Raw genomic sequence first — 57,267 nt, 5'->3', positions numbered from 1 at the left:
TGCACCTTGTCGCTCTCGTTGCCGCAAGACGAGGCCGCCTGGCTGGACGCGTTCGCGGATGGCTTCTTCGCGCTGGCCGATGCCCATGGCGTCGCGCTGGTCGGCGGGGACACCACGCGCGGACCGCTGTCGCTTTCCGTCACCGCGATCGGCAGCGTGCCGCCGGGCGCAGCACTGCGTCGCGACGGTGCGCGCATCGGCGACGACATCTGGATCACCGGCACGCCCGGCGAGGCCGCTGCCGCGCTCGCGCTCTGGCAGCAGGGTGAACTCGACGTCACCACGCCTGCCGCCGAAGCGGCGCGCGAACACCTGCGCCAGCGCCTGCTGCGGCCCACGCCACGCGTGGACGCCGGCTTGCGGCTGCGCGGCCTCGCGCATGCCTGCGTGGATGTGTCCGATGGACTGCTCGCCGACCTCGGCCACCTGTGCGCCCGCAGCGGCGTGGGCGCGCGGATCACGCTGGAAGGCCTGCCGCTGTCGCCGGCGCTGCGCGCGCTGGGCGATCGCCGTGCGCGCGAATGGCAGGTCGGCGGCGGCGACGATTACGAACTGTGCTTCACCGCCGCCGCGGCCGACCGCGAGGCCGTGCAGCGCGCACTTGAATTCGCCGGTACGCAGGGCCATGTGATCGGCCGCGTGCTGGCGGGCGAGGGCATCCAGGTGCTCGATGAAGAAGGCTGCGCCTGGCATCCGCCGCGCAGCGGCTACCAGCATTTCGGCTGAGCCAACGCCCACCGGGCGGTTACGCCGAATTTACGCGTGCCCCGCCGGGCTGCCATAGCGACTTTACGCAGGCGGCGCCCAGACTTTCGTGATCGGCGGAATGGTTCCGCCTCGATCACCGAAAGGCCACCCACCCATGTACTCCCCGCTCCACACCGCCAGCCGCGGCTTCTCGCGCGCTGCCCTTCTGCTGTGCCTGGGTGCCGCCGCGCCGCTGGCCGCCGCCAGCACGCTGTCCGGCAACATGACCCTCACCAGCGATTACGTCTGGCGCGGCACCACCCAGACCCAGGGCGACTTCGCCGCCCAGGCCGGCCTGAAGTGGGCCGCCGACAACGGCCTGTACGCCTCGGCCTGGGGCTCGAACGTCGAATTCGCCCCGCAGACCCACGCCAGCAGCGAGCTGGACCTGATCCTCGGCTGGGGCGGCAACCTGTCCGACGACTGGGCGCTGGATGCCAACCTCACCCACTACCGCTATCCCTCGACCACCGTCGACCTCAACTGGACCGAGCTCAACGGCACCCTGACCTGGAAGCAGAACTACTGGGCGCAGCTGGGCTGGTCGAACGACGTGATGGCCAGCGACCAGACCGGCACCTATGCGCAGGTTGGCGCGCGCTTCCCGCTCGGCGAGCGCTTCCGCATCGAGGCCGCGCTGGGCCATTACTGGCTCGATGACGCCTACGGCGACAGCTACACCCACGGCCAGCTCGGCGTGGTGTGGGCGATCCGCTCGCCGCTGGAACTGCGCGTGACCGCGCACGACACCGACCATGCCGCCGAACGCCTGTTCCCCGGCCTGGCCGGTTCGCGCGTGGAAGCGGCGCTGCAAGCTTCCTTCTGAGGAGATGACCCATGCCTGCCTGGCTTGCCTTCGTGTGTGGACTCGCGGTGATCGTCACCGCGGCCTACCTGCTGTACGTCGTGCTGCGTCCGGAAGACTTCTGAGGACCTCGCCATGACCGAAACCCTTCTTCTCTTCACCGTCGCCATCGCGCTCGGCTGGCCGCTGGGCCTGTACCTGGCGCGCATCATGCGCGGCGCGCCGATGCGCGGCGATGCCGTGTTCGGCCTGCTCGAAAAGCCGATCTATGCATTGCTCGGCGCCCGCCCGGAACGCGGCATGAGTTGGCGCGGCTACGCGCTGGCGTTTCTGGCGAGCAACCTCGTGGTGGGGCTGCTGGCATGGGTCGTCTTCATGACCCAGGGGATGCTGCCGCTCAACCCGGACCACGTGCCGAACCTGCGTTGGGACACCGCGCTGCATACGGCGGTCTCGTTCCTCACCAACACCAACCAGCAGCACTATTCCGGCCAGGCGCAGCTCTCGTACCTGGCGCAGATGACCGGCATCGTCGGCCTGCAGGTGGTGTCGCCGATGATGGGCCTGGCGCTCGTCGTGGCCACGCTGCGCGGGCTGATGGGCGGCCGTGCGCGGATGCAGGCCAAGGAGGCCACCCCCGCCCCGCAGGCCGATCACGCGGACAGCGTGGACGTCGGCAACTACTGGGCCGACGTGGTGCGCCCGAGCGTGCGCTTCCTGCTGCCGCTGTGCCTGGTGTGGACGCTGCTGCTCGCCTCGCAGGGCGTACCGTCCACCTTCGCTTCCGGTCCCACCGTGACGCCGGTCGATGCCAGCGCCGGCATGGCCGGGCAGAAGATCCCGGTCGGCCCGGTCGCGGCGATGGTCGCCATCAAGCAGCTGGGTTCCAACGGCGGCGGCTGGTATGGCCCGAACAGTGCCGTGCCGCTGGAAAACCCCACGCCGCTGTCGAACTTCCTCGAGATGCTGGCGATCATGCTGATCCCGGTCAGCGTGGTGTTCATGGTCGGCGCGTTCACCGGACGCCGCCGCTTCACCGCGCTGATCTTCGGCAGCATGCTGCTGATGTCGGTGCTGTCCACCGGCGCGTCGATGTGGTCCGAAGGCCATTCGGCCACCACCGCCAGCGCCGCGTTGATGGAAGGCAAGGAAGTGCGCCTGGGCGTGGACAACGCCGCGTTGTGGTCCTCGATCACCACGCAGGTGAACAACGGCTCGGTCAATGCCATGCATGACTCGCTGGCGCCGCTCACCGGGGGCGTGGCGATGGTCAACATGCTGGTCAACGCGATCTGGGGCGGTGTCGGCTGCGGCCTGCAGCAGTTCATCGTCTACCTGCTGCTGAGCGTGTTCCTCGCCGGCCTGATGACTGGCCGCACGCCGGAGCTGTTCGGTCGCAAGATCGAAGCCGGCGAAGTACGCCTGCTCGCGCTGCTGATCCTGCTCCAGCCGCTGGTGCTGCTCGGCTTCACCGCCGTCACGCTGGCGCTGCCGCAGTTCACCGGCAATTCCAATCCGGGCTTCCACGGCATCAGCCAGGTGTTCTACGAGTTCACCTCGGCCTTCGCCAACAACGGTTCCGGTTTCGAAGGGCTGGGCGATGCCACCTACTGGTGGAACCTGACCTGCGTGGCGGTGCTGCTGCTGGGCCGCTTCCCCGCGTTGATCGTGCCGCTGGTCGTGGCCGCGCGCATGGCCGCCAAGCGCCACGCACCCGAGTCGGGCGGCAGCCTGCGCATCGAAACGCCCACTTTCGCCCTGACCCTGGTCGCCGTCGTGCTCGTCCTCACCGTGCTGCAGTTCATGCCGGCGCTGGTGCTGGGCCCGATTGCCGAGCACTTGACCCTGGCCGCGTCCTGAAGAGAAACCCCATGAGCACCCTTCCCTCTATCGAAAAGCGCCAACGTAGCGAGGTCGCGTTGTTCGACGCCGCCACGCTGCGTTCGGCCACGCGCGATGCCTTCCTCAAACTCTCCCCCCGCCACCTGTGGCATAGCCCGGTGATGGCGGTGGTGATGGTCGGCACCTTGCTGTCGGCCCTCATCACGCTCACGGGTGACGCCTCGGCCGGCTTCGGCTGGACGGTGACGGCGATCCTGTTCGTCACCGTGCTGTTCGGCAACTTCGCCGAAGCCGTCGCCGAAGCGCGCGGCCGCGGCCAGGCCGCGTCGCTGCGTCGTGCCCGCAAGGACCTGGTGGCGCGCCGCGTGGAGAGCGACCTCGGCGGTCGCGAAACCCGCGTGCCCGCCGCCGAGCTGCGCCCGGGCGACCACGTCATCGTCTCCGAAGGCGAGTTCATTCCCGCCGACGGCGAGATCGTGCGCGGCGTGGCCACCATCAACGAAGCGGCGGTGACCGGTGAATCGGCCCCCGTGCTGCGCGAGGCCGGCACCGACCGCAGCGGCGTCATCGGCGGCACCCGCGTGCTGTCCGACGAGATCATCTTCAAGGTCACCGCCGAGCCGGGCCACAGCTTCCTGGACCGCATGATCGCGCTGGTCGAAGGCGCCAACCGCCAGAAGACCCCGAACGAGATCGCGCTGACGCTGCTGCTGGCGGCGATGACGCTGACGTTCCTGATCGTGGTGGCCACGCTGCCGGCGATTGCCGGGTTCGTCGGCGTGACGCTCGACCCGATGCTGCTGATCGCGCTGCTGGTGTGCCTGATCCCGACCACCATCGGCGGCCTGCTGCCGGCCATCGGCATCGCCGGCATGAACCGCGCGCTGGCCGCCAACGTGCTGGCCAAGTCGGGCAAGGCGGTGGAAGTGGCCGGCGACGTGGACGTGCTGCTGCTCGACAAGACCGGCACCATCACCCACGGCGACCGCCAGGCCACCGCGTTCCATCCGCTCGCCGGCATCGACCGCGCGCAGCTGCGCGACGCGGCCATGCTCGCCTCGCTCGCCGACCCGACGCCGGAAGGCAAGTCCATCGTGCGCCTGGCGCGCGAGCAGGGCGCCGCGGCGGTCGAACCGGCGAACGCGCACTTCATCGCCTTCACCGCGCAGACCCGCATGTCCGGCGTGGACGTGGACGGCCGGCAGATCCGCAAGGGTGCCGGGGATTCCATCGGGGCGTGGGTGCAGGGCAACGGCGGCATGGTCAGCCCCGAGCTGGCCGGGCGCATCGAGGAAGTCGCCCGTGGCGGCGCCACGCCGCTGGTGGTGGCCGAGGGCCGCCATGCGCTGGGCGTGGTCGAGCTCTCCGACGTGGTCAAGCACGGCATCAAGGAGAAGTTCGCCCGCCTGCGCGCGATGGGCATCAAGACGGTGATGATCACCGGCGACAACCCGCTCACCGCCGCGGCCATCGCCGCCGAGGCCGGCGTGGACGACTACATCGCCCAGGCCCGCCCGGAAGACAAGCTCGCGCGCATCCGCGCCGAACAGGCTGGCGGCCGGCTGGTGGCGATGGTCGGCGACGGCACCAACGACGCCCCGGCGCTCGCGCAGGCCGACGTGGGCCTGGCGATGAACTCCGGCACGCAGGCCGCCAAGGAGGCCGGCAACATGGTCGACCTGGACAGCGACCCGGCCAAGCTGCTGGCGGTGGTGGAAGTGGGCAAGCAGCAGCTCATCACCCGCGGCGCGCTGACCACCTTCTCGCTGGCCAACGACGTGTCGAAGTACTTCGCCATCCTGCCGGCGCTGTTCGCCGCGGCGATCCCGTCGATGGCCGCGCTCAACGTCATGCAGCTGTCGAGCCCGCGCAACGCGGTGCTGGCGGCGCTGGTGTTCAACGCGATCATCATCCCGGCGCTGATCCCGCTGGCGCTGCGCGGCGTGCGCTTCAAGCCCGCCGGCGCGACCACGCTGCTGCGCCGGAACATGCTCGTCTACGGCGTGGGTGGCGTGCTGCTGCCGTTCGCCGGCATCAAGCTGATCGACATGGCGATCGCCGCCATGGTCGGTATCTGAGGATTCCATCATGGGAAAAGCCCCTTCTCCTTCCCGTTCCACCGCCGCCGTCCTGCACGACGGCGGCGCCTGGCGCGCATCGCTCGCCCTGGCGCTGGTCACCCTGGTCGGCTTCGGCTTCGCCTATTCGGTGGCCGGTACGCTTGTCGCCGGTGCGGCGTTTCCCGCACAGGCCGCCGGCTCGCTGATCCAGGACGGCGACCGCGTGGTCGGTTCGGTCCTGGTCGCCCAGCCTTTCAGCGACGCGCGCTACTTCCAGCCGCGGCCTTCGGCGGCCAAGTACGACCCGATGTCGGCCGCCGGCAGCAACCAGGCGCGTTCCAACCCGGACTTGCTCAAGCACATCGAAGAGACGCGCGCCGCGGTGGCCAAGCGCGACGGCATCGACCCGGCGCGGGTGCCTTCGGACCTGCTGACCCAGTCCGGCAGCGGGCTGGACCCGGACATCACGCCGGCTTCGGCCGAACTGCAGGTGCGCCGTGTCGCGGCCGCCCGCGGCCTGCCCGAGGCGCGCGTGGCCGAGCTGCTGCGCCAGCAGGTGCAGCCGCGCCAGTACGGCGTGTTCGGCGAGCCGCGGGTGAACGTCCTGCAGCTCAACCTGGCGCTGGACCAGCTGCGATGAGCACCTCGCTCGCCGGCGTCACCGGGGCTGGGCCACAATCGCCAGCATGAGCGACGCACGCACGCAACAGGCCGATGCTCTCATCGGCCAACTGCAACGCGAACATGGGGGCCGGCTCACCGTGTTCCTCGGGGCCGCGCCCGGCGTGGGCAAGACCTACGCCATGCTGTCGCGGGCGCGCGAGCGCCTGCGGCAGGGCGTGGACGTGGTGGCCGGCATCGTGGAGACGCATGGCCGCAGCGAGACCGCCGCGCTGCTCGACGGCCTGCCCGTGCTGCCGCGCCAGCGCATCGAATACCGCGGCCGCACGCTGGAGGAGCTGGACCTCGACGCGCTGATCGCGCGCCGCCCGCAGCTGGCGCTGGTCGACGAACTCGCGCACCGCAATGCACCCGGCACCCGCCACGAGCGCCGCTGGCAGGATGTGATCGAGCTGCTCGACGCCGGCATCGACGTCTACACCACGGTCAACATCCAGCACCTGGAAAGCCTCAACGACGTCGTGCTGCGCATCACCGGCGTGCGCGTCTCCGAGACCGTGCCCGACGCGGTGTTCGATCGCCTGCGCGACATCGTGCTGGTGGACCTGCCGCCGCGCGAACTCATCGAGCGGTTGCAGCAGGGCAAGGTCTACCTGCCCGAACAGGCCACGCAGGCGCTGCAGGCGTTCTTTTCGCCTTCCAACCTCACCGCCCTGCGCGAACTGGCGATGCAGACCGCCGCCGACCGCGTGGACAGCGACCTGCGCGACGCGCAGACCGCGCGCGGCCTGCCCGGCACCGCCGCGCTGCGCCGCCGCGTGGTGGTGGCCATCGACGGGCGCGGCAGTTCCGATTACCTCGTGCGCGTGGCGCGCCGCCTGTCCGAGCGCCGCGATGCGCCGTGGACGGTGGTGACGGTGCAGGCGCGCACCGTCATGGATGCCGCCTGGCAGCTGGAGATCGACCGCGCCTTCGCACTGGCGCGCCGGCTGGGCGGCGATACCGCGCTGCTGCACGGAAGCAACATCGCCGACGCGCTGCTCGACTTCGCCGCGCAGAGCGGCACCTCGACGCTGGTGCTCGGCCGCACGCGCGAACGCCCGCTGGCGCGCATGTTCAATCGCACGCTGACCCAGCGGCTGCTGCAGCGGGGCGCGCACTACGAACTGGTGATCGTCAGCTCGGCCGACGCGCGCGCACGGTCGCGCCGGCAATCGCGCCAGCCGATGCGCTGGCTGCGCCGCTACGACCTGGCCTACGCACTGGTGACCGCCGCCGCCGCGGTAGGGGTGGCCTGGCTGCTGCAGCGCTGGACCGACATCGATGACCTGTCGATGGTGTTCATCGTGGCCGTGGTGCTGGTGGCGTCGCGCACGCGCATGGTCGCCGCCGTGCTGGCCGCGCTGCTGAGCTTCCTGGCCTACAACTTCTTCTTCATCGAGCCACGCTTCACCTTCAACATCAGCGCCCGCCAGGGCGTGGTGACGGTGATCCTGTTCCTGATCGCCGCCCTGGTGGCCGGGCGGCTGGCCTCGCGCCTGCGCATGCAGGTGCTGGCGCTGCGCGCGGCCAACACGCACGCCAATGCGCTGCAGGCACTCGGCCGCCAGCTGAGCACCGCGGCGGACCTGGGCGAGGTGGTGGAGGCGGGCCGGCGTGCGCTGGCCACCGCGCTTGGCGTGGATGCGTGGCTGCGCCTGGACAAGCGCGAAAGCGAGGGCAGCGTGACGCTCTCCGCGCTGGACCGCAGCGCCGCCGACTGGGCGCAGCGGCACGGCCAGCCCGCCGGCCGCTTCACCGATACGCTGGCCGGCGCCGACTGGTGGTGCCTGCCCGTGCAGCACGAACGCGGCACGCTCGGCGTGGTCGCGCTGCGTTTCGATGCCTCGGTGCAGCGCCCGGCGCTGGAACAGCGGCGGCTGGCCGAGGCGATGGTGGAGGACATCGGCCAGGCCGCGTTGCGCACGCGGCTGGTCGCCGACCTGCAGAGTGCGCGCGTCAGCGGCGAAACCGAACGCCTGCGCTCGGCGTTGCTCTCGTCGGTGTCGCACGACCTGCGCTCGCCGCTGGCCTCGATGATCGGCTCGGCCTCCAGCCTGGCCAGCTACGGCGAGGCGATGGACGCGCAGGACCGGCGCAGCCTGCTCGACACCATCCAGCTGGAAGGCGAGCGCCTGGACCGCTACATCCAGAACCTGCTCGACATGACCCGCCTCGGCCACGCCGGGCTGAGCCTCAACCGCGACTGGATCGGCGTGGACGAGTTGATCGGCTCGGCCGCGCGGCGCCTGCAGCGCTACCAGCCGGAGGTGAAGCTGGACCTGCACATCGCGCCGGCGCTGGCGCCCATCTGGGTGCATCCGGCGCTGGTGGAGCAGGCGATCTTCAACGTGCTGGAGAACGCGGCCAAGTTTTCACCGCCGGGCGAGCCGGTGCGGGTGACGGCCGCGCTGCACGACGGCGCGCTGCGCATCGACATCAGCGACCGCGGCCCCGGCATTCCCGAGGACGAGCGCGCGCGCATCTTCGACATGTTCTACAGCGTCGAGCGCGGCGACCGTGGCCGCCATGGCACCGGGCTGGGGTTGACCATCTGCCAGGGCATGATCGGCGCGCATGGCGGCAGCGTGGAGGCGCTGGCCGGGGCCGATGGCCGCGGCACCACCATCCGCATTACCCTGCCGCTGCTGGAGCCGCCGCCGCGGCCGGCCCGGCCGCCCGCAGACTGAGAACCCGCCACGCCCGTGTCCCAAGACGCCGCCATCGCCCCGCCGCCGCGCGTGCTCATCATCGACGACGAGCCGCAGATCCGCCGCTTCCTCGATATCAGCCTGCGCGCTCAGGGCTATCGCGTGTTGCAGGCCGGCACGGCGGCCGAGGGGCTGGCCGAACTCGCCACGCATGGCGCCGACCTGGTGGTGCTCGACCTCGGCCTGCCGGACCGCGACGGGCACGAGGTGCTGCGCGAGCTGCGGCAGTGGTCGGCGGTGCCGGTGATCATGCTGACCGTGCGCGCTGGCGAATCGGAGAAGGTCGCCGCGCTGGATGGCGGCGCCAACGATTACGTCACCAAGCCGTTCGGCGTGCAGGAACTGATGGCGCGCATCCGCGTGCTGCTGCGCCAGTCCGGCGGGGCGACGCCGGAGGAGATCGTGTTCGACGATGGCCGGCTGCACGTGAACCTCGCGCTGCGCGAGGTGACGATGGACGGCGAGGCGGCGGGATTGAGCCGCAAGGAGTACGCGTTGCTGGCGCTGCTGATGCGGCATGCCGGCCGCGTGGTCACGCAGCCGCAATTGCTGCGCGAACTGTGGGGGCCGACGCACGAGGAGGACACGCACTACCTGCGCATCCTGGTCGGCAAGCTGCGGCAGAAGTTGCATGACGACGCGACGGCGCCGCGTTACATCGTCACCGAGCCGGGGGTGGGACTGCGGTTCATCGGGCAGGCGCGCGGGTAGGAAGGGCTTCAGCCCCGAGCGCGTTCAGCCCGCGAGCGGCGGCAAGACCTTCCCCGGGTTGAGAATCCCCGCCGGATCCAGCGCCGCCTTCACCGCGCGCATCGCCGCCAGCGTGGCCGCATCGAATGCCTGTGCCATGAAGTCGCGCTTGGCCACGCCGATGCCATGTTCTCCCGAGAGCGTGCCGCCCAACGCCAGCACGGTCTCGAAGATCTTCGGCATCGCCGCCTTCGCGCGCGCGGTCTCCGCCGCGTCGGCGTCGTTGTACATGATGTTGACGTGCAGGTTGCCGTTGCCGGCATGGCCGAAGCACACGATGGGCAGATCCGCCTGCACCGACAACGCTTCCATCGCCGACACCAGGTCCGGGATGCGCGACACCGGCACTACCACGTCCTCGTTGATCTTGCCCGGCTTGATCGTGCGCAGTGCCGGCGAGAGCGCCTTGCGCGCGGCCCACAGGCGGTCGCGCGCCACGCCGTCGGCGGCGACATCCAGCGACAGCATGCCGTCGCCCTCGGCCGCATCGGCCAGCGATTGCAGCGCGTAGGGCAGCGTGTCCTCGTCGCCGTCGGCTTCGATCAGCAACATCGCGCCGGCCTCCGGCACGTCGCTGCCGTTGTGGCGCAGCAGCGCGATGGCATGCGCGTCCATGAATTCCAGCATCGCCGGCACCACCGGCTGCGCCATCACGCGCGATACCGCCGCCGCCGCGCTGGCCACGTCGCGGTAGAACGCGCGAAGGCCGGCCTGCGCGCGCGGGCGGGGCGTCAGCTTCAGCGTGGCTTCCACGATCAACGCCAGCGTGCCTTCGCTGCCGACGATCAGGTGGGTGAGGTCGTAGCCGGTGGCGTCCTTCGTGTATGGGCCGCCGCAGCGGATGATCTCGCCGCTGCCGGTCACCGCCACCAAACCGAGCACGTTGTCGCGGCTGGCGCCGTATTTCACCGCGCGCGGGCCGCCGGCATTGGTGGCCAGGTTGCCGCCGACGCTGCACATCGCCGCGCTGGAAGGATCCGGCGGCCAGAACAGGCCGTGCGGCGCCAGCGCTTCCTGCAGGTCGCCATTGAGCACGCCGGGCTGCACGATGGCGCAGCGGTCGGCGGCGCGGATCTCGACGATGCGGTTCATGCGTGCGAACGAGAGCACGACGCCGCCGTTGAACGGCACCGCCGCGCCGGTGGTGGCGGTGCCGGCGCCACGCGCGACCAGCGCCACGCGATGCGCGGCGCAGGCGCGCACGAGCGCGGCCACTTCCTCGGCATCGCGCGGGAAGGCCACCGCATCGGGGAGCGCGAACCGGCGCGAATCGTCCTGGCCGTGTGCCTGGCGGGTGGGTTCGTCGGTGCGCCAGCGCTCCGGGCCGAGGAGGGCGGACGCGGCGTCGAGGAAAGCGGCGGGCAGCGTGGTCATCGGCCTATTGTAGGTGCGTCGATCCGCGGGGCGCGGACTGTATTGCGCGCCAGCCAACGACCGCCAATGCCAGCGGCAGCCACACGCAGCGCAATTCGGAGAGCAGCGTCTCCAGCCCGCGTGCACTGAAAAAGCCCGCGCCGATCGGCGAAACCAGGATCGGCCGCCACGGCGCGAAGAAGCGTGTCTCGCGCCATGGCCAGGCGAGCGCGACGCCGAGCCCGCCGGAGGTCATCGCATCGAGCAGCGGATGCGAGGCCGCGCAGAGGAACACCCACACGCCCGCCTGCAAGGCACCTGCGCGCAGTGGCCGATGCAGGCTTGTCGCCAGCAACGCGCACAACGCGGCGAACAGCAGCGAATGGCTGGCGCCGCGATGTCCGAAGGCATCGGCATAGGGAATGCGCAGGACGAAGGCGAGCACGTCGGCATCCGGCAGCATCGCCGCGACGATACCGGCCGCGAGCAACCGCGGCGAAATGCGCCCGCGCTCACTCGCCGCCCACAAGGCGAGCGGCACGGCGGCATGGGTGAGGATCGAGGGCATGGGGTCAGGTGTCGTCCGCGCGGAATGCATCGCGCAGCCAGCGCAAGCGCGGCGGTTCGCCCTCGGCCTCGACCACGTCGAACCGGCACGGCTGCTGCGCCCATGTGGGATGCATCGCCAGGAACAGCTGCGCCGCCATCACCAGCTTGCGGCGCTTGCGCAGGTCGATGGAGGCCGCGCCGCCGCCAAAGGACGCGTCGCGGCGGTAGCGCACTTCGACGAACACCAGCGTGTCGCCGTCGCGCATCACCAGGTCCAGCTCGCCGGGGCGATAGCGCGCGTTGGTGGCGATATCCGCCAGCCCGGCGGCGAGCAGGTGCGCCCGCGCCGCCGCTTCGACCGTCGCTCCGCGGGTGCGCCGGTCGATCTTCAAGGGATCAGCGGGTGCCGATGATCGCGTTCGGACGGCCACCGCTGAAGGTGGACCACGCCGGCGAGCGCAGGATGTTGCCGAAGCCGTCCAGGTGCAGCGTGCCGGTGGCGCCGGGCAGGCCGCCTTCGCTGCCGGCGGCGAGCGGCTCCAGGTAGGCGGTGATCAGCCAGGCGTCGTAGCCGAAGGCGAACAGGCGCGCAGCCGGGCCACGCGCGGTCGGCAGGGTCGCCGCCACGCTGGCCGCGCTCGGCAGGCCGGTGACGCCGCTGCTGGTCCAGCGCTCGCCCGGGAAGGCGATGCCGTCCAGTGCCATGTCTTCTTCCGGCTTGCCGGTGCCCAGCACCAGCTGCGAGCTGCCCACGCGCGGCTTGCCGGCCAGGCCGGAGAGCGCCAGCTGCGGGGCGAGCGCGCGCGCGGTCGGGCCGCGCACGGCGAGGAACACCGAATCGGCGGCGGCGTAGTTGCGCAGCTGCGCGGACACATCGCCCGGCGTTTCGGCCACGCTGATGCTGCCGGCGACCTGGCCGCCGCGCGCGGCCATGCGCTCGCGGAAGGCGGTGGCGGCGCGGCGGCCATTGTCGTCGCTGCTGGCCACCACGAGCGCGTTGCGCTGGCCGTGCGCGAGCAGGTACTCGGCGGCCATGATGCCGTCGTCCTCCGGCGCCAGCGAGAAGCCGACGCTGCCGGCCGGCGGCTCGCGGACATCGGTGGGGCGGTTGAGCGCCAGCACCGGCACGCTCAGCGAGCGCGCGAACAGCGCGCTCACCTCGTCGCGGCCGAGCGGGCCGATGACGTAATCGGCGCCGGCGGCGACCGCGCGGTCGTACGCGGCGGTGGCGCCGCCCGGCGTGCCGGCGGTATCGAGGAACTCGATGTCCGGACGGCGGCGCGATTCGGCGTAGTAGGCGGCGAGCAGGCCGTCGCGCACCGGCGCGGCGGCGGTGGCGAGGTTGCCGGTGAGCGGCAGCAGCACGGCGAGCTTGACCGGCGGGCGGTAGCCGTCGCGGTCGGCGGCGGGGCGCTTGCTGACGTCGAAGCTGCTCGGCGCGCGGTCGAACGGGCGCGGCAGCGGCAGGCCGCGGCTGAGCAGCGCGCGGCCGGCGAAGTTGTACAGCGGGTTGCCGGCGGGCAGCGCGGTGGCGCGCGCGCGCAAGGTGTTGTCATCGAGCGCGGCGAGCAGGCGCATGATCTCGCGCTGGTTGTCGCTGCGCGCGCTGCCGGTCAGGCCGGCGTCGGCATGGCTGCGCGCCTCGGCCGCTTCCACCGGCTTGCCGGTGGCTTCCAGCGCCTTGCCGCGCGCCAGGAACCAGCGCGCCTGGTAGGCCGGCGACAGCCCCGGCGCGGTTTCGCCCAGGTTCTGCAGCGCCTGCGCGGGCTGGTTGTCGGCCAGCGCGAACTCGCCGCTGAGCAGCTGGTAGCGGGCCTTCTCCTCGCCGCCGAGCTGGCGCGGGGTGACCTGCGCCAGCAGGCTGCGCGCGCGGGTGGCATCGCCGGCTTCGTTCCAGGCGAAGGCCGCGTCGGCCAGCAGGCGGCTGCGCTGCGCGCCGGTGGCGGCGAAGGCCTGTGCCTCCAACTGTTGCGCCGCTTCGCGCGGCTTGCCCTGTTCGAGCAGCGAGAACGCCGCCGCCTGCGCGGGCGAAGCCTGCGGGGCGAGGCTGCTGGTGGCGCAGCCGGCGCACAGCGCGAGCAGCAGGGACAGGGCGGAGATCCGGGCGAAGCGGTTGTTCATTTCGGTTCCAGTCGACGGGGCGGACGGAGGCGTGCCGGCGAAAAACGCTACGATTCTAACCTTGAGCCTGGAAAAACCGCCGATGACTTCCGCAGGAACCCTCCATGTCGTGGCCACGCCGATCGGCAACCTCGGCGATCTGACCCCGCGCGCGCAGGAAACCCTGCGCAACGTGGCGGCGATCTGCGCCGAGGACACCCGCCGCACCGGCCAGCTGCTGGCCCACTTCGGCATCGACAAGCCGCTGGTGGCGCTGCACGACCACAACGAGGAGGCGCTGTCGCAGCGCATCGTGGCGCGGCTGCAGGGCGGCGATTCGCTGGCGCTGGTCAGCGATGCCGGCACCCCGCTGGTGAGCGACCCGGGTTTCCGCGTGGTGCGCGCCGCACGCGCGGCCGGGCTGAAGGTGAGCCCGGTGCCGGGCGCGTGCGCGGCGATCGCCGCGCTCAGCGTGGCCGGCCTGCCGAGCGACCGCTTCGTGTTCGAGGGTTTCCTGCCGGCCAAGGCCGGCGCGCGCCGCGAGCGCCTGGCCCGGCTGGCCGGCGAGGCGCGCACGCTGGTGTTCTACGAGTCCTCGCACCGCATCGACGAATCGCTGGCCGACATGGCCGCCGCGTTCGGCGCGGCGCGCCCGGCGGTGATCGCGCGCGAGCTCACCAAGCTGTTCGAGACGGTGCTCGACGGCACCCTGGCCGACCTGCTCGCGCGGGTCGAGGCCGACGACAACCAGCGCAAGGGCGAGTTCGTGGTGATGGTGCAGGGCGCCGGCGAGGATGCCGAGGCCGAGGCGAAACTGGCCGAGGGCCGGCGCCTGTACGCCAAGCTGGGCGAACACCTGCCGCCGTCCACGGCCGCCAAGCTGGCGGCCGAACTGAGCGGCGCGCCGCGCAAGGCGCTCTACGGCAGTTGAAGGAAGAAGGGGCGGAGCCGGCCGGTAAGCCGGGTTCTGTCGTGGACAGTCATTCTTCTAGGCGCCGCGTCACCGCGACGCTCAAGCAACCTACCCGGACCCGACGCGGGCCGCGTCATGAGGTCCCTATTTGGTCTTGCTCCAGGTGGGGTTTGCCGTGCCGGTCCGTTACCGGACTCGCGGTGCGCTCTTACCGCACCATTTCACCCTTGCCAGCTTCACGGGGAAGCTTCGGCGGTATCTTTCTGTTGCACTTTCCGTCGGCTCGCGCCGCCCAGGCGTTACCTGGCACCTTGCCCTGTGGAGCCCGGACTTTCCTCGGCATCCTTTCGGATGACGCGACTGCCTGGCCGACTCCGCCGCGCGCATTGTAGCCGACGCGCCGGGCCGGCGGGCTCAGAGGTCCAGCCGCGTCTGCCCGAGGAACAGGCCATCGGGGCCGAAACGGCGCTCGTGGATCCAGCCGCCGCCGTCGTGGTCGACCATCAGGATCGTGCTGGCGCGGGTGCCGTAGTCGCGGCCGCGGATGAAGGCGGCCGACAGGCGCCGCTCCAGTTCCAGGCCCACGCCGGTGTCCGGCAGCGCGTCGTCGGGGGCGGTGCGTTCGTCGGACAGCGCCGCCCACAGCGGGTCGAGGGATTCCTCCACGCCGCCGATCCACTCGCCGAGCACCGCGGTGAGCCGGCGCGTCTTCGGCCACGGCGCGTCGAGCGCCCCGTTGGACATGCCATGCACGCCCGGTTCGAGCCCGCGCGCGCCGGCCGGGTGGTTGCCGAGATAGCGGCAGGCCTGGCCATCGGCCAGCAACAGGTTGAACGGCGGGTAGTCGGCGGCGCTGGCGGCCAGGTCGAGCGCGAAGGCTGTGGCGTCCTGCGCGCCGGCCAGGTAGTTGGCGATCAGGTGGCCGCGCGACGGGCCCGAGGTGGTCGCCATCGGGTCGCGCACGTTGGTCACCACCGCCGCGCGCCCGCCGGGGCCCAGCCCCACCCAGCTGCCGCCGGAGCGCAGGTCGCGCCCGGCCATCACGCCGGCATGCGGCGGTGGCCAGTGCGAGAGCGCGGCGGTGGGCCGTTCGTGGAACTCATCGCGGTTGCCCGCCAGCACCAGGCGCCAGCGGGGATGGGTTTTCCAGGCAATGGCGACCAGGCACATGCGCCGGATTGTGGCCGGTTTGCGCAGTCGGCTGCCACGGGCGGGCAGGGTGCCGACCCGGTCTTAACACCCTCTACACGGGGCTGAATTTCGGTTCAATCTCAAAATCTGAGACGAAACAGCAACTTGTGGATAAGCCTTGAACAAGTCTCTAAACATTGCTGCAAGCCATTGATCCCCCAAGCGATTTGTTGCTCGGAAAGTTGTTGACAACCCTTTGCGCGCTGCTAAGGTGGGCAACGGAGGGAAAACCGGGGTTTTTGTGGTTTTTCGTGGTTCAATAACCGCCCGAGTGGGTGCCGAGGGTTTTTCAGCGTGTTTCAAGGCGAGACGGCCATCACAGTCGACGACAAGGGGCGCTTGGCGGTTCCCACCGCTTACCGCGACCTCGTCGCGCGTGACAGCGCCAATCGCCTGGTGCTGACCTACAACCCGTTCGAAGCCGGCTGCCTGTGGCTGTACGCGGAGAAGGAGTGGCAGCGGGTGCGCGACGACGTGATGTCCAAGCCCAACACCCTGCGCACCGTGCGCGTGCTGCAGCAGAAGCTGGTCGGTTCCTCGGCCGTGCTCGAACTGGACGGCAATGGCCGCCTGAGCATCCCCGCCAGCCACCGCAACGCGGTGGGCATCGAGAAGAAGGCCGTCCTGCTGGGCATGGGCGACAAGTTTGAACTGTGGAGCGAGCAGGCACATCGCGCGTTGATCCAGCAGACGCTGTCTGACGGGGATCTGGGCGATGGATTGCTCGACCTCAGGTTGTGAGCCGGGGTGCCCGGATGCGCCCTGACGCGCAGCCCGGTCACCTCCCGGTGTCGCAGCCGCCGGCGGCGCATCTGCCGGTGCTGTACACGCAGGTGCTGGAAGGCCTGCAGGTGATCGAGGACGGAACGTATCTGGATGGCACGTTCGGGCGTGGTGGCCACGCGCGCGGCGTGCTGCAACGACTCGGCCCGGGAGGCCGGCTGCTGGTGATGGACAAGGATCCCGAAGCGATCGCCGTGGCCGAACAGTCGTTCGGTGGCGATGCGCGCGTGTCCATCCGCCGCGCCAGCTTCGCCACGCTGGGCCAGTGGGACCAGGCGCAGGCGCTGGACGGCGTGCTGCTGGACCTGGGCGTGTCCTCGCCGCAGCTGGACGTGGCCGAGCGCGGCTTCTCGTTCGGCAAGGACGGCCCGCTGGACATGCGCATGGACCCGGATGCCGGGCAGAGCGCGGCGCAGTGGCTGGCCAGCGCGGAGGAACGCGAGATCGCCGACGTGCTGTGGACCTACGGCGAAGAACGCCAGAGCCGCCGCATCGCGCGGGCCATCGTGCAGCGCCGTGCCGAGCAGCCGCTGCTGCGCACCGCGCAGCTGGCCGACCTCATCGCCTCGGTGATGCCGCGCGGCAAGGACAAGATCCACCCGGCCACGCGCAGCTTCCAGGCCATCCGCATCCACATCAACCGCGAACTGGCCGACCTCGAAGCCGGCCTGGACGCGGCGCTGGCCCGGCTCAAGCCCGGCGGCCGGCTGGCGGTGATCAGCTTCCATTCGCTGGAAGACCGCATCGTCAAGCAGTTCATCAACCGCCACGCCAAGGCGCCGCCGGCCAACCGCCGCCTGCCCGAAGCGCAGGCGTTCACGCCGACGCTGCTGGCCATCGGCGGGGCGATCCGCGCCGAAGACGACGAACTGGCCGCCAACCCGCGCGCCCGCAGCGCGGTGCTGCGCGTGGCCGAGAAGCTGGCGGTGACGGCATGAGCCGCCTGCTGCTGATCGTGCTGCTGGCCTGCACCGTGGCCTCGGGCATTGGCGTGGTCTACATGCGCCACATGCACCGCAAGCTGTTCGTGGAGCTCACCCGCCTGCAGAAGACCCGCGACGACCTCGACATCGAGTTCGGCCGCCTGCAGCTGGAACAGGCCACCTGGGCCGAGAGCAACCGCGTCGACCAGATCGCGCGCGAGCGCCTGGGCATGAAGTTCCCGGAAACCGCCGACATCGTGGTGGTGCGGCCATGAAAAAACGTCAGGACGTGCGTTTTTCACGGCGAAGCCGCCCGAAGGGTGGCGCACAGGGATGTGCGCCATGAAACCCACCCGCTCGCGCATGCGCACCAGCTTCAACCTGCGTGGCCGCCTGATGCTGGTCGGCACCACGCTGGCGCTGTGCTCGGTCACGCTGATCGGCCGCGCGGCCTACGTGCAGCTGATCAACAGCGACTTCTACCAGCGCCAGGGCGAGGCGCGTTACCTGCGCGAGCTGCCCATCGCCGTGTCGCGCGGCATGATCACCGACCGCAACGGCGAACCGCTGGCGGTGTCCACGCCGGTGGAATCGATCTGGGTCAACCCGCAGGAACTGCTGCGCAACCCGGACCGCATCCCGGAGCTGGCCAAGGCGCTGCAGATGCCGCAGGACGAGCTGAGCTCGCGCCTGTCGCAGAAGGCCGAAAAAGAGTTCATGTACCTCAAGCGCCGGATCAATCCAGACCGCGCGCACGAGATCGTGGCGCTGAAGATCCCCGGCGTGTTTTCGCAGCGCGAGTTCCGCCGCTTCTACCCGCAGGGTGAGGCGATGGCGCACGTGCTGGGCTTCACCAACATCGACGACCGCGGCCAGGAAGGCCTGGAGCTGGCGTTCGACCAGTGGTTGCGCGGCAAGCCGGGCAGCAAGCGCGTGGTGCGCGATGCGCGCGGCGCCATCGTGGAGAGCGTGGACCTGGTGAAGCCGGCCGAGCCGGGCCAGGACCTGACCCTGAGCATCGACCGCCGCATCCAGTTCCTGGCCTACAAGGAACTGCGCAACGCGCTGATCGAGAACAAGGCCGCCGGCGGTTCGATGGTGGTGATGGACGTGGCCACCGGCGAAGTGCTGGCGATGGTCAACCTGCCGACCTACAACCCCAACGCGGTGACCGGCATCAACCCGGCGGCGCGCCGCAACCGCGCGGTGACCGACCTGGTCGAGCCGGGCTCGACGATGAAGCCGCTGACCATCGCCACCGCGTTGCAGGCCGGCGTGGTCACCCCGAACACCACCATCGACACCAACCCCGGCTACATGGCCGTGGGCCGCTTCACCATCAAGGACGTGCCGCGCAACAACGGCGTGCTCAACGTCACCGGCGTGATCACCCGCAGCTCGAACATCGGCGCGGCGAAGATCGCCGCCAAGCTGCCGGACGAGACCTTCTACCAGACGGTCCACAACTTCGGTTACGGCAGCGTGCCGCACAGCGGCTTCCCGGGCGAGGCGGCGGGCCTGCTGCCGTCGCCGGCGCGCTGGAGTGGTTCGTCCAAGACCACGATGTCCTACGGCTACGGCCTGAACGTCACGCCGCTGCAGATCGCGCAGGCGTATGCCGCGCTGGGCAACGGCGGCCGCCTGAACCCGCCGACCTTCGTGAAGGGCCAGCGCGGCGAATCGCGCCAGGTCATCAGCCCGGAAGTGGCGCACACCGTGATCGGCATGATGGAGACGGTGGTGACGCAGGGCGGCGCGAAGGATGCGGCCATCCTCGGCTACCACGTCGCCGGCAAGACCGGCACCGCGCGCAAGAACGGCCCGAACGGCTACGAGCGCGGCCACTACAACGCGCTGTTCGCCGGACTGGTGCCGGCGACGCGGCCGCGCTTCGCCACGGTGATCGTCATCAACGACCCGCAGGGCGGCAAGTACTACGGCGGCCTGGTCTCCGCGCCGGTATTCCACCGCGTGATGGAAGGCGCGCTGCGCCTGGCCGACGTGCCGCCGGACGACATCCAGTCCTGGCTGGCCGCGCAGGCCGCCGGCAAGGCGGGCGGTGCGCTGCCCAAGCCGGCGCCGGCCGCGGTGGCGCCAGCGGTGGATACCGATGGCGACGGCCTGATGCCCACGGCCGCCGATGAAGTGGATGCCGGCATTCCCACCGCCAGCGCCACCACCGCGCCGCTGCAGGAGGCCCGCCAGTGAGCCGGCCGATGCCGCTGTCGCAGCTGTTGCCCGACTTGCCGCTGGCGCGCGAGGTCGAGATCACCGGCCTGGTGCTGGACAGCCGCGCCGTGCGCCCCGGCAATGCCTTCGTCGCCATCGCCGGCTTCGGCGCGCATGGCCTGGGTTTCGTCGAGCAGGCGCGCGCCAAGGGCGCCTCCGCGATCCTGTTCGACCCGCCGGCCCCGGCGGATCTGCCGGCCCCGGCCGACGCCATCGCCGTGCCGGGCCTGCGTGGCCGCATGGGCGCGATGGCCGACCGCTTCCATGGTCATCCCTCGCAGGCGATGACGATGGTCGGTGTCACCGGCACCAACGGCAAGACCTCCACTGTGCAGCTGATGGCGCAGGCCTGGAAGCTGCTGGGCATCGAAAGCGGCAGCGTCGGCACGCTGGGCGTGGGCCTGTACGGCCATGCGGTGCCGACCGGCTTCACCACGCCGCTGGTGCTGCAGATGCACGAGGTGCTCGCCGACCTGCGCGACGCCGGCGCACGCGCGGTGGCGATGGAAGTCAGCTCGCACGCGCTCGACCAGGGCCGCGTGGACGCCGTGCACTACGACGTGGCGGTGTTCACCAACCTCACCCGCGACCACCTCGACTACCACGGCGACATGGCCAGCTACGGCGCGGCCAAGGCGCGGCTGTTCTCGCGCGCCGGGCTCAAGGCCGCCGTGGTCAACCTCGACGACGCCTTCGGCCGCGAACTGCTGGCCGGGCTGGGCGAGGGCATCGCCCGCATCGGCGTCAGCTCGCGCGGCCAGGAAGGCGCGCGCCTGCGCGCCGAAGCGCTGCGCCTGGACGACCACGGCCTCAATTTCGACCTGGTAGTGGACGGCAGCGCGCACCCGGTGCGCTCGCCGCTGCTGGGCCGCTTCAACATCGACAACCTGCTGGCGGTGGCCGGTGCGCTGTTCGCGCTCGGCCAGCCGGCGGACGTCATCGCCGGGGTGCTCTCGCGCCTGCAGCCGATCCGCGGCCGCATGAACCGCCTCGGCGGCAACGGCGCCCAGCCGCTGGTGGTGATCGACTACGCCCACACCCCCGACGCGCTGGAGCAGGCGCTGGACAGCCTGCGCGGCCACGTCCACGGCCGCCTGCTGTGCGTGTTCGGCTGCGGTGGCGAGCGCGATGCCGGCAAGCGCCCGCAGATGGCCGCGATTGCCGAGCGCCTGGGCGACGTGGTCATCGTCACCGACGACAACCCGCGCAATGAAGACGGCGATGCCATCGTCGCCGACATCCTCGCCGGCTTCGAACACGCCGACGCCGTCACCGTGCAGCGCGACCGCGCCAAGGCGATCGCCGCGGCCATCGGCCAGGCGCGCCCGGGCGACATCGTGCTGGTCGCCGGCAAGGGTCACGAGCCCTACCAGGACGTGGCCGGCGTGAAGCATCCCTTCGACGACACCGAAGTGGCCGCGGGCCTGCTCGCCAACGGGGAGGCGCACGCATGAAGCACACCCCGCTGTCGTTGATCGCGCACTGGGCCGGCGGCGAGCTGCACGGCGACGACGTGATGATCGACGCCGTCAGCAACGACACCCGTACGCTGGCCACCGGCAGCCTGTACGTCGCCCTGCGCGGCGAGCGCTTCGATGGCCACGATTTCGCCGGCGACGCGCTGATGCGCGGCGCCAGCGGCCTGCTGGTCGAACGCCTGCTGCCGGAGATCGAACTGCCGCAGGTGCTGGTCGCCGATGCCGAACTGGCGCTGGCCCGCGTGGCCGCCGGCATGCAGCGCGGCCGCAGCACCAAGGTGTTCGCGATCACCGGCTCCAACGGCAAGACCAGCGTGAAGTCGCTGCTGCTGGCGATCCTGCAGCACGTGCAGGTGGTCGATGGCCTGCGCGTGTATGCCACGCCGGGCAACCGCAACAACGAGATCGGCCTGCCGCTGGCGGTGATCGCCGCCCCGGATGATGCCGACTTCGCCGTCTATGAAATGGGCGCCGGCAAGCCGGGCGACATCGCCTACCTCACCGACATCGCCCGCCCCGATTATTCGCTGGTCAACAACATCGCCCCGGCGCACCTGGAGCGCATGGGCAGCCTGCTGGGCGTGGCCACCACCAAGGGCGCGATCTACAGCGCGCTGCCGGATGACGGCGTGGCGGTGATCAATGCCGACGACGCCTTCGGCCTGTGGTTCGAGCAGGCGATGGTGCAACCGGCCCGCACCGGCCGCCGCGTGCTGCGCTTCGGCCTGGAGGCCAGCGCCGAGGTGCGCGCCGAAAAGATCCAGATGACCCCGCAGGTGTCGAACTTCACCCTCGTCGCGCCGCAGGGCGAGGTGGCGATCAGCCTGCACCTGCCGGGCCGCCACAACATCCGCAATGCGCTGGCCGCCGCTTCCCTGGCGCTGGGCGCGGGCATCGGCCTGGACCGCATCGCCGAGGGCCTGGCGCAGGCGCGCCCGGTCGCCGGCCGCCAGATCGCCCACGTGCTGCCGGGCGGCGCGGTGCTGATCGACGACAGCTACAACGCCAACCCCGGTTCGCTGGACGCCGCCATCGATGCGCTGGCCGGCCCGGGCGAGGGCTGGCTGGTGCTCGGCGACATGCGCGAACTCGGCCCGGAAGGCGCCGCGCTGCATGCCGCCGCCGGCCGCCGCGCGCGCGACGCCCGGCTGGCGCGCTTGTACGCACTGGGCGAGCTGAGCGCGCATGCCGCGCAGGCGTTCGGCGAGCGCGGGCGCGTGTTCGCCAGCCATGCCGAACTGGCCGCCGCGCTGGAAGCCGACATCCGCAATGCAACGACGCCGCTGCGCGTGCTCGTCAAGGGCTCGCGCGGCAGTGCCATGGACAAGATCGTGACCGCGCTGCTCGCGCATGGGGAGGAAGCACCGAATGCTGCTTGAGCTGGCCCGTTGGCTACAGCAACTGGAGAGCCTGTTCGGGCTGTTCGGCTATTTGACGTTCCGCGGCATCCTCGCCGCGTTGACCGCGCTTTTCCTCTCGCTGTGGATGGGCCCGGCGGTGATCCGCAAGCTCGCCCAGTTCAAGGGCGGCCAGCCGATCCGCCAGGACGGCCCGCAGACCCACTTCTCCAAGGCCGGCACGCCGACCATGGGCGGTTCGCTGATCCTGCTCGCCGTCACCCTCTCGGTGCTGCTGTGGGGCGACCTGCGCAACCGCTACGTGTGGCTGGTGCTGGCGGTGATGGTGTGCTTCGGCGCGATCGGCTGGTACGACGACTGGATCAAGATCGTCCGCCGCGACCCGAACGGCCTGAAGTCGCGCTGGAAGTACCTGCTGCAGTCGATCTTCGGCCTGGCCGCCGGCCTGTTCCTGCTCTACACCGCCAAGGTCCCGGCCGAGCTGACCTTCTACATCCCGATGTTCAAGGCGGTGGCGCTGCCGCTGGCCGGCATCAGCTTCGTGGTGATCGCCTATTTCTGGATCGTCGGCTTCTCCAACGCGGTGAACCTCACCGACGGCCTGGACGGCCTGGCGATCATGCCGACCGTGCTGGTGGCCTGCGCGCTGGGCGTGTTCGCCTATGCCTCGGGCAACGTGGTGTTCTCCGAATACCTGAAGATCCCGTCCATTCCCGGCGCGGGCGAGCTGGTCATCATCTGCGCGGCGATCGCCGGCGCGGGCCTGGGCTTCCTCTGGTTCAACACCTACCCGGCGATGGTGTTCATGGGCGACATCGGCGCCCTGGCGCTGGGCGCGGTGCTGGGCACCATCGCGGTGATCGTGCGCCAGGAACTGGTGCTGGTGATCATGGGCGGCGTGTTCGTCGTCGAGACGCTCTCGGTGATGATCCAGGTCGCCAGCTTCAAGCTCACCGGCAAGCGCGTGTTCCGCATGGCGCCGATCCACCACCACTTCGAGCTCAAGGGCTGGCCGGAGCCGCGCGTGATCGTGCGCTTCTGGATCATCTCCGTCGTGCTCGTGCTGATCGGCCTGGCCACGTTGAAGGTGCGCTGAGATGAACGACCTGTCCCGCCAAGCGACCCGCCTGGAAGCGATCGGAGGCCGCTACGATCCGTGGCTGCTCGGCGCGGCCGTGGCGCTGGCGTCGCTGGGCGTGGTCATGGTCGCCTCCAGCTCGATCGAGCTGGAAGCCAGCCCGTTCTACTACCTCACCCGCCACCTGCTGTTCCTGGGCGTGGGCATGGGCCTGGCGTTCTGGGCGATGCGCACGGAACTGAAGAACATCGAGCAGCACAACCAGTGGCTGCTGCTGGCCTGCTTCGGCCTGCTGCTGGTGGTGTTCATCCCCGGCGTGGGCAGCACGGTGAACGGCGCGCGGCGCTGGATCAACCTGGGCGTGTCGCGCTTCCAGACCGTGGAAGCGGTGAAGGTGCTCTACATCATCTGGCTGGCCAGCTACCTGGTGCGCTTCCGCGACGAGGTCAACGCCACCTGGCAGGCGATGCTCAAGCCGGTGTTCGTGGTCGGCCTGCTGGTCGGCCTGCTGCTGATGCAGCCGGACTTCGGCTCCTCGATGCTGCTGCTGAGCGTCACCACCTGCATGCTGGTGCTGGGCGGCGCGCAGATCAAGCGCATCATCCTGCCGATCCTGCTGCTGTTGCCGGCGCTGGTGGCGCTGGTGATCCTCGAGCCGTACCGCATGCGCCGCGTGACCTCCTTCATGGACCCGTGGGCGGACCAGCTCGGCTCGGGCTACCAGCTGTCCAACGCGCTGATGGCCATCGGCCGCGGCGAGTGGTTCGGCGTGGGCCTGGGCGGCTCGGTGCAGAAGCTCAACTACCTGCCCGAATCGCATACCGACTTCATCTTCTCGGTGATCGCCGAGGAACTGGGCTTCGTCGGCGTGTGCGGCGTGGTGGCGCTGTATGCGCTGCTGGTCGGCCGCGCGTTCTGGCTGGGCATGCGCTGCATCGAGATGAAGCGCCACTTCTCCGGCTACATCGCCTTCGGCATCGGCCTGTGGATCGCGATGCAGAGCTTCGTGTCGATCGGCGTGAACCTGGGCATCCTGCCGACCAAGGGCCTGACCCTGCCGCTGATCTCCTCGGGCGGCTCGTCCGTGCTGATGACCTGCGTGGCGATGGGCGTGCTGCTGCGCGTCTCCTACGAGACCGACCGCGCCGAGCGCCTGCGCAGCAAGCTCGCGCCGGGCGCGCAGGGCGCCACCGCGCCGGAAGCCGCCGAGGCCGCCCCGGCGCCGGCCACCGCGCCGGCGCGTCCGGTCCCGCCGACTGCCAGCGAGATCGCCGCCGCGGCGCAGGCGCTGCGTGGCACCAGCCGCATGCAGCCGCGTGTCGAACCGACCTTCGGGAGGATCGCGTGAGCGCAGCCACGCCGCGCCCCGTGATGATCCTCGCCGGGGGGACCGGCGGGCACATCTTCCCCGGCCTGGCCGTGGCGAAGGTGCTGCGCGCGCGCGGCGTGCCGGTGACCTGGCTCGGCGCCGACGGCGCGATGGAAACCCGCCTCGTGCCGCAGCACGACATCCCGATCGACACGCTCGCCATCAGTGGCCTGCGCGGCAAGGGCAAGCTGGCCCTGCTCGGCGCGCCGTGGCGGGTGATGCGCGCGGTGCGCGGCGCCGGCTTCGTGCTGCGCGACCGCCAGCCGCGCGCGGTGGTGAGCTTCGGTGGTTTCGCCGCCGGCCCCGGTGGCCTGGCCGCGCGCCTGATGAAGCTGCCGCTGCTGGTGCACGAACAGAACCGTGCGCCGGGCATGACCAACAAGGTGCTCTCGCGCTTCGCGCGCCGCGTGCTGACCGGCTTCCCGGGCAGCTTCGCCGGCGAGGAAGCGGTGGGCAACCCGGTGCGTGCCGAGATCGCCGCGCTGCCGCCGCCGGCCGAACGCTTCGCCGGCCGCGGTGGCCCGGTGCGCGTGCTGGTGCTGGGAGGCAGCCAGGGCGCGCGCGTGCTCAACAACTCCGTGCCGCAGGCGCTCGCCGCGCTCGGCCATCCCGAGGTGCAGGTGCGCCACCAGTGCGGCGAGAAGCTGCGCGCCGAAGCCGAGGCCGCGTATGCGCAGGCCGGTGTGCAGGCGAGCGTCGAACCGTTCATCGCCGACATGGCCGCCGCTTATGCCTGGGCCGACCTGGTGGTGTGCCGCGCCGGCGCCTCCACCCTGGCCGAGCTGTGCGCGGCGGGCGTGGGCAGCGTGCTGGTGCCGTTCGCCGCCGCCGTCGACGACCACCAGACCCGCAACGCCGAATACCTGGTCGATGCCGGCGCCGCCGTGCTGCTCAAGCAGGACGACGCGCTGGCCACGCATCTGCAGCCGGTGCTGCGCGATTTGCTGGCCAACCCGCCGCGCCGCCTGGCCATGGCCCAGGCCGCGCGTGGACTGGCCAAACCCGATGCGGCCGAACGCATCGCCGACATCATTCTCGAGGAAGCCGTATGAAGTGGGGAACCGCGAAGCGCCAGTGGGCGTTCGCACAGCAGCGCTCCGCGCAGGCAGGCCGCGCATGATCCGTCGACTGCAGGACAGCCAGGACCTGGTGCGCGCGTTCCCGCGCGTCCACTTCGTCGGCATCGGCGGCACCGGCATGAGCGGCATTGCCGAGGTCATGCTGACGCTGGGCTACGAGGTCTCCGGTTCGGACAACGCCGACAACGCGGCTACCCGCCGCCTGGCCAAGCTTGGCGCGCGCGTGATGCGTGGCCACTCGGCCGCCAACGTGCTGGGCACCGACTGCGTGGTGGTCTCCAGCGCGATCCGCGAGGACAACCCGGAACTGATGGAAGCGCGCAGCCAGCGCATCCCGATCATGCCGCGCGCGGCGATGCTGGCCGAATTGATGCGCTTCCGCCGCGGCATCGCGGTGGCCGGCACGCATGGCAAGACCACCACCACCAGCCTCACCGCCGCGGTGCTGAGCGAAGGCGGGCTGGACCCGACGTTCGTGATCGGCGGCCAGCTGCTCGCCGCCGGCGCCAACGCCAAGCTCGGCGGTGGCCAGTGGCTGGTGGCAGAGGCCGATGAAAGCGACGGCAGCTTCCTGCGCCTGAACCCGCTGGTGGCGGTGATCACCAACATCGACGCCGACCATCTCGAGAACTACGGCAACGACTTCGCCCGCGTGCAGGCGGCGTTCGCCGAGTTCCTGCAGCGCCTGCCGTTCTACGGGCTGGCGCTGCTGTGCATCGACGACCCGGAAGTCGCCGCGCTGGCCGCCAAGACGCCGCGCCACGTGATGACCTACGGCATGAGCGCGCACGCCGACGTGCGCGCCGAGGACGTGGTGCAGGACGGTGCGCGCATGCGCTTCACCCTGCGCCTGCCCGAAGGCACCACCACGCCGGTGACGCTCGCGCTGCCGGGCCGCCACAACGTGCTCAATGCGCTGGCCGCCGCCGCGGTGGGCTGGCAGCTGGGCGTGGCGCCGGAGACGATCGGCAAGGCGCTGGAATCCTTCGCCGGCATCGGCCGCCGCTTCAACGACCTGGGCGAAGTCACCACCGTCACCGGTGCCAAGGTGCGCGTGGTGGACGACTACGGCCACCACCCGCGCGAGCTGGAAGCGGTGTTCGCCGCCGCGCGCGGCGGCTGGCCGGACAAGCGGCTGGTCGTGGCGTTCCAGCCGCACCGCTACAGCCGTACCCGCGACCAGTTCGACGCCTTCGCCGCGGTGCTGAGCACCGTCGATGCGCTGGTGCTCAGTGAGGTCTACCCGGCTGGCGAAGCGCCGATCCCGGGCGCCGACGCGCGTTCGCTGGCCCGCGCCATCCGGGCGCGCGGCCGCAGCGAGCCGGTGGTCGTCGGCCAGGTCGCCCAGCTCGGCGAGGTGCTGCCGGACGTGCTGCAGGACGGTGACCTGCTGCTGATGATGGGCGCGGGCGATATCGGCTACGTCGCCCAGCACATCGCCAACGAAGGTTTCCGCAGCGGGGAGAAGGCATGAGCTCGCTGCCCGTCCGCCGCCATGAAGACCCGGCCGTGTTCGGCCGCGTCGCCGTGCTGCTCGGCGGTACGTCGAGCGAGCGCGAGGTGTCGCTGGATTCGGGCCGCAACGTGCTCGAAGCGCTGCGCGGTCGTGGCGTGGATGCGCAGCCGGTCGACGGCATCCCGGCGCTGGCCAAGGCGCTGGCCGCGGGCCAGTTCGACCGCGTGTTCAACGTCCTGCACGGCCACAACGGCGGGGGCGAGGACGGCATCGTGCAGGGCCTGATGGATGCGTTCGGCGTGCCGTATACCGGCTCGGACGTGCTCGGCTCGGCGCTGTCGATGGACAAGATCCGCACCAAGCAGGTGTGGCTGTCGCTGGGGCTGCCGACGCCGCGTTACGTGCGGCTGGGCAAGGGTTCCGATGTGCATGCCGCCGCGCGCGAGCTCGGCCTGCCGGTGATCGTCAAGCCGGCCAATGAAGGTTCCAGCGTCGGCGTCAGCCGCGTGTTCGATGACGCGCAGCTCGATGACGCCGTCGCCCTGGCCGCCCGCTACGAAGGCGAGCTGCTGATGGAGCAGCTCATCGAAGGCGACGAACTCACCGTGGCGGTGCTCGGCGCGCAGGCGCTGCCGTCGATCCGCATCGTGCCCAAGGGGCAGTGGTACGACTACAACGCCAAGTACATCGCCGAGGACACGCAGTACCTGTGCCCGGGCCTGGAAGGCGAGGCCGAGGCGGAGATCCGCCGCATCGCGCTGGCCGCGTTCCAGGCTGCCGGCTGCGCCGGCTGGGGTCGCGTGGACGTGATGCGCGATCGCGCCAGCGGGCAGTTCTACCTGCTCGAAGTGAACACCGCGCCGGGCATGACCAGCCATTCGCTGGTGCCCAAGGCCGCGCGCCAGCTGGGCGTGGAATTCGACGAACTGTGCTGGCGGATCCTCGAACAGACCGTCGCGGAGTCGAGCCGATGAGGTTGACGGGATACGGCACCACGCAGGCCGGGGGGCGGAGCGCGATGGCGCCGGCCGCCACGGCTGCCTGCGCCTGCCGTATCCCGGCCCGGGCGGAGGTGCGCGCATGAACGCCGCGCTGCGCATCCTCGCCTGGTTGCTGGCGGTGGCGCTGGTCGCGCTGCCGGTGGTGGCCGTGCTCAACGGCTGGGTCGGCGCCGAGCGCTGGCCGCTGGCCAAGCTGCGCGTCACCGGCGATTTCAAGCGCGTGCCGGCCGAACAGCTGCGCGCGGTGGTGCTGCCGTATGCGCGCTCGGGCTTCTTCGCGGTGAAGCTGAAGGACGCACAGGACGCCATCGAACAGCTGCCGTGGGTGGAAAGCGCGCAGGTGCGCAAGCAGTGGCCGGACGTGCTGGAAGTGCGCGTGGTCGAACACCAGCCGTTCGCGCGCTGGGGCGCGGACCGCATGCTCTCCGAGCAGGGTCGCCTGTTCGCGATCCCGCCGCGCCTGCGCAACCTGCAGCTGCCACAGCTCGGCGGCCCGGACAGCAAGACGCGCGAAGTGGTCGCGCTCTACAACGAATCGCGCGCGCTGTTCGCGCCGACCGGCCTGGACGTGCAGCGCCTGGAAATGGACGCGCGCGGCAGCTGGTCGCTCGGGCTCAGCAACGGCATCGCGGTGATCATCGGCCGCGACGACGCGCGCGCCCGCCTGCAACGTTTCGCCCGCGTGCTGCCGCAGCTGCTCGACCCGCAGCAGCCGATCGCGCGCGCCGACCTTCGCTACACCAATGGTTTCACTTTGGAGAGACAGCCGGCCGCCGCGCCGGCGAGCGCGCCGCCCGCCGGGCCGCGCCGCGTCGCCGCCGCGTCCCGCCGCGTCTCCCTTCCGCATTCCCTTTTCAGCATTCCGGCAGCCAGTACATGAACCGCAAGGGCGATAAATCTCTCATCGTGGGCCTCGACATCGGCACCTCCAAGGTGGTGGCGCTGGTCGGCGAGTATTCGCCGGGCAACCCGATCGAGGTGATCGGCATCGGTTCGCACGAGTCGCGCGGGCTCAAGCGCGGCGTGGTGGTGGACATCGAATCGACGGTGCAGTCGATCCAGCGCGCGGTCGAAGAGGCCGAGCTGATGGCCGGCTGCGAGATCCGTTCGGTCTACGCCTCGATCTCCGGCAACCACGTGCAGTGCAAGAACTCGCCGGGCATCGTGCCGATCCGCGACGGCGAAGTGACCTGGGGCGACCTGGAGCGCGTGCTCGACGCCGCCAAGGCGGTGGCGATCCCCGCCGACCAGCGCATCCTGCACGCGATCCCGCGCGAGTACGTGCTGGACGATTCGCAGGAAGGCATCCGCAACCCGGTCGGCATGACCGGCGTGCGCCTGGAGGTGCATGCGCACCTGGTGGTGTGCGCGCAGTCGGCCGCGGCCAACATCAGCAAGTGTGTGCAGAAGTGCGGCCTGCAGGTGGACGACCTGGTGCTGTCCTCGCTGGCCTCCAGCGTGGCGGTGCTGACCGCCGACGAGCGCGAGCTGGGCGTGGTGCTGGTGGATATCGGCGCCGGCACCACGGATATCGCCGTGTACGTGCAGGGCGCGATCTGCCACACCGCCTCGCTGCCGATCGCCGGCGACCACGTCACCAACGACATCGCGCACATGCTGCGCACGCCGACCCCGGAAGCCGAGCAGATCAAGGTGCGCTACGCCTGCGCGCTGGCGCAGCTGGCCACCGCCGAGGAAAGCATCCAGGTGCCGTCGGTGGGCGACCGCCCGCCGCGTCGCATGCCGCGCGCCTCGCTGGCGCAGGCGGTGCAGGGTCGTTACGAGGAAATCTTCGAGATGGTGCAGGCCGAGCTGCGTCGCTCCGGCTTCGAGGAACTGGTGCGCGCCGGCATGGTGCTCACCGGTGGCGCTTCGAAGATGGAAGGCGTGGTCGAACTGGCCGAGGAAATGCTGCAGATGCCGGTGCGCGTGGGCATCCCGCAGCACGTCACCGGGCTGGGCGAGGTGGTGGGCAACCCGGTACATGCCACCGGCGTGGGCCTGCTGCTGATGGGCAGCCAGATCGAGCATCCGCGCCGGCCGTCGATCCCGACCGGCCGCGCCGGCAGCTTCTTCAACAAACTCAAGAACTGGTACCGCGGCGAGTTCTGAAAGCGCGGTACGAAGTGGCAGTACGCAACAGGCAGTGGGCAGTCGAAGCAGAGCAGGGCACGCAGTACTCAAACCAGAAGAGAACGCCGGCCACGGGAAACCCCCGGGTCACGGCTCCACACTAGAGGACATGGACATGGCACATTTTGAACTGATCGAAAAGATGGCACCCAACGCGGTCATCAAGGTCGTGGGCGTGGGCGGTGGCGGCGGCAACGCCGTGGCGCACATGGTCAGCAGCAGCGTGGACGGCGTGGAGTTCATCACCGCCAACACCGACTCGCAGGCCATCAAGAATTGCGGTGCGAAGCTGCAGCTGCAGCTGGGCACCAACGTGACCAAGGGCCTGGGCGCCGGCGCGAATCCGGAAGTCGGCCGCCAGGCCGCGCTGGAAGACCGCGAGCGCATCATGGACGCGCTGCAGGGCGCGGACATGGTGTTCATCACCGCCGGCATGGGCGGCGGCACCGGCACGGGCGCCGCGCCGGTCGTGGCGCAGCTGGCCAAGGAAATGGGCATCCTGACCGTGGCCGTGGTCACCAAGCCGTTCCCGTTCGAAGGCCGGCGCCGCATGCAGGTGGCGCTGAAGGGCATCGAGGAGCTGTCGGCGCACTGCGACTCGCTGATCACCATCCCGAACGAAAAGCTGATCACCGTGCTCGGCCGCAACGCCACCATGATCCAGGCGTTCCGCGCCGCCAACGACGTGCTGCAGGGCGCGGTGCAGGGCATCGCCGACCTGATCGTGCGCCCGGGCCTGATCAACGTCGACTTCGCCGACGTGCGCACCGTCATGTCCGAAATGGGCCTGGCGATGATGGGCACCGGCTCGGCGCGCGGCGATGACCGTGCCCAGGCCGCGGCCGAGGCGGCGATCCAGAACCCGCTGCTGGACGACGTGAACCTGGCCGGCGCCAACGGCATCCTGGTCAACATCACCGCCGGCCCGGACTTCACCATGTCCGAGTTCGACGAAATCGGCCGCACCATCGAAGGCTTCGCCTCCGAGGACGCCACCGTGGTCGTCGGCACCGTGCTGGACCCGGACATGCAGGACGAAGTCCGCGTGACCGTGGTCGCCACCGGCCTGAACCGCGCGGTGTCCCGCACGGCGCAGCGTCCGGAGCAGCGCGCCCCGATCAAGCTGGTGCGCAACGCCACCACCGGCCAGCCGGAATTCGGTGATTTCGACAACGGCGCCAGCGATGCCGTGTCCAAGGCCGTCGGTGGTTCGATGGGCCTGGGCCTGCGTCGCGCCAGCAGCGATGCCGGCGCCGGTGCCGGTGCGTCGGCCCCGCCCGCCGCCGAACTGCCGAGCGACTACCTGGACATCCCGGCGTTCCTGCGCCGCCAGGCCGACTGACTTCCGCGCAAGCGGAATGCTTCACCGGCGCCGCGCGCCGCCTTCGCCATCGCGGGGGTGGAACGCAGCGTCGGCGGCCGGCGGGCTAGTCCTCCCGCAGGCCGGCGCCATGTCCTTTCCGCCGGGTCGGTGTGCCCCCGACCCAGCGGGTTTTGGCGTCGCATGGCAGGACGCGGCACCGGGCGTGAACCCGCCCGTGAGACACTTTTGTTAACATCCGACGCACCCGGACAGCCTGCCAATTCAGCTCCTGTCTGCGTTTGTCATTCAGACTTCACCACCATGACCCAACAGCGCACCCTCAAGAACACGATCCGCGCCACCGGCGTAGGCCTGCACAGCGGCGACAAGGTCTACATGACCCTGCGCCCGGCGCCGGTCAACCACGGCATCGTGTTCCGTCGCGTGGACCTGGAGCCGGTGGTGGAAGTGCCCGCCGACGCCGGGCTGGTCACCGAGACCACCCTGTGCACCGGGCTCACCTGCAACGGCGCCAAGATCCAGACCGTCGAACACCTGATGTCGGCCATGGCCGGCCTGGGCATCGACAACGCGATCGTCGAGCTGTCCTCGGCCGAGCTGCCGATCATGGACGGCTCCTCGGGCCCGTTCGTGTTCCTGCTGCAGTCCGCCGGCATCATCGAGCAGGACGCGGCCAAGCGCTTCATCCGGATCAAGTCGCCGGTGGAAGTGCGCGACGGCGACAAGGTCGCCCGCTTCACCCCGTATGACGGCTACAAGCTGGGCTTCACCATCGAGTTCGACCACCCGATGATCCCGGCCAAGCAGTCGCGCGCCGAGCTGGAGTTCTCCACCGCCGCGTACATCAAGGAAATCTCCCGCGCGCGCACCTTCGGCTTCATGCGCGACCTGGAGTACATGCGCGAGCGCAACCTGGGCCTGGGCGGTTCGATGGACAACGCCATCGTGCTGGACGAATTCCGCGTCCTCAACGACGACGGCCTGCGCTACACCGACGAATTCGTTCGCCACAAGATCCTCGATGCGGTGGGCGACCTGTACCTCGCCGGCGGCCCGATCCTGGGCGCCTACGAGGGTTTCAAGTCCGGCCACGCGCTCAACAACAAGCTGGTCCGGGCCCTGCTGGCGCAGCAGGAAGCCTGGGAATGGGTCAGCTTCCCGGCCGGCAGCGTGCAGCCGCCGGTCGCCTACGGCACCCCCGCCTACGCCTGAGCCCTCCCCGACAGGGGACTCCCCACCGCCCCGGCCTCCCTGTAGGGAGCTCGCCGGGGTCATGTCATGGAACTGTGAACTCACACCGAGCCAGTTCCTGAATTTAACGACTCTTTAATAATTCCCTAACTAACGGCCCACCCGGGGCCGCTAGGATGCGTCCGGTCGCGTACGTTCTTCTCATGATCTTCACGCGCGACGGCCGGCCCGGAGGGCTGGCCAGGGCATCAACGGCGCGTCTTGGACGCACCGGAGGATTCGATGTCCTGCAGGGACGCCAGCGCTTCGCGCAGACCCTTGTGCGTGGCGGCGGAAACAGGTTTCGACTGCCCCGGGTTCTTCGGCATTGGGGAATGCAGCGAAGTGGTGGTGGTCTTGGGGGTCACCCGCGTGACCTTCAGCCCGACGGATCGGGCCGCAACGAGGAGCTGTTGTTCGGCCAGCCGCAGTTTGGCGTGCCACACCGGCGAATCGACGAGGAAAACGAGCTGTTCGTCCTTCACGTTGGCAAGCCGGCAGTGCCCGGCGAGTGAAGGCGGCAGATGGGGGCGCAACTGCCTGTCCAGCGCATCGAGCCACAAGGCTCGGCGCAAGGGGTTGCCGGTCTTGTCCGCCAGCGCGGCCTCTATGGCCTGCTGCGGGAGGGAAGGACCGCGTGCGCTGGACTTTGGCTTGGACATGAAGACTCACATATGGCTTTCAACAAGATCGTAATCAAATCGCGAGAGACCCGGGGCCAGCGTCTGGCCCGACAGATCCGCGGTTTCGCAGCGGATCGGCCGCTGACCGTGCTGGGCGGGGTGCTGGGCACCGGCCTGTTGCTCGGTCTGGGCGTGGCCACCGGGGCGGGCATGGTGAACGATGCCCGCCTGCAGGCCAAGGTCGACGCACAGCAGGCAGAGCTGGCCAAGGTGCAGCGCGAGTCCCAGGCGCAGGTCAACGCGCTGGCCGCGCGGCTCGGCGAGCTGCAGGCCCAGGCCACGCGCCTGAACGCCCTCGGCGAGCGCCTCACCCAGATGGGCAAGCTGCAGGACGGCGAGTTCGACTTCAACGAACCGGTGGGCGTGGGTGGCGGTGACGAGCCGTCCCAGGACATGCCGGTCGGCGAGTTCAAGGAGGATCTAGGGCAACTCGAACAGCAGTTCTCCGCCTCCGGCCAGCAGCTCAACGTCCTCGCATCGCTGATGTTCGACCACCAGCTGGAGCAGAACGCGGTGCCGTCGCGGATGCCGATCCGCAACACCTACATCACCTCCGGCTTCGGTGGCCGCGCCGATCCGTTCAACGGCGGCGCCGCCAAGCACAAGGGCATCGACTTCCACGCCAGCGTCGGCGACCCGGTCATGGCCGTGGCCGACGGCGTGGTCAGCTACGCCGGCGTGCGTGGCGGCTACGGCAACGTGGTCGAGGTCGACCACGGCAACGGCTACGTGACCCGCTACGCGCACAACTCGCGCCTGACGGTGAAGGCCGGCGACCTGGTCCGGGCCGGCGAGCAGGTGGCCAAGGCCGGTTCCACCGGCCGTTCCACCGGCGCCCACGTCCACTTCGAGGTCTGGAAGGACGGGCAGGTCATGAACCCCCGGAAGTTCCTGGGCGACAACGACAATACCCCGGTGGGGCGGCGCAGCCGCGGTTGATCCCGCTGGGGTACGGGGCTTGCGTTCGCCAGACCCCGCCCCAAGCTACAATGGGCATTGCCATCGACAGGGCGCTTTGCGCCCTGTCGCGTTTGCGGCGGTCGTCGGGGAGCCGGCGTCGGTCAAACCGTTCCTTCTTTTCGGCGCATCTTCATCGGTGCCCTTCAACCGGTTTCTTCAATGATCAACAGCCTGCTTACCCGCGTCTTCGGCAGTCGTAACGAACGCCTCCTCCGCCAGCTCAGCCGCATCGTCGTCAAGATCAATGCGCTGGAGCCGGAGATGGAGAAGCTCTCCGACGCGCAACTGCAGGCCAAGACCCCCGAGTTCAAGGAGCGCATCGCCAAGGGCGAAGCGCTGGACAAGGTGCTGCCGGAAGCCTTCGCCGTGTGCCGCGAAGCCTCGCGCCGCGTGCTGGGCATGCGCCACTACGACGTGCAGCTGATCGGCGGCATGGTGCTGCACCTGGGCAAGATCGCCGAAATGCGTACCGGCGAGGGCAAGACCCTGGTCGCCACGCTGCCGGTCTACCTCAACGCGCTGGAAGGCCAGGGCGTGCACGTGGTCACCGTCAACGACTACCTGGCCCGCCGCGACGCCGCCCAGATGGGCCGGCTGTACAACTGGCTGGGCCTGAGCGTGGGCGTGGTCTACCCGGGCATGCCGCACAGCGACAAGCACGAGGCCTACGGCGCCGACATCACCTACGGCACCAACAACGAATTCGGTTTCGACTACCTGCGCGACAACATGGCGCTCTCGCGCGCCGACCGTTACCAGCGCAGCCTGCATTACGCGATCGTCGACGAAGTCGACTCGATCCTGATCGACGAGGCGCGCACCCCGCTGATCATCTCCGGCCCGGCCGACGAGTCGCCGGAGCTGTACATCCGCGTCAACCGCATCGTCCCGCAGCTGACCAAGCAGGAAAGCGAAGAAGCCGAAGGCGACTTCTGGGTCGACGAGAAGGGCAAGCAGGTCCACCTGTCCGAGGCCGGCATGGAGCATGCCGAGGACCTGCTGCGCCAGGCCGGCATCCTCACCGACGAGGAAGGCCTGTACGCCGCGCAGAACCTCAGCGTGGTCCACCACCTCAACGCGGCGCTGCGCGCGCACGCGCTGTTCCAGCGCGACGTGGACTACATCGTGCGCGACGGCGAAGTGGTGATCGTCGACGAATTCACCGGCCGTACCCTGGCCGGCCGCCGCTGGTCCGACGGCCTGCACCAGGCGGTGGAAGCGAAGGAAGGCGTGCCGGTCCAGCGCGAGAACCAGACCCTGGCGAGCATCACCTTCCAGAACCTGTTCCGCATGTACAAGAAGCTGTCCGGCATGACCGGTACGGCCGATACGGAAGCCTACGAGTTCCAGAGCATCTACGGCCTGGAAGTGGTGGTGATCCCGACCAACAAGCCGACCGTGCGCAAGGACCACCCCGACCAGGTGTTCCTCAACCGCAAGGGCAAGTTCAACGCGGTGCTGGCCGATATCCAGGACTGCAACAAGCGCGGCCAGCCGGTGCTGGTCGGCACCACCTCGATCGAAACCTCGGAGATGCTCTCCGACCACCTGCGCAAGGCCGGCGTGCCGCACGAGGTGCTCAACGCCAAGCAGCACGAGCGCGAGGCGACCATCGTCGCCAACGCCGGCCGCCCGGGCGCGGTGACCATCGCCACCAACATGGCCGGCCGCGGTACCGACATCGTGCTGGGCGGCTCGCTGGAAACCGAGCTGCACGCACTGGGCGAGGAAGCCACCGAAGACCAGCGCTTCCGCGTCAAGACCGAATGGCAGCGCCGCCACGACGCGGTCAAGGCCGCCGGCGGCCTGCACATCGTCGGTACCGAGCGCCATGAGTCGCGCCGTATCGACAACCAGCTGCGTGGCCGTTCGGGCCGCCAGGGCGACCCGGGTTCCTCGCGCTTCTACCTGTCGCTCGAAGACAACCTGATGCGCATCTTCGCCTCCGACTGGGTCCAGAAGGCCATGCGCCTGATGGGCATGAAGGAGGACGACGTCATCGAGGACCGCCTGGTCAGCCGCCAGATCGAGAAGGCGCAGCGCAAGGTCGAGGCCCACAACTTCGACATCCGCAAGAACCTGCTGGACTTCGACGACGTCAACAACGACCAGCGCAAGGTGATCTACGCCCAGCGCGACGAGCTGCTGGACGCCGAGTCGGTGAAGGACAACGTGGACGGCATCCGCGGCGACGTGGTGTACGACCTGGTCGCGCGCTTCGTGCCGCCGAACTCGGTGGACGACCAGTGGGACCTGCCGGGCCTGGAGGCGACGCTGCAGTCCGAGCTGGGCGTGAACATCGACCTGGCCGGCTTTGCCAAGGGCCAGGAAGAGCTCGACGCCGAGCAGATCGCCGAGAAGGTGCAGGGCGCCGTGGATGCGCACTTCGGCGGCAAGGAAACGGCGGTGGGCGCCGAGACCATGCGCGCGCTGGAGAAGCACGTCATGCTGACCGTGCTCGACCAGGGCTGGAAGGAACACCTGGCCAAGATGGATTACCTGCGCCAGGGCATCTACCTGCGCGGCTATGCGCAGAAGCAGCCGAAGCAGGAATACAAGAAGGAAGCCTTCGAGCTGTTCTCGGAGATGCTGGAGAGCGTCAAGCGTGACGTGATCAACCTGCTCGCGCGCGTGCACATCCGCAGCGAAGAGGAAGTGGCTGCGCTGGAAGCGCAGGAACGCCAGCAGGCCGAAGCGCGCCTGCGCCAGTCGCAGTTCCAGCACCAGGAAGCCGGCGGCTACGGCACCGAGGACGAAGTGGCCGACATGGAAGGCCGCCAGGGTGGCGGCGCCGTGGCACAGGCCGTGCGCGAGGCGCCGAAGGTCGGCCGCAACGATCCGTGCCCCTGCGGTAGCGGCAAGAAGTTCAAGCACTGCCACGGTCAGCTCAGCTGAGCTGAGCTGACCGCGCCACCCGCTTGGCGGGTGGCGACTGCGGTTTCGCGGGGCGAAACGCGCAGTTCGGGTCTTGCTGGCCTATCCCCGCGGCTGTCGCCGCGCCCCCTTAACAAAGGGGGGCTTTGCTCCAGCGAGATCATGCTCGCTGCAGGCGCGGATTCAGCAGCGACCGGAAACCTGCTACCTGCAGGAACTCCAATTTCCTTCACACAGTTCCGGGTTTCCCCGCTTGCCGCGCGCCCCCGGTGCACGGCAAAGTCAGGCCATGCCTGATTCCTTGCGATCGATCCACGTCGTGGCCGGCGTCATCCGTGACGCCCGGGGCCGCATCCTGCTCACCCGTCGTACCGAAACCCGCGACATGCCCGGCCTGTGGGAATTCCCGGGCGGCAAGCGCGAGGCGGGCGAAAGCTCCGAGCAGGCCCTGGCGCGCGAACTGCACGAAGAGCTGGGCATCGAGGCCGAGGTCGGCGAGTGGCTGATGGAAGTGCCGCAGCGCTATCCCGACAAACGCCTGCGCCTGGAAGTACGCATGATCAGCGCCTGGAAGGGCCAGCCGCGTGGGCGCGAAGGCCAGGCGCTCACCTGGGTGCCGTCCGAACGCCTGTCCCGCTATTCGATGCCGCCGGCCGACGTGCCGGTGGTGGCGGCGCTGCGCCAGCCCGATCGCTACCTGGTCACCCCCGAACCCGAAGACGCCGAAGCCTGGCTACGCCACCTCGGCATCGCGCTCGACGAAGGCGTGCGCCGCGTGCACCTGCGCGCGCGCCACTGCGAGCCGGCCCGCTGGCGCGCGCTGCTCGAGGCAGTACGCGAACGCTTCGGCCGCCGTGACGTGCAGTGGCTGCTCAATCGCGATATCGCGCTCGCCCGCGAACTGGGCTTCGGCGTGCACCTGGGCTCGGAGCAACTGGCCTCGCTCGATGCCCGCCCGCTTCCGGCGGAAGTGCCACTGGCGGCTTCCTGCCATCACGCCGACGACCTGCGCCGCGCGCAGGCGCTGGGCTGCGATTTCGCCGTGCTCGGCCCGGTGTTGCCCACCGCCTCGCATCCCGGCGAGCCGGCGATGGGCTGGGAAGGCTTCGAGGCGTTGCGCGAATCGGTTTCGTTGCCGCTCTACGCGATCGGCGGCCTGGGCCCGGAGCACGTGCCGATGGCGCGCCACCACGGTGCGCAGGGCATCGCGGCGATCCGCGCGCTGTGGCCTGCCGACCTGGCCGAAGCCGGCTAGAAGCTCACCCAGAAGCAGTTGTACTGGCGGCGCAGGCGCAGCACCGTGCGCGCGGGCGTGCTGCCATTCGCCATCACTTGTTCGAGCCGCAGGCCCCACGGCCGCGGCCGCGTGGCGGGCGCGAGCGGCGCTTCGACCATCGCGGTGGCGGCACTGTTGTCGGGCGGCACGTAGCCCCCGGTGGATTCGGCCATGTCGGGCGCGGCGACGGGGACGTAAGCCTCGGCGGTTTCGGCCGGATACATCGGCGCGATATCCACCAGCGTGCGGTCGGCGATGGCTTCCAGTTGCGAGAGCACGCGGTTGGCGGTGGCGTCGGAGACATCGCCCCACAGGTACAGGCTGGAGAGGCGGTTCACGTCGTGCGTCTCCACGGCGGTGCGCAGCAGGCCCACCAGTTCGCTCAGGCGGCGCGGGCAGCCATAGCGGTACAGGCCGGTCTCGCCGTCGCGCAGCGCCGCCGGCGGCATGCGCGTGGTGGTGCCGAGGTCTTCGCAGCGGCGATCACTGAACACGGTTTGCCCGTCGGCGCCGACGCAGCGGTTCACCGTGGCCTGCGCATGCGCGCCCGGTGCCGGCAGGAGCAGGACGAAGGCGGACAACAGGGCAGGGATCAGCAGGCGCGTGCGCATCCGCCCAGCGTAACGACCCACCGCGCCGCGCGCCAAGCGCCGCGTCAGCGGCCCAGGCGCTGCAGGATCTGCTGGGTCGGCTTGGCGAGGTTGAGCGTGTAGAAATGCAGCGAGGGCGCCCCCCCTTCGATCAACCGCTGGCACAGCGCGGCCACCACGTCGGCGCCGAACTCGCGCACCGCGTCCACGTCGTCGCCGTAGGCCTGCATGCGCTTGGCGATCCAGCGCGGAATCTCCGCCCCGCACTGCTCGGAGAAGCGGCGCAGCTGCGAGAAATTGGAGATCGGCATGATGCCCGGCACGATTGGAATCTCCACGCCCAGCTTGCGCACTGCATCCACGAACGCGAAGTACGCATCGGGATTGTAGAAATACTGGGTGATCGCGCCATCGGCGCCGGCGTCGACCTTGGCCTTGAAGTGGCGCAGGTCGGTGAGCGCGTCGGCGGCCTGCGGATGCGTCTCGGGGTAGGCGCCCACTTCGATATGGAAGGCGTCGCCGTGCTCGGCGCGGATGAAGGCGATCAGCTCGGAGGCATAGCGCAGGTCGCCCGGATGGCCCATGCCCGAGGGCAGGTCGCCGCGCAGCGCCACGATGCGCCGGCAGCCGAGCGCGCGATACAGCTTGAGCAGCTCGCGGATTTCCTCGCGGCTGCCACCCACGCACGACAGGTGCGGCGCGGCGTCGAAGCGGTGGTGCTGGTTGAGGTGGCGCACCGTCTCGGAGGTGTAGCTCAGGGTGGAGCCGCCGGCGCCGAACGTGCAGGAAACGTACTCCGGGCCGTGGGTCGACAGTCGCGCGGCGGTGCGGTCGAGCTGGGTGCGCTGCTCGTCGGTCTTCGGCGGATAGAACTCGAAGCTGATCGGGGTCATGGGCCTGGGCGTGCGAGGGTGCGCCGGAATTGTATCGCTTCATCGCGATGGATGCATGGAGGATTCGCTGCGGCGCAGGGCGGCCATCCGCGGGCCCCGTGCCATCATCGGCCGGAAACGCTTTCCGGGGAGCACCACACGCGATGAAGTACACGACCTGCCTGACCGCCCTTGTCCTGGCCCTCGCCGCCGCGCAGGCGCCTGCCACGGCCAAGGATTTCCTGCGTGCCGAGGGCACGCGCATCGTCGATGGCCAGGGCGAGCCGGTAATCCTGCGCGGCATGGGCCTGGGCGGCTGGATGCTGCAGGAGGGCTACATGCTGGAGGTGCCGCAGTTCGGCACGCAGCGGGTGATCCGCCAGAACATCGAGAAGCTGGTCGGGCCGGAGAAGACCCAGGCCTTCTACACCGCGTGGCTGGACAACCACACCACCAAGGCCGACGTCGATGCGATGGCGCGCTGGGGCTTCAACTCCATTCGCCTGCCGATGCACTACGCGCTGTACACGCTGCCGGTCGAACAGGAGCCGGTGAAGGGCGAGCAAACCTGGCTGGAGGACGGCTTCCGCCGTACCGACGAGCTGCTGGCCTGGGCCAAGGCCAACGACATGTACCTGATCCTCGACCTGCACGCCGCCCCCGGCGGGCAGGGCAACGACATCAACATTTCCGACCGCGACCCGAAGCAGTCCTCGCTGTGGGACGACCCGGCCAAGCAGGAAAAGATGATCGCGCTGTGGCGCCGGCTGGCCGAGCGCTACAAGGACGAGCCGTACATAGGCGCCTACGACATCATCAACGAGCCGAACTGGGGATTCGCCGACCGCGGTGACCGCAACGGCTGCAAGGAGACCGGCAACGCGCCGCTGCGCGACCTGCTGGTGCGCACCACCGCGGCGATCCGCGAGGTCGACAAGCGCCACATCGTCATCGTCGAGGGCAACTGCTGGGGCAACAACTATGCCGGCGTGTTCGACCAGGGCGTGTGGGACGACAACCTGGTGGTGAGCTTCCACAAATACTGGGATGCCACCACGCCGGACACGCTGGCCAAGGTCATCGCGCTGCGTGACAAGCACCACGTGCCGCTGTGGCTGGGCGAGAGCGGGGAGAACTCCAACGACTGGTTCGCGCGCGCGATCCAGCTGGTGGAGAACGAAGGCATCGGCTGGTCGTGGTGGCCGCTGAAGAAGATCCGTTACAACAACCCGCTGCAGATCGTTCCCAACGCCGGCTACGACCGCCTGCTGAAGTACTGGCAGGGCAAGGGCCCCAAGCCTTCCGCCGCCGAGGCCGAGCAGGCGCTGATGCAGTTCGCCTCGCATGACGTGCGCTACGAGAACAACGTGCAGCATCCGGATGTGGTGGATGCGCTGTTCCGTTCGCCGCATTCGCTGCAGCCGGTGCCGTACAAGACGCACCGCATCGGCGCGAATGGCGGCCAGGTGGCGGCGGTCGATTTCGACATGGGCCGCGATGGCGTGGCCTACCACGACCTCACCGCGTCCAACGACAAGGGCACCGGCCCGGACCGTGTCAACTGGAACCCCGGCATGACCTACCGCAACGACGGCGTGGACCTGGGCACGCGCCAGGACGGCACGCTGCAGGTGACCGGGCTGGAGAAGGGCGAGTGGCTGAAGTACACCGTGGAGGTGGATGCCGGCGGTCAGTACACGCTGGCCTTGCAGGGCGACGGCAAGGGCCGGGCGTGGGTGCAGGTCAACGGCGATCGCCTCGCGCAGGCCGTGGACGGCGCCAATGGCCAGGTGCCGGTGACGCTGGCGGCGGGCCGCAACACGCTGGTGATCGGTGCGGATTCCGGGCGGTTCGACCTGCGGGCATTGCGGTTCGAAGCGACGCGTTGAGCTGACGGATCGCGAAAAAAAACGGGGCCCGAGGGCCCCGTTTCTCTTTCCGGTTCCGATCCTTCGAGGGATCAGTAGCGGTAATGCTCCGGCTTGTACGGGCCTTCCACCGGCACGCCGAGGTAGGCGGCCTGCTCGTCGCTCAGCTGGGTCAGCACCACGCCGATCTTCTCCAGGTGCAGGCGCGCGACTTCCTCGTCCAGGTGCTTGGGCAGGCGGTAGACGGCCTTCTCGTACACGTCCTTGTTCTGCCACAGGTCGATCTGCGCCAGCGTCTGGTTGGCGAACGAGTTGGACATCACGAAGCTCGGGTGGCCGGTGGCGCAGCCCAGGTTCACCAGGCGGCCTTCGGCCAGCAGGAAGATCGCGTTGCCGTTCGGGAACACGAACTTGTCCACCTGCGGCTTGATGTTGATCTTCTGCACGCCGGCCAGGTTGTACAGCGCATCGACCTGGATCTCGTTGTCGAAGTGGCCGATGTTGCACACGATGGCCTGGTCCTTCATCGCCTTCATGTGCGCGAGGGTGATGATGTCCTTGTTGCCGGTCGTGGTGACGTAGATGTCGGCCTGGCCCAGGGTCGATTCGACCGTGTTGACCTCGAAGCCTTCCATCGCCGCCTGCAGCGCGCAGATCGGGTCGATCTCGGTGACCACCACGCGCGCGCCATAGGCACGCAGCGAGTGCGCCGAGCCCTTGCCGACGTCGCCGTAGCCGCACACCACGGCCACCTTGCCGGCCAGCATCACGTCCATCGCGCGCTTCAGGCCGTCGGCCAGCGATTCGCGGCAGCCGTACAGGTTGTCGAACTTGCTCTTGGTGACCGAGTCGTTGACGTTGATCGACGGCACCAGCAGCGTGCCGGCTTCGGCCAGCTGGTACAGGCGGTGCACGCCGGTGGTGGTCTCTTCAGAGACACCCTTCCAGCTCTCCACCACGCGGGTCCAGTAGCCGGGGCGCTCGACGGCCACGCGCTTGAGCAGGTTCTTGATGATCTGCTCCTCGTGCGAGGAGGCCGGCTCGTCCACCCACTTCGAGCCGTTCTCCAGCTCGAAACCCTTGTGGATCAGCAGCGTCACGTCACCGCCGTCATCGACCACCAGTTCCGGGCCGAGCAGGGTGCCGTCGGCGGCGGTGAAGGTCAGCGCGGCCAGCGTGCAGTCCCAGTATTCCTCCAGCGTCTCGCCCTTCCAGGCGAACACCGGGGTGCCGGTGGCGGCGATCGCCGCGGCGGCCTGGTCCTGGGTCGAGAAGATGTTGCACGAGGCCCAGCGCACGTCGCCGCCGATGTCCTTCAGCGTCTCGATCAGCACGGCGGTCTGGATGGTCATGTGCAGCGAGCCGGTCACGCGCACGCCCTTCAGCGGCTTGGCGGCGGCGTGCTTGCGGCGGATGGACATCAGGCCCGGCATCTCGTGCTCGGCGATGTCGATCTCCTTGCGGCCCCAATCGGCCAGGGAGATGTCGGCGACCTTGTAATCGCCCTCGGTGGAGAAGGTCTTCAGTGCGGCATTCATGGTGATGCTCCGGTATCTGCGAATGGATTCGCGTTGCCGGGCGCCGTTTCGAAGGACCGTCCCACCGAGCCTGGCCCGTGGCGTTCTGGGAACGGCCCCTGGTCGCAGCGCCCCTCGGCGGACCGGGCAATTATATCGTCGCCGACTGGCCCGGAATGAACACGCCGGCAGGCGCGCCCCAACCAACGGCAGGTCAGCGCGGTGTGGGGGGCTGGTACGGTAGGCCGGTTCGCATACCGGAGGCAGGTCCATGCAGGTGGGTAGGAAGACGATGTGGACGGGCATGCTTGCGAGCTGCCTGGTATTCCCGGCGGCCTGGGCGGCGAATGCGCCCGCGGGCACCGCTGCGGCGGCGGCACCGGGCTACCGCCTGCCACCGGCCGCGCTGCAGGCGGTGGCCGACGCACCGAGCCCGCCGCAGCTGGTGCTGTCGCGCCAGCGGGAGTGGGGTGCGTTGTTGCAGACGCCGCCGCTGCCGGGCATCGCCGAGGTGGCACAGCCGGAGTTGAAACTGGCCGGCCTGCGCATCCATCCGCGCACGCATTCGCGCAGTGCGTTCTCCTTCGCCCAGCGCCTGTGGCTGATGCGCATCTCCGACGGGCAGGAAGTGCAGATCGACGGGCTGCCCTCGCCGTTGTCGCTGTCCACGGTGTCGTGGTCGCCGGACCAGCGCTACCTGGCGTTCAACCGGGTGGACTCGGGCAGCGGCGCCAACGAGCTGTGGCTGGTCGATGTCGACGCCCATCGCGCGTGGCGGGTGGCCGAGAAACTCAACACCACCGCCGACAAGGGCTACCGCTGGATGCCCGACAGCCGTTCGCTGCTGGTGTTCCTGCAGCCGGCCGGGCAGGGCGCCGCGCCGGCCGATGACGGCATTCCGGTGGGGCCGGCGATCCAGCAGACCGCGCAGGGCGCCGGCCAGCGCTCGATCCGCACCTACCAGGACCTGCTGCGCAACGAGGACGATGCCAAGCGCCTGGAGTATTACCTGGCGACCCAGCCGGCACGCATCGCGCTCAACGGCCATGCCGAACCGGTCGGCGTGCCGGGCCTGTATACCGATCTGGCGCCCTCGCCGGATGGACGACACCTGCTGTCGCAGCGCGTCGAGCGGCCGTTCTCCTATCTCGTGCCGCTGGGCCGCTTCCCGCACCGTATCGAAGTGCTCGACGCGAACGGCCGCTACGAGCACGAGGTGGCGCGCCTGCCGCTGGTCGAAGGCTTGCCCACCGGCAACGACGCGGTGCCCACCGGCGTGCGCGATATCGCCTGGCGCGCCGATGCACCGGCCACGCTGGTGTGGGCCGAGGCGCAGGATGGGGGCGATCCCGCTCGCGAGGCACGCATCCGCGATGCGGTGATGGTGCAGGCCGCGCCGTTCGAGCAGCCGCCGCAGACGTTGATCGAGCTGGGCACGCGCTTCGTCGATGTCACCTGGGGGCGGGGCGACCTGGCGTTGGTGGACGAGTTCTGGTGGAAGGACCGCAAGATCCGCCAGTGGCGCGTGGCGCCGGATGCGCCCGGGCAGGCGCCGGTGTTGTTGAGCGAACGGTCGGAGGAGGATCGCTATGCGGACCCGGGCCAGCCGGCGACGTTCGACGACGAGAACGGGCGTGCGCGGTTGTTTACCGATGCGCAGGGGCAGTTCCTCTATTTCGTGGGCGAGGGCGCTTCGCCGGAAGGCGATCGTCCGTTCGTGGACCGGCTGGACCTGCGCGACGGCCAGCGCGAGCGGCTGTTCCAGTCGCAGGCGCCGTTCTACGAGCGGCCGCGCGTGCCGTTGGATGCGTCCGGCACGCAGTGGTTGACCACGCGGGAGTCGCCGGATGAGCCGGCGAACTGGTATGTGCGTACGCTGGGTGCAACCGATGCGCCGCGTGCATTGACGCATTTCGCGCATCCGTTGCCGCAGTTGCGCGGCGTGCAGAAGGAGCAGATCCGCTACAAGCGCGCCGATGGCGTGGATCTCACGGCGACGCTGCTGCTGCCGCCGGGTTACGAGGCCAAGCGCGACGGCCCGCTGCCGATGCTGATGTGGGCGTATCCGGGTGAGTTCAAATCGGCGGCGGCGGCGAGCCAGGTCACCGATTCGCCGTATCGCTTCAATGCGGTGAGTTACTGGGGGCCGCAGGCGTACCTGGCGATGGGCTACGCCGTGCTCAACAATCCGTCGATGCCGATCATCGGCGAGGGCGATGCGGAGCCGAACGACACCTACGTGCAGCAGCTGGTGGCCGACGCGCAGGCGGCGGTAGACGAGGTGGTGCGGCGCGGGGTGGCGGATCGCGGGCGCATCGCGATCGGCGGGCATTCGTACGGGGCATTCATGACGGCGAACCTGCTGGCGCATTCTGAGCTGTTCAAGGCCGGCATCGCGCGCAGCGGAGCGTACAACCGCACTTTGACGCCGTTCGGTTTCCAGTCCGAGGAGCGCAATTACTGGCAGGCGCAGCCGGTGTACGAGGCGATGTCGCCGTTCAACTATGCGGACCATATCAAGGCGCCGCTGCTGTTGATCCACGGGCAGGACGACGACAACAGCGGCACGTTCCCGATCCAGAGCGAGCGGCTGTATGCGGCGGTGAAGGGGCTCGGCGGGAATGCGCGGCTGGTGATGCTGCCGAACGAGGCGCACCGGTATCGGGCGCGGGAGTCGATCATGCAGATGATGGCCGAGACCAACGATTGGCTGCAGCAGTATCTGGGGGCGCCATCGAAGGCGGGGGCTTCTGCCAAGGGGAAGGGGAAGGCTGCTTCGCCTTGATCTCGCCTTTTCTTGTTTGATGGGTTGGGGCGGCCTTTGGTCGCCCTTTCCTTTTTCTCGGGTGTTGCTGGACTTGGTTGGCCTGCGAGGTGGATCGGCTGTTCGAATGTCGCGAGCGGCCTTCGGGGGCAGGGCCCTTTCGGGACACGCCGTGAACCCATCCCTGGGGGCTCGTCGGCGACATCCATGTCGCCAACGGTCCCGAAAGGGCCCTGCCCCCGAACGCCCCAGGCATCGTCGTGATCGGATACTCCTCAACTCGTGCCGCGACGCGCTTTCCTGCTTCTGGCGGCGTTGAAAGAGGGGGCGCGCTTCAGGCGCTCTGTCTTTCTCGAAGCAGAATGCCAATGGGCGCGCCAATTGCGGCGCCGCCGATAACCGTCGCAAGCATCGCGGGTACGCCAAGTCCCTGCAGCACGATCGCGATGGCGGCCCCTGCTAGAACGAACAGACTGAAAAATGCTGCTTTCCTGATGTTGGACATGGCCGGTTCCAGGGTCGGGTTGTCGGGTGGTGGCTTTTCCCCGTCAGACGCTCAGCTGGTCGAATATCGAAACAAGTCCGCCGCCGATCGCGCCGCCGATGGCGCCACCCCCCATCCCGATGGGGCCGCCGCCGATCGCGCCGGCAATCGCTCCGCCGATTGCGCCTGCAGCGGCGCCTCGGTATACGTAACCCCAGTTGAGGCCTCCATCCACCAGGCCAATCTCATGCAGTGAAAGTTCTCTGATGCCGCCGTGGAAAGTCGATGTTCCATTGTGCAATGCGGTTTCTGTCGCAACGTGCGTCGTCATTCGTGGCACTCCTGGGGGATTCTCGTGCGCAGCAGCCCTCCGCGCGGCGGGGCCGAGGCGGGCTCGGCGACCCGAAGTCTTGAGGGCTGCCGCATGGCCGTCAATTTCGATTCGGCATCGAATTGCACATCCCTGCGCATTGAGGGCTGCTTGCGGCGAGTGCCGGTTTGCGGAATTCGTTGCACCGGAAACCACACCCATGCAGGAAACTCCCCGAAAGTTTTTCGGTTAGGCTGGGCGACCCAGGCGCCCCCACAGTCGCCTTCCCGCAAACGTCACGCGCCCGGTCATCGATGAACGAATACCGCAGCAGTCTGGTTTTTGCCACGCCCGATATTCCCCTCCGCGACGATGTGCGCCGCCTCGGCGCGATGGTCGGCGACATGCTCGCCGAACAGGTGTCGCGCGAATTCCTCGACGAAGTGGAGCGCGTGCGCACCACCGCCATCGCCCGCCGCGAAACCGATGCGCCGCCCGCTTCGCTCAGCGCGCAGCTGGCCGGACGCAGCCCGCGCGACGCGGAATCGCTCGTGCGTGCTTTCAGCACCTATTTCCAGGTGGTGAATATCGCCGAGCGCGTGCATCGCATTCGCCGCCGCCGCGATTACCAGCGCAATACGAATACGCCGCAGCCCGAAGGCCTGCACGATACGCTGCGCCGCCTCAAGGCCGAGGGCGTCACGCTGGATGAGCTGGCGCAGTGGCTGCCGCGCATCGATATCGAACCGGTATTCACCGCGCATCCCACCGAGGCGGTGCGTCGCGCGCTGCTGGAGAAAGAGCAGCTGATGGTCGCCAGCCTCGTCGATGACCTCGACGAGCTGCGCACCCCGGGCGAACGCGCGACCGACGCCGCGCGCTTCCGCATGGCGCTCACTGCCACCTGGCAGACCGCCGATTCCTCGCCCGTGCGGCCCACCGTCGATGACGAGCGAGAACATGTCGGCTTCTATCTCACGCGCGTGCTGTACCGGATCATGCCGGCGCTGTACGAGACGCTGGAGCACGCGATCGAGGAGACCTACGGCGCGCCGCTGCCCGTGCCGCGGCTGCTGCGCTTCGGTACCTGGGTCGGGGGCGACATGGACGGCAATCCCAACGTGGATGCCGGCACCATCACCGCCACGCTCGATGCACAACGCCGCGCGGTGCTGGAGCGCTATCTCGACGAACTGTGGCAACTCGCCAGCCTGCTCAGCCAGTCGACGACGCTGGTGTCGGTCAGCGAGGCCCTGGCGCAGCGGCTGGAACACTATCGCGGCCTGCTGCCGGAAGCGGCCGCGAAGTCGCGCCCGCGCCATGCGGACATGCCGTATCGCCTGTTCAACGACCTGATGCGCGCGCGCCTGCGCGCCACGCTGGCCGATGCGCCCGGCGGCTACGCCGCGCCGGAAGAACTCGCCGACGACGTGCAGCTCATCCTCGACAGCCTGCAGGCCCACCGTGGCCTGCACGCGGGCTGGTTCGCGGTACGGCGCCTGCTGTGGCGGGTGCGCAGCTTCGGTTTCCATCTCGCGCGGCTCGACGTGCGGCAGGAGTCGAGCGTGCATGCACGCGCGGTGTCCGCCGCGCTGGGGCGCGATGACTGGGAGTCGCTCGATGCGATTGCCCGCGCCGACCTGCTCGGTCCGTACGCGAGCGGAGAATCCGTGCTGCCGTCCTCCGAAGACGAAGGCAACCCGCGGCTGGATGCGGTCTTCGCCGCGCTCGCCGATGCCCGTCGCCGCCATGGCGCCGATGCGATCGGCAGCTACATCATCTCCATGGCGCATGACCGCGCCGACGTGCTCACCGTGCTGGCGCTCGCGCGCCGGGGTGGGCTGGTCGATGGCGAGGCGGTGCCGCTGGACATCGTGCCGCTGTTCGAAACGGTGGACGACCTGCGCGGCGGCACCGATACCCTGCGCGACCTGCTCGCCGATCCGGTCTATCGCGCCCACCTGCGCGCGCGCGGCGACGTGCAGATGGTGATGCTGGGCTACTCGGACAGCGGCAAGGACGGCGGCATCGCCGCTTCGCGCTGGGGTCTGCAACGGGCGCAGGTCGAACTGCTGGAAGTGGCGGCCGAATCCGGCATCCGCCTCACTTTCTTCCATGGCCGCGGCGGCTCGATCATCCGTGGCGGCGGCAAGACCACGCGCGCGCTGGAAGCGGCGCCGCGCGGCAGCGTGGATGGCCGCCTGCGCGTGACCGAGCAGGGCGAGGTCATCCATCGCAAGTACGGCATCCGCGCGCTGGCGCTGCGTTCGCTGGAGCAGATGGCCGGCGCGGTGCTGCATTCGAGCCTGCGACCGCGTGCGGCCGAGCCGCGCGAAGACCGCTGGCGCCCGGTGATGGACCTGGTGGCCGAATCGAGTACGAGTGCTTACCGGGGCTTCGTGGGCGCGCCGGATTTCATGCGCTATTTCCGCCTCGCCACGCCCATCGACGTGATCGAACGCATGACGCTGGGCTCGCGGCCGTCGCGCCGGTTGGGCCAGGACGCGGCGCTATCCAACCTGCGGGCGATTCCCTGGGTGTTCGCCTGGAGCCAGGCGCGCGCGGTGGTGCCGGGCTGGTACGGCGTGGGCAGCGGCCTGCAGGCGGCGGTGGATGCAGGCCACGAGGAGGCGCTGCGCGAGATGGCGGCCGACTGGCCGTTCTTCCGCACCTTCCTCGATGACGTGGCGATGGTGCTCTCCAAGGGCGACATCAACATCGCCGAGCTGTTCTCGCGCCTGGCCGGCCCGCTGCACGAGGCCTTCTTCCCGCGCATCGTCGAGGAACTGGCGCTGACCAAGCGCTGGGTGAAGTCGCTCACCGGGCAGCAATCGCTGTTGCAGCACGACCCGCGGCTGGCGCTGTCGATCCGCCTGCGCAATCCCTACGTCGACCCCATCAGCGTGCTGCAGGTGGACCTGCTCGAACGCTGGCGCGCGACCGGCGGCGAGGACGAGGAACTGCTGCGCGCGCTGGTGGCCTGCGTCAACGGCGTCTCGCAGGGCGTGCAGAATACGGGCTGAGCAAGGGCGGCCCGGGTGGAGCGATGAAGCGCGAACGGCGAGGCGTGCGTCGGCATCGGGTGCTGCGTGCACTGCTGGTGCTGGCGGCGCTGTGGGGCGCGTTGGCGATGTATTTCCTGCTGCGCGCCGGCACACCCATCCGCATTGGCGTCGGCATGATCTGGTGCCTGATGGCGGCGGCCGGCCTCCATGGCCTCCGGCCCGGGCGCGAGAACTGGGCGATGCCCGGCCTGTTCGGCGTCGCATTCGCGCTGCTGTTCGGCATGTGGTGGAAGATGCCGCCGCGCCAGGACCGCGATTGGGCCGATGAGGTGGCGCGCACGCTGGAAGCGGACGTCCACGGCTCGCGCGTCACCCTGCGCAACGTGCGCAATTTCGATTGGCGCGCCGACGGCAGCGCGCTGCCGCGCTGGGAAACGCGGACCTACGATCTCGACCGGTTGGCCGGCGCGGACCTGGCACTGTCGTACTGGATGGGCCCGGCCATCGCCCATACCCTGGTGTCGTTCGAATTCGACGATGGCCAGCGCGTGGTGTTCTCGCTGGAGATCCGCAAGGAGCGCGATGAATCGTTCTCCGCGCTGGGTGGCTTCTTCCGGCAGTTCGAGGCCACGCTGGTGGCGGCCGACGAGCGCGACATCCTGCGCGTGCGCACCAATGTGCGCGGCGAGGACCTGTACCTGTACCGCCTGGCGATCCCGCCGGCGCAGCTGCGCACGCTGTTCCTGGGTTACGTGGCGCAGGCGCGCGCATTGGCCGCGCGACCGCGCTGGTACAACACGCTGGACAACAACTGCACCACGATGGTGTTCGATATCGCCCGGCTGATCGATCCCGGCTTGCCGCTCGACTACCGCCTGCTGCTGTCGGGCTGGTTTGCCGATTACGCGTTTGACCATGGCGGCCTGCAGCCGGGTTACGACATGGCCACGCTGCGCCGGCTGGGGCAGGTCACCGCGCGGGCGCGCGCGGCGGGCGATGCGCCGGACTTCCCGGCGCGCATCCGCCAGGGTGTACCGGGCGAATAAGCCGCGCCCGAAACGCACGAGGCCGCCCGGAGGCGGCCTCGTGGCGATCCCTGGCGGGTTCGCTTACTTCAGCTTGGCGTCGGCGCGCAGCGCCTCGGCCTTGTCGGTCTTCTCCCACGAGAAGGCCGTGGCGGTGACCTGCTTGCCGGCCGCGTTGGTGTAGGTGAACTCCTTCGGCTTGCGGCCGAAGTGGCCGTACGACGCGGTCTGCTGGTACATCGGATGGATCAGGTCGAGCATCTTGATGATGCCGTACGGACGCAGGTCGAAGTGCTTGCGGATCAGCTTCTCGATCTTGTCGTCGCTGATCTTGCCGGTGCCGAAGGTGGTGACCGAGATCGAGGTCGGCTCGGCCACGCCGATGGCGTAGGAGACCTGCACTTCGCAACGGTCGGCCAGGCCGGCGGCCACGACGTTCTTGGCGACGTAACGCGCGGCGTAGGCGGCCGAACGGTCCACCTTCGACGGGTCCTTGCCCGAGAACGCGCCACCACCGTGGCGGGCCCAGCCGCCGTAGGTGTCGACGATGATCTTGCGGCCGGTCAGGCCGCAATCGCCCACCGGGCCGCCGATGACGAACTTGCCGGTCGGGTTGATGTGGAACTTGGTGCCCTTGTGCAGCCACTTGGCCGGCAGCACCGGCATGAGGATTTCCTCGCGCACGGCTTCGATCAGGTCCTTCTGCTTCACGCCCGGATCGTGCTGGGTCGACAGCACCACCGCGTCGATCGCGCTGGCCTTGCCGTCTTCATAGCGCAGGGTGACCTGCGACTTGGCGTCCGGGCGCAGCCACGGCAGCGGCGAGTTCTTCTTCTTGCGCACCAGCGCCTGGCGCTCGACCAGACGGTGCGACAGGTGGATCGCGGCCGGCATGTAGCTGTCGGTCTCGTTGGTGGCATAGCCGAACATCAGGCCCTGGTCGCCCGCGCCCTGTTCTTCCGGCTTCTTGCGGTCCACGCCCTGGTTGATGTCCGGCGACTGCTTGCCGATCAGGTTCAGCACGCCGCAGGTGGCGCCGTCGAAACCGACGTCGGAGCTGTCATAGCCGATGTCCACGATCACCTTGCGGGTCAGCGCTTCCAGGTCGATCCACGCACTGGTGGTGATCTCGCCGGCGACGATCGCCACGCCGGTCTTGACCATGGTCTCGCAGGCCACGCGCGCACGCTGGTCCTGGGTCAGGATGGCGTCGAGGACGGCGTCCGAGATCTGGTCGGCAACCTTGTCCGGATGGCCTTCGGAGACCGACTCGGAGGTGAAGAGGTAGCTGGACATCAGGCTTATATCCCTTGATTCGGATGGAAAGATGGGCGCGCATGATACACGCCGCGGGGAGCGCTTGCATTGTGCCCCCTCCGGGGTTGCCCCGGGTTAAGGCGGGGTCGTCCCGGCGTCGCGGGCCGCCGTCATCGGCCTGCCGCATCCTTGCCATGAAACGGTCTTGGCCTGCTTGGAGCATGCGCGGGCAGTTGGGGGATGCGGGACGCGCGACATGGCGACGATGCTGGAAACGGCCCTGCAGCAACGGTACCCGCAGTGGTTCGCGGGCCGGCGGGGACATTGGGTGCGGCCGCTGGTGCGCGGCTTCGGGCGCTGGTCCGGGCTCGCCGGCGCCGAGCGCTTCCTGGCCGAACAGACCGAGGTGCGCGGGCTGGCGTTCGTCCGCGCCGCGCTGGCCTTCCTGCGCGTGGGCTGGCACACAGACCCCGCCGCGCTCGGCGAGATTCCCGCCCAGGGCCGCGTGCTGATCCTTGCCAACCATCCTTCCGGCGCACGCGACGCGCTCGCCCTGCTGGACATGGTCGGCCGCCGCCGCCGCGACGTGCGCATCGTCGCCAACGACTGGCTGAACGCCGTGGAGCCACTGCGCGAACTGCTGCTGCCAGTGCGCATCCTGGGTGGGCAGCCGAGCCGGGCCAGCCTGGAAGCCGTCGAGCAGGCGCTGGCGCGGGAGCAGTGCGTGATCGTGTTCCCGGCCGGCGAAGTCTCGCGGCTGGGTTGGCGCGGCGTGCGCGACAGCCATTGGCGCCGGGGCTTCCTGCGCTTTGCCCGGCGCAGCGGCGCGCCGGTGCTGCCGGTCCACGTGCAGGCGCGCAACTCCGCCTTCTTCTATGGCGCCTCGGCGCTGTATCGCCCGGCGGGCACCGTGCTGCTGGCACGCGAGACGCTGAGCCGCCGCCAGCAGCAGCTGCAACTGCGCGTGGGCACGCTGCGCCATCTCGACCCGGCCGGTGGCGACGAGGCCACCGTGCTCGAAGCGCTGCGTCGTGATCTCTATGCCCTCTCGCGCCGGCCACTGCCCGCGCAGGCGCCGCTGGCGCCGGCCACGCCGGCTTCGCAGGTCGCCGCCGGGATCGCGGCGATGCGCCTGCTCGGCCATACCGCCGACGGCAAGGAAGTGCGCGTGGGCGTGCTCGCCGCCGAGGCGCCGCTGCTGCGCGAGATCGGCCGGTTGCGCGAGCTGACCTTCCGCGAGGTCGGCGAGGGCAGCGGGCAGGCGCTGGACCTGGATCGCTTCGATGCCTGGTACGAGCACATCGTGCTGTGGGACGCCGCCGCCGGCCGCATCGCGGGCGCTTACCGCGTCGCCCGCTGCGCGCGGCTGCTGGCCGACCGCGGGCTCGGCGGGCTCTACACCGCGGGCCTGTTCGACTACGCCGACGACATGGTGCCGCGCCTGGCCGAAGCGCTCGAACTGGGCCGCAGCTTCGTCACGCCCGAATACTGGGGCAGCCGCAGCATCGACTATCTCTGGCAGGGCATCGGCGCGTACCTGCGGGCGCATCCGTCGATCCGCTATCTCATCGGCGCCGTGTCGATCAGCGCCTCGCTGCCGCTGGCCGCGCGCGAGCAGATCGTCGCCTACTACGCCCGTTACCACGCCGACGGCCGGCCGCACGCCGCCGCCAAGCGTCCCTTCACGGTCGAGCAGCCGGCGCTGTTCCAGGACCTCGATGCCGGCACCGCGATGCGCGTGCTGCGCGAGAACCTCGACGCGCTCGGCGCCACCTTGCCGATGCTCTACAAGCAGTACGTCGAACTGTGCGAGCCGGGCGGCGCCCGCTTCCTCGCCTTCGGCGTGGACCCGGACTTCAGCGATGCCATCGACGGCCTGATCGAGGTGGACCTGCAGCGCCTGAAGCCGAAGAAGCGCGAACGCTACCTCGGTACCCCCACGACCCCGGAGATCCACGCATGAACCTTGCCGTGCTCGATCCGCCGCGCCGCGCCGTGTTCATTTCAGACCTTCACCTCGGCTCGCGCCACTGCCATGCCGCCGAAGCGGCGGAGTTCATCGCCTCGGTGCGCTGCCAGACGCTCTACCTGGTGGGCGACATCGTCGACCTGTGGTGGATGTCCCAGCGCCGCGCGCACTGGGATGCCGCGCACCAGCGCGTGGTCGAGGCCCTGCATGCGCAGGCCGCCGCCGGCACCACGCTGGTCTACGTGCCCGGCAACCACGACCGCGCGCTGCGCCGCTTCTGCGGGCTGGCGATGCCGGTGATGCAGGTGCGCCGCCGCGCCATCCACGTCACCCGCGATGGCCGCCGCCTGCTGGTCACGCATGGTGACGACTACGATGCGGTTACCCACTTCGGCGGGCTGCAGGAAAAGCTGGGTGACTGGCTGTACTACCGCATCCTCACCGGCAATCGCCTGACCAACCAGCTGCGCCGTCGCCTGGGCCTGCGCTACTGGTCGCTGGCCGAATACCTCAAGCGGCAGAGCGGCGCGGCCGAACGCTACATCGAACGCTTCGTGCGCGCCGGACTGGAGGATGCCGGCCGCCGCGGACTGGATGGCATCGTGTGCGGACATATCCATCGCGCCGCGCTGATCGAGCGTGACGGGCGGGTCTATGCCAACGATGGCGACTGGGTCGAAAGCCTGACCGCGCTGCAGGAAACGGCGACGGGCGAGCTGCAGCTGATCGACCACACCGGCAAGGTGCTGGCCTCGGTCGCGCCGCAGACTGCGCCGGCACTGCCTCGCGCCGCTTGAGCCCCCCGTCGCGAGGTAGCTGGGCAGCCTCACGGGGAAGCGGCTATCTTCGGCTGACATTTCCGCCGGAGTGGTTGTTGCCCGCATGGATTCGCTGACCCAGATCGTCCTCGGGGGCGCCGTCGCCGCCGCCATTGCGCCGGCCCGGCATCGTCGCGCGGCCCTGCTCGCCGGCGCCGCGCTCGGCACCGTGCCCGACCTCGACGCCCTCGTGCTGTGGGCGGCCAGCGACAACCCGGTCACGCTGATGACGGTGCATCGCAGCTTCAGCCATTCGCTGTTCGTGCTGCCGCTGCTGGGCGCGTTGATCTGGTCGCTGTTCCGCCACTTCGGCCATGGGCGCGTGGCGGAGTCACCGCGGCGCTGGTTCTGGGCCATGCAGCTGGCGCTGGTGACGCACCCGCTGCTCGATGCCTTCACCGTCTACGGCACGCAGCTGTGGTGGCCACTGCATCCGCATCCGACGATGTGGTCGAGCGTCTTCATCATCGACCCGCTGTACACCGCGTGGCTGGCGCTGGCCTGCGTGATCGCCTGGTGCGTGCCGCGGCGGCCATTGGCGCAATGGGCGCTGGTGGCCGGGTTGGTATTGAGTAGCGCGTATCTCGGTTGGTCGCTGCTGGCCAAGCACCTCGTGGACCGCGAAGCCGACCGCGCGCTGGCGGCGATGGGCCTGTCCGGCGCGCCGCGCTTCTCCGTGCCGATGCCGTTCAACACGCTGCTGTGGCGCGTGGTGGCGATGACCCCGAACGGTTACGTGATCGGCGAACGCTCGCTGGTGGCCGACCACGGGCCGATGACGTTCACCGGCTACCCGAGCCAGGTGCAGGCCCTGGCCGAAACCGCCGCGTTGCCGGCGGTGCAGCGCCTGAACTGGTTCAACCGCGGCTTCATGCGCGCGCAGGTGGTGGACGGCGAGCTGGTGCTCAGCGACCTGCGCATGGGCCTGGAGCCGGAATACAACTTCAACTTCGCCGTCGCGCGGCAGGCCGCGGATGGGCGATGGGTGGAAATTCCACCGCGCCAACTGCAGGGCGCCTATCGCGCGCCGGTCGCGCGCGGGCACCTGCGCGAGGCGCTGGCGCGGATGTGGGGGCGCATCTGGCAGGCGCCCCCGCCGTCCGCCGGGAATCAGTAGACCGTGGCGCGCGCCTGCACGAACGAATAGAAGAACACCGCGTCCGGGTCGTTCTGCACTTCGTTCATTTCGCGGCGCATGCCGGCGACGACGTCCTCGCTCACCGAGCCGGCCTGTAGCAACTGGTCGGCGGCCGAGAGCAGCAGTTCTTCCCAGAACGCGATCATGGTCTTGCGACGCGCCGGCTCGCGGTTGTCCAGGTGCAGCGTCTTGATCTCGGTGTGCACGTCGCGGAAGCCGCCGGCCAGCAGCAGGTTGCCGAGCTTGGCGCCGACGAACGGGTCGCCGCCGTGGTCGTACTGGAAATCGTTGAAGGCCATCCAGTAGCGCCACACGTTGGGCGAATACGGGTGCAGCAGGAACGAGGCGTTCATCACCTCGGTGACGTACACCGGCGAACCGGGCGCCAGCACGCGGCGCACCTCGCTGAGCACGCGCGCCGGCGAGGGCACGTGTTCGAGCACCCAGCACAGGAAGGCCGCGTCGAACTGGCGCGGCTCGAAGGGCAGGTTGCCGGCGTCGGCCTGGTGGAGTTCGTAGCGCTCGCGGCACCACGGCAGGCGTTCGAGGTTCGCGCGCGCGGTGGCCAGCTGCGATTCGCTGAGGTCCACGCCGGTGACGTGCAGGTCGGGAAAGCGCCGCAGCAGGATCTCGGTCTGCGCGCCCACGCCGCTGCCCACTTCCAGCAGGCGGCGCACGCCGGTGTAGTCGATCTGGTTGAACAGCGTGGCTTCGAGCAGGCGCGCCTGCTTCACC

General features: G+C 69.7%; 45 protein-coding genes, 1 other RNA gene, 2 pseudogenes and 1 riboswitch (1 of these 49 only partly in view). Of the genes and pseudogenes, 34 read left to right on the top strand and 14 right to left on the bottom strand.

What is annotated here, in order from left to right:
- From thiL to ARC20_RS14100, 8 genes are all read left to right on the top strand, one after another.
- Window positions 1–726 carry the 3' portion of a thiamine-phosphate kinase gene (gene thiL, locus ARC20_RS14135; RefSeq protein WP_057648225.1) on the top strand. Its footprint begins 246 nt before the window's first position, so 726 of the gene's 972 nt are visible here — the last part of the coding sequence; the start codon falls outside the window, past its left edge; the stop codon is at window positions 724–726.
- Between the two features lie 136 nt (window positions 727–862).
- Window positions 863–1,573, top strand: a complete 711-nt coding sequence (locus tag ARC20_RS14130) for a TorF family putative porin (protein WP_057648223.1) — start codon at window positions 863–865, stop codon at window positions 1,571–1,573.
- Between the two features lie 11 nt (window positions 1,574–1,584).
- Window positions 1,585–1,677, top strand: a complete 93-nt coding sequence (locus ARC20_RS14125; RefSeq protein WP_057648221.1) for a potassium-transporting ATPase subunit F — start codon at window positions 1,585–1,587, stop codon at window positions 1,675–1,677.
- 10 nt (window positions 1,678–1,687) lie between these two features.
- Window positions 1,688–3,412 (top strand): potassium-transporting ATPase subunit KdpA, encoded by a 1,725-nt coding sequence (gene kdpA / locus ARC20_RS14120; protein WP_057648219.1) that lies wholly within the window; start codon window positions 1,688–1,690, stop codon window positions 3,410–3,412.
- A gap of 11 nt (window positions 3,413–3,423) precedes the next feature.
- Window positions 3,424–5,472, top strand: coding sequence for a potassium-transporting ATPase subunit KdpB (kdpB, locus tag ARC20_RS14115; RefSeq protein WP_057648217.1), 2,049 nt, complete (start codon window positions 3,424–3,426; stop codon window positions 5,470–5,472).
- A gap of 10 nt (window positions 5,473–5,482) precedes the next feature.
- Window positions 5,483–6,094 carry a potassium-transporting ATPase subunit KdpC gene (gene kdpC, locus ARC20_RS14110; RefSeq protein ID WP_057648215.1) on the top strand — a complete coding sequence of 204 codons (612 nt, stop codon included), beginning with the start codon at window positions 5,483–5,485 and terminating at the stop codon, window positions 6,092–6,094.
- A 46-nt stretch (window positions 6,095–6,140) separates the two neighbouring features.
- Entirely contained in the window at window positions 6,141–8,804 is a 2,664-nt protein-coding gene (locus ARC20_RS14105) for a sensor histidine kinase (protein ID WP_057648212.1), read from the top strand.
- Between the two features lie 15 nt (window positions 8,805–8,819).
- The gene (locus ARC20_RS14100) at window positions 8,820–9,536 is read left to right on the top strand and encodes a response regulator (RefSeq protein WP_057648210.1); all 717 of its coding nucleotides are present in this window, start codon (window positions 8,820–8,822) and stop codon (window positions 9,534–9,536) included.
- A 24-nt stretch (window positions 9,537–9,560) separates the two neighbouring features.
- Here the strand turns inward: ARC20_RS14100 and ARC20_RS14095 are convergent, their stop codons facing one another.
- From ARC20_RS14095 to ARC20_RS14080, 4 genes are read right to left on the bottom strand one after another with little or no spacing between them, the layout of a single operon-like run.
- Complete coding sequence (locus tag ARC20_RS14095; protein ID WP_057648208.1) at window positions 9,561–10,949, bottom strand: FAD-binding oxidoreductase; 1,389 nt, start codon at window positions 10,947–10,949, stop codon at window positions 9,561–9,563.
- Between the two features lie 4 nt (window positions 10,950–10,953).
- A complete protein-coding gene (locus tag ARC20_RS14090) occupies window positions 10,954–11,496 on the bottom strand; it encodes a metal-dependent hydrolase (protein WP_057648206.1) in 543 nt (180 codons plus the stop codon).
- 4 nt (window positions 11,497–11,500) lie between these two features.
- Window positions 11,501–11,869 (bottom strand): YraN family protein, encoded by a 369-nt coding sequence (locus ARC20_RS14085; protein WP_057648204.1) that lies wholly within the window; start codon window positions 11,867–11,869, stop codon window positions 11,501–11,503.
- A gap of 4 nt (window positions 11,870–11,873) precedes the next feature.
- Window positions 11,874–13,598, bottom strand: coding sequence for a penicillin-binding protein activator (locus ARC20_RS14080; protein WP_057648203.1), 1,725 nt, complete (start codon window positions 13,596–13,598; stop codon window positions 11,874–11,876).
- Between the two features lie 82 nt (window positions 13,599–13,680).
- Here ARC20_RS14080 and rsmI point away from each other — a divergent pair, with 82 nt between their 5' ends.
- Window positions 13,681–14,508, top strand: a complete 828-nt coding sequence (gene rsmI, locus ARC20_RS14075) for a 16S rRNA (cytidine(1402)-2'-O)-methyltransferase (RefSeq protein ID WP_057648201.1) — start codon at window positions 13,681–13,683, stop codon at window positions 14,506–14,508.
- Between the two features lie 9 nt (window positions 14,509–14,517).
- Here rsmI and rnpB read toward each other — a convergent pair.
- An RNA gene (rnpB, locus tag ARC20_RS14200) (RNase P RNA component class A) lies at window positions 14,518–14,866 on the bottom strand.
- 38 nt (window positions 14,867–14,904) lie between these two features.
- Window positions 14,905–15,660: an NRDE family protein gene (locus ARC20_RS14070; protein WP_057648199.1), complete on the bottom strand. Its 756-nt coding sequence runs from the start codon at window positions 15,658–15,660 to the stop codon at window positions 14,905–14,907.
- Between the two features lie 315 nt (window positions 15,661–15,975).
- On the opposite strand from ARC20_RS14070, the gene ARC20_RS14065 reads away from it, so the two are divergent.
- The 15 genes and pseudogenes from ARC20_RS14065 to lpxC all read left to right on the top strand — a co-directional run bounded on the left by ARC20_RS14065 (window position 15,976) and on the right by lpxC (window position 33,104).
- A complete protein-coding gene (locus ARC20_RS14065; protein ID WP_057648197.1) occupies window positions 15,976–16,422 on the top strand; it encodes a division/cell wall cluster transcriptional repressor MraZ in 447 nt (148 codons plus the stop codon).
- A 14-nt stretch (window positions 16,423–16,436) separates the two neighbouring features.
- Window positions 16,437–17,393 (top strand): annotated as a pseudogene (gene rsmH / locus ARC20_RS14060) (16S rRNA (cytosine(1402)-N(4))-methyltransferase RsmH); the annotation flags it as partial.
- A 5-nt stretch (window positions 17,394–17,398) separates the two neighbouring features.
- Window positions 17,399–17,662 (top strand): cell division protein FtsL, encoded by a 264-nt coding sequence (ftsL, locus tag ARC20_RS14055; RefSeq protein WP_057648195.1) that lies wholly within the window; start codon window positions 17,399–17,401, stop codon window positions 17,660–17,662.
- A 67-nt stretch (window positions 17,663–17,729) separates the two neighbouring features.
- A complete protein-coding gene (locus ARC20_RS14050) occupies window positions 17,730–19,595 on the top strand; it encodes a peptidoglycan D,D-transpeptidase FtsI family protein (protein ID WP_057648194.1) in 1,866 nt (621 codons plus the stop codon).
- A complete protein-coding gene (locus tag ARC20_RS14045; protein ID WP_057648192.1) occupies window positions 19,592–21,070 on the top strand; it encodes a UDP-N-acetylmuramoyl-L-alanyl-D-glutamate--2,6-diaminopimelate ligase in 1,479 nt (492 codons plus the stop codon). The genes ARC20_RS14050 and ARC20_RS14045 overlap by 4 nt, the downstream gene beginning before the upstream one ends.
- Window positions 21,067–22,473: a UDP-N-acetylmuramoyl-tripeptide--D-alanyl-D-alanine ligase gene (locus ARC20_RS14040; RefSeq protein ID WP_057648191.1), complete on the top strand. Its 1,407-nt coding sequence runs from the start codon at window positions 21,067–21,069 to the stop codon at window positions 22,471–22,473. Before ARC20_RS14045 ends, ARC20_RS14040 begins: the two co-directional genes overlap by 4 nt.
- A complete protein-coding gene (gene mraY / locus ARC20_RS14035) occupies window positions 22,463–23,548 on the top strand; it encodes a phospho-N-acetylmuramoyl-pentapeptide-transferase (RefSeq protein WP_057648187.1) in 1,086 nt (361 codons plus the stop codon). The genes ARC20_RS14040 and mraY overlap by 11 nt, the downstream gene beginning before the upstream one ends.
- Before the next feature lies 1 nt (window position 23,549).
- The gene (gene ftsW / locus ARC20_RS14030; protein WP_057648185.1) at window positions 23,550–24,878 is read left to right on the top strand and encodes a putative lipid II flippase FtsW; all 1,329 of its coding nucleotides are present in this window, start codon (window positions 23,550–23,552) and stop codon (window positions 24,876–24,878) included.
- Window positions 24,875–25,945, top strand: a pseudogene (gene murG, locus ARC20_RS14025) (undecaprenyldiphospho-muramoylpentapeptide beta-N-acetylglucosaminyltransferase); the annotation flags it as partial. The gene ftsW and the pseudogene murG, both read left to right, overlap by 4 nt.
- A gap of 70 nt (window positions 25,946–26,015) precedes the next feature.
- Window positions 26,016–27,452 carry a UDP-N-acetylmuramate--L-alanine ligase gene (gene murC / locus ARC20_RS14020; RefSeq protein ID WP_057648183.1) on the top strand — a complete coding sequence of 479 codons (1,437 nt, stop codon included), beginning with the start codon at window positions 26,016–26,018 and terminating at the stop codon, window positions 27,450–27,452.
- Window positions 27,449–28,408, top strand: coding sequence for a D-alanine--D-alanine ligase (locus tag ARC20_RS14015; protein WP_057648181.1), 960 nt, complete (start codon window positions 27,449–27,451; stop codon window positions 28,406–28,408). Before murC ends, ARC20_RS14015 begins: the two co-directional genes overlap by 4 nt.
- 106 nt (window positions 28,409–28,514) lie before the next feature.
- Window positions 28,515–29,315 (top strand): cell division protein FtsQ/DivIB, encoded by an 801-nt coding sequence (locus ARC20_RS14010; RefSeq protein ID WP_057648179.1) that lies wholly within the window; start codon window positions 28,515–28,517, stop codon window positions 29,313–29,315.
- Entirely contained in the window at window positions 29,312–30,547 is a 1,236-nt protein-coding gene (ftsA, locus tag ARC20_RS14005; protein ID WP_057648177.1) for a cell division protein FtsA, read from the top strand. Before ARC20_RS14010 ends, ftsA begins: the two co-directional genes overlap by 4 nt.
- Before the next feature lie 136 nt (window positions 30,548–30,683).
- A complete protein-coding gene (gene ftsZ, locus ARC20_RS14000) occupies window positions 30,684–31,910 on the top strand; it encodes a cell division protein FtsZ (RefSeq protein WP_057648250.1) in 1,227 nt (408 codons plus the stop codon).
- 282 nt (window positions 31,911–32,192) lie between these two features.
- Window positions 32,193–33,104 (top strand): UDP-3-O-acyl-N-acetylglucosamine deacetylase, encoded by a 912-nt coding sequence (gene lpxC / locus ARC20_RS13995; RefSeq protein ID WP_057648175.1) that lies wholly within the window; start codon window positions 32,193–32,195, stop codon window positions 33,102–33,104.
- Window positions 33,105–33,331: 227 nt separating this feature from the next.
- Here the strand turns inward: lpxC and ARC20_RS13990 are convergent, their stop codons facing one another.
- On the bottom strand, window positions 33,332–33,784 hold the full coding sequence (locus tag ARC20_RS13990; protein ID WP_057648173.1) for a DciA family protein: 453 nt from the start codon (window positions 33,782–33,784) through the stop codon (window positions 33,332–33,334).
- 12 nt (window positions 33,785–33,796) lie between these two features.
- Between ARC20_RS13990 and ARC20_RS13985 the strand changes: the two genes are divergently transcribed.
- The 3 genes from ARC20_RS13985 (at window position 33,797) to ARC20_RS13975 (ending at window position 38,894) form a co-directional block, all read left to right on the top strand.
- Window positions 33,797–34,744, top strand: coding sequence for a M23 family metallopeptidase (locus ARC20_RS13985; protein ID WP_057648171.1), 948 nt, complete (start codon window positions 33,797–33,799; stop codon window positions 34,742–34,744).
- A 180-nt stretch (window positions 34,745–34,924) separates the two neighbouring features.
- On the top strand, window positions 34,925–37,660 hold the full coding sequence (gene secA, locus ARC20_RS13980) for a preprotein translocase subunit SecA (protein ID WP_057648170.1): 2,736 nt from the start codon (window positions 34,925–34,927) through the stop codon (window positions 37,658–37,660).
- A 268-nt stretch (window positions 37,661–37,928) separates the two neighbouring features.
- Entirely contained in the window at window positions 37,929–38,894 is a 966-nt protein-coding gene (locus tag ARC20_RS13975; RefSeq protein WP_057648168.1) for a Nudix family hydrolase, read from the top strand.
- On the opposite strand, the gene ARC20_RS13970 is transcribed toward ARC20_RS13975, so the two are convergent.
- A complete protein-coding gene (locus ARC20_RS13970) occupies window positions 38,891–39,526 on the bottom strand; it encodes a DUF4124 domain-containing protein (protein ID WP_057648166.1) in 636 nt (211 codons plus the stop codon). The genes ARC20_RS13975 and ARC20_RS13970 overlap by 4 nt on opposite strands.
- Before the next feature lie 44 nt (window positions 39,527–39,570).
- The gene (metF, locus tag ARC20_RS13965; protein WP_057648164.1) at window positions 39,571–40,398 is read right to left on the bottom strand and encodes a methylenetetrahydrofolate reductase [NAD(P)H]; all 828 of its coding nucleotides are present in this window, start codon (window positions 40,396–40,398) and stop codon (window positions 39,571–39,573) included.
- A 143-nt stretch (window positions 40,399–40,541) separates the two neighbouring features.
- On the opposite strand from metF, the gene ARC20_RS13960 reads away from it, so the two are divergent.
- Window positions 40,542–42,266 (top strand): cellulase family glycosylhydrolase, encoded by a 1,725-nt coding sequence (locus ARC20_RS13960; RefSeq protein WP_057648162.1) that lies wholly within the window; start codon window positions 40,542–40,544, stop codon window positions 42,264–42,266.
- A 71-nt stretch (window positions 42,267–42,337) separates the two neighbouring features.
- On the opposite strand, the gene ahcY is transcribed toward ARC20_RS13960, so the two are convergent.
- A complete protein-coding gene (gene ahcY / locus ARC20_RS13955; RefSeq protein WP_057648160.1) occupies window positions 42,338–43,783 on the bottom strand; it encodes an adenosylhomocysteinase in 1,446 nt (481 codons plus the stop codon).
- A gap of 31 nt (window positions 43,784–43,814) precedes the next feature.
- A riboswitch (S-adenosyl-L-homocysteine riboswitch) is annotated at window positions 43,815–43,905 on the bottom strand.
- Window positions 43,906–44,054: 149 nt separating this feature from the next.
- Here ahcY and ARC20_RS13950 point away from each other — a divergent pair.
- Window positions 44,055–46,547 (top strand): prolyl oligopeptidase family serine peptidase, encoded by a 2,493-nt coding sequence (locus tag ARC20_RS13950; RefSeq protein ID WP_425478476.1) that lies wholly within the window; start codon window positions 44,055–44,057, stop codon window positions 46,545–46,547.
- A gap of 313 nt (window positions 46,548–46,860) precedes the next feature.
- On the opposite strand, the gene ARC20_RS18540 is transcribed toward ARC20_RS13950, so the two are convergent.
- On the bottom strand, window positions 46,861–47,031 hold the full coding sequence (locus tag ARC20_RS18540; RefSeq protein ID WP_161809493.1) for a hypothetical protein: 171 nt from the start codon (window positions 47,029–47,031) through the stop codon (window positions 46,861–46,863).
- 43 nt (window positions 47,032–47,074) lie between these two features.
- Window positions 47,075–47,341: a hypothetical protein gene (locus ARC20_RS18025; RefSeq protein ID WP_202595453.1), complete on the bottom strand. Its 267-nt coding sequence runs from the start codon at window positions 47,339–47,341 to the stop codon at window positions 47,075–47,077.
- A 293-nt stretch (window positions 47,342–47,634) separates the two neighbouring features.
- Here ARC20_RS18025 and ppc point away from each other — a divergent pair, with 293 nt between their 5' ends.
- Both ppc and ARC20_RS13940 read left to right on the top strand, forming a co-directional pair.
- Complete coding sequence (ppc, locus tag ARC20_RS13945; protein WP_057648158.1) at window positions 47,635–50,343, top strand: phosphoenolpyruvate carboxylase; 2,709 nt, start codon at window positions 47,635–47,637, stop codon at window positions 50,341–50,343.
- A gap of 23 nt (window positions 50,344–50,366) precedes the next feature.
- The gene (locus ARC20_RS13940; RefSeq protein WP_057648156.1) at window positions 50,367–51,371 is read left to right on the top strand and encodes an Lnb N-terminal periplasmic domain-containing protein; all 1,005 of its coding nucleotides are present in this window, start codon (window positions 50,367–50,369) and stop codon (window positions 51,369–51,371) included.
- A gap of 63 nt (window positions 51,372–51,434) precedes the next feature.
- Here the strand turns inward: ARC20_RS13940 and metK are convergent, their stop codons facing one another.
- Window positions 51,435–52,646, bottom strand: coding sequence for a methionine adenosyltransferase (metK, locus tag ARC20_RS13935; protein ID WP_057648153.1), 1,212 nt, complete (start codon window positions 52,644–52,646; stop codon window positions 51,435–51,437).
- Between the two features lie 217 nt (window positions 52,647–52,863).
- Here metK and olsF point away from each other — a divergent pair, with 217 nt between their 5' ends.
- The 3 genes from olsF to ARC20_RS13920 all read left to right on the top strand — a co-directional run bounded on the left by olsF (window position 52,864) and on the right by ARC20_RS13920 (window position 56,511).
- Window positions 52,864–54,570, top strand: coding sequence for a bifunctional ornithine lipid synthase OlsF (gene olsF / locus ARC20_RS13930; RefSeq protein ID WP_237642599.1), 1,707 nt, complete (start codon window positions 52,864–52,866; stop codon window positions 54,568–54,570).
- Window positions 54,567–55,373: a UDP-2,3-diacylglucosamine diphosphatase gene (locus ARC20_RS13925; protein WP_057648151.1), complete on the top strand. Its 807-nt coding sequence runs from the start codon at window positions 54,567–54,569 to the stop codon at window positions 55,371–55,373. The genes olsF and ARC20_RS13925 overlap by 4 nt, the downstream gene beginning before the upstream one ends.
- Before the next feature lie 85 nt (window positions 55,374–55,458).
- A complete protein-coding gene (locus tag ARC20_RS13920; RefSeq protein ID WP_057648149.1) occupies window positions 55,459–56,511 on the top strand; it encodes a metal-dependent hydrolase in 1,053 nt (350 codons plus the stop codon).
- Here ARC20_RS13920 and ARC20_RS13915 read toward each other — a convergent pair.
- Window positions 56,505–57,267: methyltransferase domain-containing protein (locus tag ARC20_RS13915; protein ID WP_057648147.1), on the bottom strand; the 763-nt coding region annotated here is incomplete at its 5' end. The genes ARC20_RS13920 and ARC20_RS13915 overlap by 7 nt on opposite strands.

It is taken from the genome of Stenotrophomonas panacihumi (assembly GCF_001431645.1).
GTDB classification, from domain to species: domain Bacteria; phylum Pseudomonadota; class Gammaproteobacteria; order Xanthomonadales; family Xanthomonadaceae; genus Stenotrophomonas_A; species Stenotrophomonas_A panacihumi.
The sequence above is the reverse complement of the archived record's forward strand: the minus strand, read 5'-3'. Positions and strand labels throughout refer to the sequence as shown.

What these genes read in the sequence shown, in the direction of transcription:
- metK (WP_057648153.1), bottom strand. Translation starts at nt 52,646, where the DNA reads ATGTCCAGCTACCTCTTCACCTCCGAGTCGGTCTCCGAAGGCCATCCG.
- ARC20_RS14080 (WP_057648203.1), bottom strand. Translation starts at nt 13,598, where the DNA reads ATGAACAACCGCTTCGCCCGGATCTCCGCCCTGTCCCTGCTGCTCGCG.
- kdpB (WP_057648217.1), top strand. Translation starts at nt 3,424, where the DNA reads ATGAGCACCCTTCCCTCTATCGAAAAGCGCCAACGTAGCGAGGTCGCG.
- ARC20_RS14040 (WP_057648191.1), top strand. Translation starts at nt 21,067, where the DNA reads ATGAAGCACACCCCGCTGTCGTTGATCGCGCACTGGGCCGGCGGCGAG.
- ARC20_RS13950 (WP_425478476.1), top strand. Translation starts at nt 44,055, where the DNA reads ATGTGGACGGGCATGCTTGCGAGCTGCCTGGTATTCCCGGCGGCCTGG.
- ARC20_RS14105 (WP_057648212.1), top strand. Translation starts at nt 6,141, where the DNA reads ATGAGCGACGCACGCACGCAACAGGCCGATGCTCTCATCGGCCAACTG.
- ftsW (WP_057648185.1), top strand. Translation starts at nt 23,550, where the DNA reads ATGAACGACCTGTCCCGCCAAGCGACCCGCCTGGAAGCGATCGGAGGC.
- ARC20_RS13975 (WP_057648168.1), top strand. Translation starts at nt 37,929, where the DNA reads ATGCCTGATTCCTTGCGATCGATCCACGTCGTGGCCGGCGTCATCCGT.
- ARC20_RS13925 (WP_057648151.1), top strand. Translation starts at nt 54,567, where the DNA reads ATGAACCTTGCCGTGCTCGATCCGCCGCGCCGCGCCGTGTTCATTTCA.
- ARC20_RS13970 (WP_057648166.1), bottom strand. Translation starts at nt 39,526, where the DNA reads ATGCGCACGCGCCTGCTGATCCCTGCCCTGTTGTCCGCCTTCGTCCTG.
- lpxC (WP_057648175.1), top strand. Translation starts at nt 32,193, where the DNA reads ATGACCCAACAGCGCACCCTCAAGAACACGATCCGCGCCACCGGCGTA.
- ARC20_RS18540 (WP_161809493.1), bottom strand. Translation starts at nt 47,031, where the DNA reads ATGTCCAACATCAGGAAAGCAGCATTTTTCAGTCTGTTCGTTCTAGCA.
- secA (WP_057648170.1), top strand. Translation starts at nt 34,925, where the DNA reads ATGATCAACAGCCTGCTTACCCGCGTCTTCGGCAGTCGTAACGAACGC.
- ARC20_RS13960 (WP_057648162.1), top strand. Translation starts at nt 40,542, where the DNA reads ATGAAGTACACGACCTGCCTGACCGCCCTTGTCCTGGCCCTCGCCGCC.
- ARC20_RS13990 (WP_057648173.1), bottom strand. Translation starts at nt 33,784, where the DNA reads ATGTCCAAGCCAAAGTCCAGCGCACGCGGTCCTTCCCTCCCGCAGCAG.
- ARC20_RS13940 (WP_057648156.1), top strand. Translation starts at nt 50,367, where the DNA reads ATGAAGCGCGAACGGCGAGGCGTGCGTCGGCATCGGGTGCTGCGTGCA.
- ARC20_RS14050 (WP_057648194.1), top strand. Translation starts at nt 17,730, where the DNA reads ATGAAACCCACCCGCTCGCGCATGCGCACCAGCTTCAACCTGCGTGGC.
- murC (WP_057648183.1), top strand. Translation starts at nt 26,016, where the DNA reads ATGATCCGTCGACTGCAGGACAGCCAGGACCTGGTGCGCGCGTTCCCG.
- metF (WP_057648164.1), bottom strand. Translation starts at nt 40,398, where the DNA reads ATGACCCCGATCAGCTTCGAGTTCTATCCGCCGAAGACCGACGAGCAG.
- ARC20_RS14070 (WP_057648199.1), bottom strand. Translation starts at nt 15,660, where the DNA reads ATGTGCCTGGTCGCCATTGCCTGGAAAACCCATCCCCGCTGGCGCCTG.
- ftsA (WP_057648177.1), top strand. Translation starts at nt 29,312, where the DNA reads ATGAACCGCAAGGGCGATAAATCTCTCATCGTGGGCCTCGACATCGGC.
- ppc (WP_057648158.1), top strand. Translation starts at nt 47,635, where the DNA reads ATGAACGAATACCGCAGCAGTCTGGTTTTTGCCACGCCCGATATTCCC.
- olsF (WP_237642599.1), top strand. Translation starts at nt 52,864, where the DNA reads ATGGCGACGATGCTGGAAACGGCCCTGCAGCAACGGTACCCGCAGTGG.
- ftsZ (WP_057648250.1), top strand. Translation starts at nt 30,684, where the DNA reads ATGGCACATTTTGAACTGATCGAAAAGATGGCACCCAACGCGGTCATC.
- mraY (WP_057648187.1), top strand. Translation starts at nt 22,463, where the DNA reads ATGCTGCTTGAGCTGGCCCGTTGGCTACAGCAACTGGAGAGCCTGTTC.
- ARC20_RS18025 (WP_202595453.1), bottom strand. Translation starts at nt 47,341, where the DNA reads ATGACGACGCACGTTGCGACAGAAACCGCATTGCACAATGGAACATCG.
- ARC20_RS14130 (WP_057648223.1), top strand. Translation starts at nt 863, where the DNA reads ATGTACTCCCCGCTCCACACCGCCAGCCGCGGCTTCTCGCGCGCTGCC.
- ARC20_RS13985 (WP_057648171.1), top strand. Translation starts at nt 33,797, where the DNA reads ATGGCTTTCAACAAGATCGTAATCAAATCGCGAGAGACCCGGGGCCAG.
- ARC20_RS14010 (WP_057648179.1), top strand. Translation starts at nt 28,515, where the DNA reads ATGAACGCCGCGCTGCGCATCCTCGCCTGGTTGCTGGCGGTGGCGCTG.
- kdpA (WP_057648219.1), top strand. Translation starts at nt 1,688, where the DNA reads ATGACCGAAACCCTTCTTCTCTTCACCGTCGCCATCGCGCTCGGCTGG.
- rsmI (WP_057648201.1), top strand. Translation starts at nt 13,681, where the DNA reads ATGACTTCCGCAGGAACCCTCCATGTCGTGGCCACGCCGATCGGCAAC.
- ftsL (WP_057648195.1), top strand. Translation starts at nt 17,399, where the DNA reads ATGAGCCGCCTGCTGCTGATCGTGCTGCTGGCCTGCACCGTGGCCTCG.
- kdpC (WP_057648215.1), top strand. Translation starts at nt 5,483, where the DNA reads ATGGGAAAAGCCCCTTCTCCTTCCCGTTCCACCGCCGCCGTCCTGCAC.
- ARC20_RS14090 (WP_057648206.1), bottom strand. Translation starts at nt 11,496, where the DNA reads ATGCCCTCGATCCTCACCCATGCCGCCGTGCCGCTCGCCTTGTGGGCG.
- ahcY (WP_057648160.1), bottom strand. Translation starts at nt 43,783, where the DNA reads ATGAATGCCGCACTGAAGACCTTCTCCACCGAGGGCGATTACAAGGTC.
- ARC20_RS14125 (WP_057648221.1), top strand. Translation starts at nt 1,585, where the DNA reads ATGCCTGCCTGGCTTGCCTTCGTGTGTGGACTCGCGGTGATCGTCACC.
- ARC20_RS13920 (WP_057648149.1), top strand. Translation starts at nt 55,459, where the DNA reads ATGGATTCGCTGACCCAGATCGTCCTCGGGGGCGCCGTCGCCGCCGCC.
- ARC20_RS14015 (WP_057648181.1), top strand. Translation starts at nt 27,449, where the DNA reads ATGAGCTCGCTGCCCGTCCGCCGCCATGAAGACCCGGCCGTGTTCGGC.
- ARC20_RS14095 (WP_057648208.1), bottom strand. Translation starts at nt 10,949, where the DNA reads ATGACCACGCTGCCCGCCGCTTTCCTCGACGCCGCGTCCGCCCTCCTC.